Annotated in this window: 46 protein-coding genes (2 of these 46 cut by a window edge); 23 read left to right on the top strand and 23 right to left on the bottom strand. The window is 73.4% G+C overall.

The annotated features are described in order from the left end of the window. From ACH4SE_RS14065 to ACH4SE_RS14050, 4 genes are all read left to right on the top strand, one after another. Positions 1–239, top strand: the end of a protein-coding gene (locus ACH4SE_RS14065; protein ID WP_398543615.1) for a hybrid sensor histidine kinase/response regulator. Its footprint begins 1,561 nt before the window's first position; only the last 239 of its 1,800 coding nucleotides appear in the window; its start codon lies off the left edge, out of view; its stop codon occupies positions 237–239. After that, complete coding sequence (locus ACH4SE_RS14060; RefSeq protein WP_398543614.1) at positions 236–1,831, top strand: SpoIIE family protein phosphatase; 1,596 nt, start codon at positions 236–238, stop codon at positions 1,829–1,831. Before ACH4SE_RS14065 ends, ACH4SE_RS14060 begins: the two co-directional genes overlap by 4 nt. A 236-nt stretch (positions 1,832–2,067) precedes the next feature. Next, positions 2,068–3,537: an MFS transporter gene (locus ACH4SE_RS14055; RefSeq protein WP_398543613.1), complete on the top strand. Its 1,470-nt coding sequence runs from the start codon at positions 2,068–2,070 to the stop codon at positions 3,535–3,537. A gap of 38 nt (positions 3,538–3,575) precedes the next feature. Then, positions 3,576–4,370: a TetR/AcrR family transcriptional regulator gene (locus ACH4SE_RS14050; RefSeq protein WP_398543612.1), complete on the top strand. Its 795-nt coding sequence runs from the start codon at positions 3,576–3,578 to the stop codon at positions 4,368–4,370. 89 nt (positions 4,371–4,459) lie between these two features. Here the strand turns inward: ACH4SE_RS14050 and ykgO are convergent, their stop codons facing one another. Further along, positions 4,460–4,582 (bottom strand): type B 50S ribosomal protein L36, encoded by a 123-nt coding sequence (gene ykgO / locus ACH4SE_RS14045; RefSeq protein WP_398448540.1) that lies wholly within the window; start codon positions 4,580–4,582, stop codon positions 4,460–4,462. A gap of 115 nt (positions 4,583–4,697) precedes the next feature. Between ykgO and ACH4SE_RS14040 the strand changes: the two genes are divergently transcribed. After that, the gene (locus ACH4SE_RS14040) at positions 4,698–4,964 is read left to right on the top strand and encodes a hypothetical protein (protein WP_398543611.1); all 267 of its coding nucleotides are present in this window, start codon (positions 4,698–4,700) and stop codon (positions 4,962–4,964) included. 3 nt (positions 4,965–4,967) lie between these two features. Here the strand turns inward: ACH4SE_RS14040 and ACH4SE_RS14035 are convergent, their stop codons facing one another. After that, positions 4,968–5,888: a LysR family transcriptional regulator ArgP gene (locus tag ACH4SE_RS14035; RefSeq protein WP_398543610.1), complete on the bottom strand. Its 921-nt coding sequence runs from the start codon at positions 5,886–5,888 to the stop codon at positions 4,968–4,970. A 69-nt stretch (positions 5,889–5,957) separates the two neighbouring features. Between ACH4SE_RS14035 and ACH4SE_RS14030 the strand changes: the two genes are divergently transcribed. Beyond that, positions 5,958–6,572: a LysE/ArgO family amino acid transporter gene (locus tag ACH4SE_RS14030; RefSeq protein WP_398543609.1), complete on the top strand. Its 615-nt coding sequence runs from the start codon at positions 5,958–5,960 to the stop codon at positions 6,570–6,572. Positions 6,573–6,594: 22 nt separating this feature from the next. On the opposite strand, the gene ACH4SE_RS14025 is transcribed toward ACH4SE_RS14030, so the two are convergent. Together ACH4SE_RS14025 and ACH4SE_RS14020 are read right to left on the bottom strand one after the other, a co-directional pair. Continuing rightward, positions 6,595–8,679: a SpoIIE family protein phosphatase gene (locus ACH4SE_RS14025; protein ID WP_398543608.1), complete on the bottom strand. Its 2,085-nt coding sequence runs from the start codon at positions 8,677–8,679 to the stop codon at positions 6,595–6,597. Between the two features lie 169 nt (positions 8,680–8,848). After that, the gene (locus ACH4SE_RS14020) at positions 8,849–9,889 is read right to left on the bottom strand and encodes a LacI family DNA-binding transcriptional regulator (RefSeq protein WP_398543607.1); all 1,041 of its coding nucleotides are present in this window, start codon (positions 9,887–9,889) and stop codon (positions 8,849–8,851) included. 332 nt (positions 9,890–10,221) lie between these two features. On the opposite strand from ACH4SE_RS14020, the gene ACH4SE_RS14015 reads away from it, so the two are divergent. After that, entirely contained in the window at positions 10,222–11,061 is an 840-nt protein-coding gene (locus ACH4SE_RS14015; RefSeq protein WP_398543606.1) for an aldo/keto reductase, read from the top strand. Positions 11,062–11,083: 22 nt separating this feature from the next. Here ACH4SE_RS14015 and ACH4SE_RS14010 read toward each other — a convergent pair whose 3' ends face one another. Both ACH4SE_RS14010 and ACH4SE_RS14005 read right to left on the bottom strand, forming a co-directional pair. Further along, entirely contained in the window at positions 11,084–12,091 is a 1,008-nt protein-coding gene (locus ACH4SE_RS14010; protein WP_398543605.1) for a LacI family DNA-binding transcriptional regulator, read from the bottom strand. Then, a complete protein-coding gene (locus ACH4SE_RS14005) occupies positions 12,088–12,483 on the bottom strand; it encodes an ATP-binding cassette domain-containing protein (RefSeq protein ID WP_398543604.1) in 396 nt (131 codons plus the stop codon). Before ACH4SE_RS14005 ends, ACH4SE_RS14010 begins: the two co-directional genes overlap by 4 nt. A 365-nt stretch (positions 12,484–12,848) precedes the next feature. Between ACH4SE_RS14005 and ACH4SE_RS14000 the strand changes: the two genes are divergently transcribed. Next, a complete protein-coding gene (locus ACH4SE_RS14000; RefSeq protein WP_398543603.1) occupies positions 12,849–15,950 on the top strand; it encodes a GH92 family glycosyl hydrolase in 3,102 nt (1,033 codons plus the stop codon). 34 nt (positions 15,951–15,984) lie between these two features. On the opposite strand, the gene glgC is transcribed toward ACH4SE_RS14000, so the two are convergent. After that, entirely contained in the window at positions 15,985–17,202 is a 1,218-nt protein-coding gene (gene glgC / locus ACH4SE_RS13995; protein WP_398543602.1) for a glucose-1-phosphate adenylyltransferase, read from the bottom strand. 47 nt (positions 17,203–17,249) lie between these two features. Continuing rightward, positions 17,250–18,419, bottom strand: a complete 1,170-nt coding sequence (glgA, locus tag ACH4SE_RS13990; protein ID WP_398543675.1) for a glycogen synthase — start codon at positions 18,417–18,419, stop codon at positions 17,250–17,252. Between the two features lie 441 nt (positions 18,420–18,860). Here glgA and ACH4SE_RS13985 point away from each other — a divergent pair, with 441 nt between their 5' ends. The 3 genes from ACH4SE_RS13985 to ACH4SE_RS13975 all read left to right on the top strand — a co-directional run bounded on the left by ACH4SE_RS13985 (position 18,861) and on the right by ACH4SE_RS13975 (position 21,785). Further along, positions 18,861–19,421: a GNAT family N-acetyltransferase gene (locus ACH4SE_RS13985; protein ID WP_398543601.1), complete on the top strand. Its 561-nt coding sequence runs from the start codon at positions 18,861–18,863 to the stop codon at positions 19,419–19,421. Between the two features lie 384 nt (positions 19,422–19,805). Then, entirely contained in the window at positions 19,806–20,789 is a 984-nt protein-coding gene (locus ACH4SE_RS13980) for an acetylxylan esterase (protein ID WP_398543600.1), read from the top strand. Between the two features lie 129 nt (positions 20,790–20,918). Next, a complete protein-coding gene (locus ACH4SE_RS13975) occupies positions 20,919–21,785 on the top strand; it encodes an RNA polymerase sigma factor SigF (protein ID WP_398543674.1) in 867 nt (288 codons plus the stop codon). Positions 21,786–21,863: 78 nt separating this feature from the next. On the opposite strand, the gene ACH4SE_RS13970 is transcribed toward ACH4SE_RS13975, so the two are convergent. After that, the gene (locus ACH4SE_RS13970) at positions 21,864–23,426 is read right to left on the bottom strand and encodes an MFS transporter (protein WP_398543599.1); all 1,563 of its coding nucleotides are present in this window, start codon (positions 23,424–23,426) and stop codon (positions 21,864–21,866) included. 180 nt (positions 23,427–23,606) lie between these two features. Between ACH4SE_RS13970 and ACH4SE_RS13965 the strand changes: the two genes are divergently transcribed. The 3 genes from ACH4SE_RS13965 to ACH4SE_RS13955 all read left to right on the top strand — a co-directional run bounded on the left by ACH4SE_RS13965 (position 23,607) and on the right by ACH4SE_RS13955 (position 26,125). Beyond that, positions 23,607–24,338 carry a YoaK family protein gene (locus tag ACH4SE_RS13965; RefSeq protein WP_398543598.1) on the top strand — a complete coding sequence of 244 codons (732 nt, stop codon included), beginning with the start codon at positions 23,607–23,609 and terminating at the stop codon, positions 24,336–24,338. 172 nt (positions 24,339–24,510) lie between these two features. After that, positions 24,511–24,846, top strand: a complete 336-nt coding sequence (locus ACH4SE_RS13960) for a YciI family protein (protein WP_398543597.1) — start codon at positions 24,511–24,513, stop codon at positions 24,844–24,846. Between the two features lie 7 nt (positions 24,847–24,853). Next, a complete protein-coding gene (locus ACH4SE_RS13955) occupies positions 24,854–26,125 on the top strand; it encodes an RNA polymerase sigma factor (RefSeq protein ID WP_398543596.1) in 1,272 nt (423 codons plus the stop codon). A 147-nt stretch (positions 26,126–26,272) separates the two neighbouring features. Here the strand turns inward: ACH4SE_RS13955 and ACH4SE_RS13950 are convergent, their stop codons facing one another. Further along, positions 26,273–28,948 carry a glycoside hydrolase family 9 protein gene (locus ACH4SE_RS13950; RefSeq protein WP_398543595.1) on the bottom strand — a complete coding sequence of 892 codons (2,676 nt, stop codon included), beginning with the start codon at positions 28,946–28,948 and terminating at the stop codon, positions 26,273–26,275. A gap of 333 nt (positions 28,949–29,281) precedes the next feature. Between ACH4SE_RS13950 and ACH4SE_RS13945 the strand changes: the two genes are divergently transcribed. Beyond that, positions 29,282–30,646 (top strand): glycoside hydrolase family 3 N-terminal domain-containing protein, encoded by a 1,365-nt coding sequence (locus ACH4SE_RS13945; RefSeq protein ID WP_398543594.1) that lies wholly within the window; start codon positions 29,282–29,284, stop codon positions 30,644–30,646. Here ACH4SE_RS13945 and ACH4SE_RS13940 read toward each other — a convergent pair. Further along, the gene (locus ACH4SE_RS13940; protein ID WP_398543593.1) at positions 30,633–31,508 is read right to left on the bottom strand and encodes a LysR family transcriptional regulator; all 876 of its coding nucleotides are present in this window, start codon (positions 31,506–31,508) and stop codon (positions 30,633–30,635) included. The two genes, ACH4SE_RS13945 and ACH4SE_RS13940, sit on opposite strands and share 14 nt — an antisense overlap. Before the next feature lie 145 nt (positions 31,509–31,653). Here ACH4SE_RS13940 and ACH4SE_RS13935 point away from each other — a divergent pair, with 145 nt between their 5' ends. Further along, positions 31,654–32,427, top strand: a complete 774-nt coding sequence (locus ACH4SE_RS13935) for a dienelactone hydrolase family protein (RefSeq protein WP_398543592.1) — start codon at positions 31,654–31,656, stop codon at positions 32,425–32,427. A gap of 19 nt (positions 32,428–32,446) precedes the next feature. Here ACH4SE_RS13935 and ACH4SE_RS13930 read toward each other — a convergent pair whose 3' ends face one another. Then, the gene (locus ACH4SE_RS13930; RefSeq protein ID WP_398543591.1) at positions 32,447–33,733 is read right to left on the bottom strand and encodes a phosphodiester glycosidase family protein; all 1,287 of its coding nucleotides are present in this window, start codon (positions 33,731–33,733) and stop codon (positions 32,447–32,449) included. A 212-nt stretch (positions 33,734–33,945) separates the two neighbouring features. Here ACH4SE_RS13930 and ACH4SE_RS13925 point away from each other — a divergent pair, with 212 nt between their 5' ends. Next, a complete protein-coding gene (locus ACH4SE_RS13925) occupies positions 33,946–34,956 on the top strand; it encodes a phosphotransferase family protein (protein ID WP_398543590.1) in 1,011 nt (336 codons plus the stop codon). A 55-nt stretch (positions 34,957–35,011) separates the two neighbouring features. Here the strand turns inward: ACH4SE_RS13925 and ACH4SE_RS13920 are convergent, their stop codons facing one another. Next, complete coding sequence (locus tag ACH4SE_RS13920; RefSeq protein ID WP_398543589.1) at positions 35,012–36,013, bottom strand: beta-ketoacyl-ACP synthase III; 1,002 nt, start codon at positions 36,011–36,013, stop codon at positions 35,012–35,014. A gap of 567 nt (positions 36,014–36,580) precedes the next feature. Here ACH4SE_RS13920 and ACH4SE_RS13915 point away from each other — a divergent pair. The 4 genes from ACH4SE_RS13915 to ACH4SE_RS13900 all read left to right on the top strand — a co-directional run bounded on the left by ACH4SE_RS13915 (position 36,581) and on the right by ACH4SE_RS13900 (position 41,238). Further along, entirely contained in the window at positions 36,581–37,885 is a 1,305-nt protein-coding gene (locus tag ACH4SE_RS13915) for an ABC transporter substrate-binding protein (RefSeq protein ID WP_398543673.1), read from the top strand. After that, entirely contained in the window at positions 37,882–38,898 is a 1,017-nt protein-coding gene (locus ACH4SE_RS13910) for a carbohydrate ABC transporter permease (RefSeq protein ID WP_398543588.1), read from the top strand. Before ACH4SE_RS13915 ends, ACH4SE_RS13910 begins: the two co-directional genes overlap by 4 nt. Beyond that, positions 38,895–39,815, top strand: coding sequence for a carbohydrate ABC transporter permease (locus ACH4SE_RS13905; RefSeq protein ID WP_398543587.1), 921 nt, complete (start codon positions 38,895–38,897; stop codon positions 39,813–39,815). Before ACH4SE_RS13910 ends, ACH4SE_RS13905 begins: the two co-directional genes overlap by 4 nt. A gap of 199 nt (positions 39,816–40,014) precedes the next feature. Continuing rightward, a complete protein-coding gene (locus ACH4SE_RS13900; protein WP_398543586.1) occupies positions 40,015–41,238 on the top strand; it encodes a cellulose binding domain-containing protein in 1,224 nt (407 codons plus the stop codon). A 149-nt stretch (positions 41,239–41,387) separates the two neighbouring features. Here the strand turns inward: ACH4SE_RS13900 and acs are convergent, their stop codons facing one another. From acs to ACH4SE_RS13855, 9 genes are all read right to left on the bottom strand, one after another. Then, positions 41,388–43,349 (bottom strand): acetate--CoA ligase, encoded by a 1,962-nt coding sequence (gene acs, locus ACH4SE_RS13895; RefSeq protein ID WP_398543585.1) that lies wholly within the window; start codon positions 43,347–43,349, stop codon positions 41,388–41,390. After that, positions 43,349–43,969: an acetate uptake transporter gene (locus ACH4SE_RS13890; RefSeq protein WP_398543584.1), complete on the bottom strand. Its 621-nt coding sequence runs from the start codon at positions 43,967–43,969 to the stop codon at positions 43,349–43,351. Before ACH4SE_RS13890 ends, acs begins: the two co-directional genes overlap by 1 nt. 479 nt (positions 43,970–44,448) lie before the next feature. After that, a complete protein-coding gene (locus ACH4SE_RS13885; RefSeq protein ID WP_398543583.1) occupies positions 44,449–46,233 on the bottom strand; it encodes a cation acetate symporter in 1,785 nt (594 codons plus the stop codon). Beyond that, a complete protein-coding gene (locus ACH4SE_RS13880; protein ID WP_398543582.1) occupies positions 46,230–46,739 on the bottom strand; it encodes a hypothetical protein in 510 nt (169 codons plus the stop codon). Before ACH4SE_RS13880 ends, ACH4SE_RS13885 begins: the two co-directional genes overlap by 4 nt. Then, entirely contained in the window at positions 46,736–47,524 is a 789-nt protein-coding gene (locus ACH4SE_RS13875; protein ID WP_398543581.1) for a LytR/AlgR family response regulator transcription factor, read from the bottom strand. The genes ACH4SE_RS13880 and ACH4SE_RS13875 overlap by 4 nt, the downstream gene beginning before the upstream one ends. Next, positions 47,521–48,702, bottom strand: a complete 1,182-nt coding sequence (locus ACH4SE_RS13870) for a sensor histidine kinase (RefSeq protein WP_398543580.1) — start codon at positions 48,700–48,702, stop codon at positions 47,521–47,523. Before ACH4SE_RS13870 ends, ACH4SE_RS13875 begins: the two co-directional genes overlap by 4 nt. A gap of 182 nt (positions 48,703–48,884) precedes the next feature. After that, the gene (locus tag ACH4SE_RS13865; RefSeq protein WP_398543579.1) at positions 48,885–51,083 is read right to left on the bottom strand and encodes a hypothetical protein; all 2,199 of its coding nucleotides are present in this window, start codon (positions 51,081–51,083) and stop codon (positions 48,885–48,887) included. A gap of 305 nt (positions 51,084–51,388) precedes the next feature. Beyond that, complete coding sequence (locus tag ACH4SE_RS13860) at positions 51,389–52,498, bottom strand: sugar ABC transporter substrate-binding protein (RefSeq protein WP_398543578.1); 1,110 nt, start codon at positions 52,496–52,498, stop codon at positions 51,389–51,391. 193 nt (positions 52,499–52,691) lie between these two features. Next, positions 52,692–54,911, bottom strand: coding sequence for an NADP-dependent isocitrate dehydrogenase (locus tag ACH4SE_RS13855; RefSeq protein WP_398543577.1), 2,220 nt, complete (start codon positions 54,909–54,911; stop codon positions 52,692–52,694). Between the two features lie 281 nt (positions 54,912–55,192). Here ACH4SE_RS13855 and ACH4SE_RS13850 point away from each other — a divergent pair, with 281 nt between their 5' ends. After that, positions 55,193–56,038 carry an MIP/aquaporin family protein gene (locus ACH4SE_RS13850; RefSeq protein ID WP_398543576.1) on the top strand — a complete coding sequence of 282 codons (846 nt, stop codon included), beginning with the start codon at positions 55,193–55,195 and terminating at the stop codon, positions 56,036–56,038. On the opposite strand, the gene ACH4SE_RS13845 is transcribed toward ACH4SE_RS13850, so the two are convergent. Next, the gene (locus tag ACH4SE_RS13845) at positions 55,960–57,084 is read right to left on the bottom strand and encodes a LacI family DNA-binding transcriptional regulator (protein ID WP_398543575.1); all 1,125 of its coding nucleotides are present in this window, start codon (positions 57,082–57,084) and stop codon (positions 55,960–55,962) included. The two genes, ACH4SE_RS13850 and ACH4SE_RS13845, sit on opposite strands and share 79 nt — an antisense overlap. Before the next feature lie 358 nt (positions 57,085–57,442). Between ACH4SE_RS13845 and ACH4SE_RS13840 the strand changes: the two genes are divergently transcribed. Then, on the top strand, positions 57,443–57,671 hold the 5' portion of the coding sequence (locus ACH4SE_RS13840; protein WP_398543574.1) for a glycoside hydrolase family 43 protein. It continues 1,328 nt past the right edge of the window; 229 of the gene's 1,557 nt are visible here — the first part of the coding sequence; the start codon lies at positions 57,443–57,445; its stop codon lies beyond the right edge, outside the window.

Below are 57,671 nucleotides of genomic sequence, written 5' to 3'. Positions count from 1 at the left end.
TGGTCATGCCGCCGCCCGACGGCTACCAGCTGCTGGAGCGGCTGGCCGCCGACCCCGGGCTGAACGGCGTGCCGGTGATCGTCCTCACCGCCAACGACCCCTCGGGCCTGGAGAACTCCCGGCTCGTGCACGCGCAGGCCGTGCTGGGCAAGACCCACCTGTCCGCCAGGCGGCTCGCGGACGTGCTCGCGCCCGTGCTCGCGCGCCGTCCCGCGGACGACGGGATGGTGGAGCGATGACGGGGGCCCCGCCGGAGGACGGCGCGGGGGCGACGGTGCTGCTGGTCGACGACAACCCGACCAACCGCTACGTGCTGGGCACCTACCTGCGCCGGGCCGGTCACGAGGTGGTGGAGGCCGAGGACGGCGGCAGCGCGCTGGAGCTGCTGCGGCGCTCGCCGGCCCTGCCGGAGCTGGCCGTGATCGACGTGCGGCTGCCGGACATGACGGGCTTCGAGGTCTGCGAGTCCGTCAAGGCCGATCCCCGCACGGCGCGGCTGCCGGTCATCCACGTGTCGGCGTCCGCCATCAGCGTCACCGACCGGGCGCAGGGGCTCAACCGCGGCGCCGACGCGTACCTGACCGAGCCCGTCGCCTCCAACGAGCTGCTGGCCACCGTCGCGGCCGTGCTGCGCTACGCGCGGGCCCGGCAGCGGGCCGAGACCCTCGCCGACCGCCTCAGCCAGCTCAACAGCGTGACGCTCGACTTCTACCACGCCGACGACGTCGCGGACCTGGCCGCGCGGGCCGCCTCGGGTGCGCGGCGGATGTTCTCCACCGACGCGCTCGTGGTGATCCGCACCGCCGAGGACGGCCTGGTGCAGATGATCGGCACGCAGGACGGCACGGCGCCGGCCGTGGCCGCCGAGCGGTTCGCCCGCGAGGTCATGCGGCTGCAGTCGCGGGGCGACGCGGGCCTGCGGCTGGAGATGGTGCCGGCGGGCCGGCTGGCCGGCACCGACCCGCTGACCGGCGGCGCCCGGGCGCTCGCCGTGGCCTCCGCGCGGGTCAAGGGCACGGGGTCGACGGCGGGCGTCGTCCTGCCGCAGGACGCACTGGGCGACGACGACCACGAGGTGCTGACCCAGCTGGCGCACGCCTGCGCGCTGTCCCTGGAGGCGCTGCGCTCCTACCGGGAGGAGCACGCCCTGGCCCTGACCCTGCAGCGCACCTTCCTGCCGGCCTCGCTGCCGGCCACCCCGCTCGCCGAACTGGCCGTGCGCTACCTGCCGGCCAGCCAGACCGCGGAGATCGGCGGCGACTTCTACGAGGCGCTGCCGGTGGACGGCGGCCTGCTGCTCGCGGTGGGCGACGTGGCCGGGCACTCGCTGGACGCCGCCGTGGTCATGGGGGAGATCCGGCACGCCCTGCGCGCCTACGCGCTGGAGGGCCACGACCCCGCCACGGTCCTCTCCCATCTGGACCGGCTGCTGCGGCAGGTCGACTCGCCGGCGGGCGCGACGCTGTGCGTGGCGCTGGTGGAGGAGTCCGGGCGGGCGGTCCAGGTGGCGAACGCCGGGCACCTGCCGCTGGCCGTCCGGCACCCCGGCGAGAAGGCGTATTTCGTGACGGACCACGGACCCATGCTGGGGCTGGGACTCTCCCACCCGCCGGCGGTCCGCGTCCCCGTCCGGCCGGGCACCCAGCTGGTCATGGTCACCGACGGCCTGCTGGAGCGGCGCGGCGGCGACCTGGACGAGGCGATGCAGCGGATGCTGCGGGTGCTGAGCGAGGCCCCGCAGGACGCGGAAGAGGTCTGCGCGTCGCTGCTCGCCTGCTTCCCGCCCGACGGCCAGGACGACGTCGCGCTGATGGCCGCACGCCTGCTCTGACGCGGCGCGGCGCGCAGGGGGGAGCGCGCCGCCGGGAAAGCGCTCTCCGTGCCCCCGGTGCCCGGGACCGCCACGGGCGGCCGGAAGCCGCAGGACGGCGGCGGCGTGCGCGGGCGGGCGGCCTATTCCCGGGATCGGTGTGCACTTTCCCTCACCGCGATCAAACGGAACCGTCATTCCTGATGGCTTATCCTTGTTCCGGAATGATCGTTCCGCTTCACCTCTGAAGGAGTTCCATGGCGTCCGAGACCCGGCGCACGCACCACCAGGTCACGTTCGCGGTCCTTGCGGCGGGTGTGACCGCGTACTCCCTGCTCCAGTCGCTGGTCACGCCGGTGCTGCCGACGATCCAGGAAGACCTGCACACCAACCAGAACACCGTGACGTGGGTGCTGACGGCGTATCTGCTGTCGGCCTCGATATTCACGCCGATCATGGGCCGCATCGGCGACATGATCGGCAAGGAGCGCGTCTTCGTGGCGACGCTCGGCGCGCTGGCCGCCGGCTCGCTGCTCGCCGCGCTCGCGACCAACGTCCAGACGATGATCGTCGCCCGGGCGATCCAGGGCATCGGCGGCGGCGTGCTACCGCTCGCCTTCGGCATCATCAGGGACGAGTTCCCGCGCGAGAAGCTCAACGGCGCCGTCGGCATGATCGCCTCGCTGCTGGCGGTCGGCGGCGGTCTCGGCATCGTGCTGGCCGGCCCGATCGTCAACGCGCTCGACTACCACTGGCTGTTCTGGCTGCCGATGATCCTCACGCTGGCCTCGGCGGTGGCGGCCTTCTTCTTCGTCCCCGAGTCGCCGGTGCGCACACCCGGCCGGATCAGCTGGGCGCCCGCGGTGCTGCTGTCGGCATGGCTGGTGGCGCTGCTGGTCGCCCTGAGCGAGGCCCCGACGTGGGGCTGGGCCTCGGGCAAGGTCATCGGCCTGATCGTCGCGGCCGTGGTGCTCGCGGCCGGCTGGGTGCTCGTCGAGAACCGCGCGGCCACCCCGCTGATCGACATGAAGATGATGGCCCGCCCGGCGGTGTGGACCAACAACCTGGTGGCGCTGCTGGTCGGCGTCGGCATGTACGCGGTCTTCGCCTTCCTGCCGGAGTTCGTGCAGACCCCGAAGTCCACCGGCTACGGCTTCGGCGCGAGCATCACGCAGTCCGGCCTGATCCTGGTGCCGATGTCGGTGATGATGTTCGTGGTCGGCCTGGGCAGTAACACCCTGTCCAACCGGATCGGCGGCAAGAAGGTCGTCTTCATCGGCTCGCTCGTCGGCACCGTCTCGATGGCGCTGCTGGCCTTCGCGCACACCAGCACCTGGGAGCTGTACGTGGCCACCGGCGTCATGGGCGCGGGTTTCGGCCTCACCTTCGCGGCGATGTCCAGCCTGATCGTCAGCGCGGTCCCGCCGGCCCAGACCGGTGTCGCCAGCGGCATGAACGCCAACATCCGCACCATCGGCGGCTCCATCGGCGCCGCCCTGATGGCCAGTGTCGTCACCGCGAGCCCGGCCGCCGACGGACTGCCGCGGGAGGCCGGCTACACGCACGGCTTCGCGATGCTCGGCGGGGCACTGCTGATCGCGGCGGTCGCCGCGCTGCTCATCCCGGTGGGCCGGCGCACCACCCGGATCGACTTCGCCGACGAACCGCAGCACCCGGAGCTGGCGATGGTCCCGGGAGGTACGGTCGTGGGTGACAAACCGGAATGAGCTCGGGCGGCGGGGCCCGCGGGAGTGAGTGAGCGACGATGACTGGTCATGCGCGCACCAGGGACCGGGGACCCGGGCAGGCGGCACCGCACCCGGAAACGCCGCACGCACCCGCCGCGGTGTCCGGGCCCGGCCCGGACACCGCGGACGCCCGGGAGGACCTCCGGGAGCCCGGCCCGCAGGAGGTCCGGCCGGCCCGGCCGATACGGCGCGACGCCGCACGCAACCACCAGCTGGTGGTCGAGGCGGCGCGCGAGGTCTTCTCGGAGTTCGGCACCGACGCCAGCATGGAGCTCATCGCCTCGCGCGCGGGTGTCGGCGTCGGCACCGTCTACCGGCGCTTCCCGAACAAGGAGGCGCTGGTCGACGAGATCGCCGGGCTGATGCTCAAGGAACTGGCCGAGGTCGCGCGCCGCTCCCTCGCGCTGCCCGGCGGGGCGGGGCTGGAGGCCTTCCTGCGGGTCATCGGCCGCTCGCTGAGCGAGCACCGGGGCTACGCCGACAAGCTCGTCGGTCACAAGGCCTCCTGCGTGGAGGTGCTGCGCGACCGGATCACCGAACTGCTCGTCCAGGCGCGGGAGGCCGGCCAGGTCGCCCCGGGTGTCGAGCTGGGCGACGTGATGGCGCTGATCTGGGGCCTGCGCGGCATCGTCGAGACCAGCGGGGCGGTCGTACCGGACGCCTGGCGGCGGCACCTGGACATCCAGCTCGCGGGCCTGCGCTCGGTGACCGTCCCGGCGGACAGCCCGCCCGCGGTCACCCGCGAGCAACTGCGCCGGATCGGCACCGCGACGGCGGCCGCCCGGCACGCGCCGGCGCACCCGCGCGGCTGAGGCCGCGCGCGGGCCCGGCCGCTCCGTGAGCCGGGCCGGAACGCGGGAGCGGCACGCCGGGGACGGCGTGCCGCGCGATCGGGGGGCGGTCAGCCCTGGCGGGCCTTCGCCCGCGGGTCCTTGCGGTTGATCACGTAGACCTTGCCGCGGCGGCGGACGATCTGGGCGCCCGGCCGGTTCTTCAGCGACCGCAGGGAATTGCGTACCTTCATTTTCCGGCCTTTCTCCTCGTATGCCGGCCAGCCGGTCATACTTTGTCGTGCACGCACCACAACGGCGGCAGCCCCGCGTTCATTCCGCACGGCGCCGCGCGTACGGAGGGCACGTATGAGCCAGGACTCCACCGCCGGGGACGACGACTTCTCCCCCGGTTACTCCAGCCCCGACTTCTCCAGTCCGGACTTCTCCGGCCCGGACGACACGATCGGCGACTTCAAGGTGCCGGACTTCACCGTCCCGCCCTTCGAGGGCCCGGACTACGAAGCCGAGGACGCCGACGACCTCGTTCCCGACGAGGCCGGGTTCTCCCGGCCCGGCTACTCCAGTCCCGACTTCGGCTCGCCGGACGACACCGGCGGCGGACGGACGGACTGATCCTCAGCCGCGCCGCGGCGGGCCCTGCTCCAGCGCGGCGGCCGCGGCGCGGACGACCGCCGCGGTGAGTGCGGCCAGCGGCGGCGAGTCGAGCTTCCACTGCTGCCAGTAGAGCGGGACGTCCACCGGCCGCTCCGGGGCGAGACCGGTCAGCGACCCCGCGGCCACGTACGGAGCGGCCTGCCCGTCGGGGATCGCGCCCCACCCGAGGCCGGCGGCGACCGCGGCGGCGAAGGACTCCGACGCGGGCACGTACGTCCGCGGCTGGCCGGTGGTACGGCGGCCGGGCACCAGACCGCGCAGGAAGGCGTCCTGGATGTCGTCCTTGCGGTCGAAGACGACCACGGGCGCGGCGGGCAGCGTCTCGGCCAGCGGTCCGTGCGCGAGGTGGCGCGCGGCGAAGGCCGGGGCCGCGTACGCGCGGTAGGTCATCCGGCCGAGCGGGCGCACGGAGCAGCCCTGCACGGGCTCCGGCGACGACGTGACGGCGGCCATCACGCGCCCCTGGCGCAGCAGCAGCGCGGTGTGGTCCTGGTCGTCGCGGTGCAGGTCGAAGCAGACGTCCGCGGTGGCGGCGGCCTCGGCGAGCGCGGGCAGGAACCAGGTGGCGAGCGAGTCGGAGTTGACGGCGACCGGCAGCGTCGCGGGCCCGGTGGCGCCGGCCAGCCCCAGTTCCGCGCCCGCGTCCTGCTCCAGCCGGGCGAGCTGCCGCCCGAAGCGCACGACGACCTCGCCCGAGGGTGTCGGGCGCACCGGCTTGGAGCGCAGCAGCAGCACGCGCCCGGTGCGCTGCTCCAGCGCCTTGACGCGCTGGCTGACCGCGGAGGGCGTGACGTGCAGCCGCTCGGCCGCCGCCTCGAAGGTGCCTTCGTCGACGGCTGCGAGCAGGGTCCGCACCTGGTCCAGCGGGAGTCCATCAGTCATCACATTCGCTAATCTTACCTAAGAAAGCTGAGCTGGACTGATGTCGGTCCCGTTTCCTACGCTCGGGCCATGACCACCGCACTGCTCGCCGCCCTGGCCGGGCTCGGCACCGGCCTGTCGCTCATCGTGGCGATCGGCGCACAGAACGCGTTCGTGCTCCGGCAGGGGATACGCCGCCAGCACGTCGCCGCGGTGGTGGCGATCTGCGCGCTGTCCGACGCCGTCCTGATCTCGGCGGGCATCGGCGGCGTCGGATCGGTGCTGCGCGCCTGGCCGTCGGCCGTCACCGTGATCGGCTGGCTCGGCGGCGCCTTCCTCGTCTCCTACGGGGTGCTCGCCGCCCGCCGTGCGATGCGCCCGCAGGCGGCACTGACGGCGGCGGACGGCAGCGGCGGCTCACTGCGCACCGCGGTCCTCACGTGCCTGGCCATGACCTGGCTGAACCCGCACGTCTACCTCGACACGCTGCTGCTGCTCGGCTCGGTCGCCAACGGCTACGGCCACTCGCGCTGGGGCTTCGGGGCGGGCGCGGTGACCGGCAGCGTGGTGTGGTTCACCGGGCTCGGCTTCGGCGCGCGGCTGCTGGAGCGGCCGTTCTCCCGGCCCGGCTCCTGGCGGGCGCTGGACGCGGCCATAGCGTGCACGATGGTGACCCTCGGCGTGCTGATGGCGGCGCGGGCCTGACCCGTGCCCCCCGGCGCCGGGGTCAGGAGCACTCCGGACGCCGCTCGCCGGTCCGCGCGATCGGCCGGAAGCCGATGACGGCGGCGTCGTCGCGCCGGTCGGCGGCGGAGGCCAGCAGCCGGGCGCACAGCGCGGTCAGCGACAGCCCCTCGGCGCGCGACCGGACCGCGTCCTCGGCCAGCGCCGCCATCCCCTCGCTGATGTCGGTGCCCGGCACCTCGATCAGGCCGTCGGTGTAGAGCAGCAGCGTGTCCCCCTCGGCCAGCTCCTGGTGCCATGTCCTGCGCGCCATCGACGGCGCCACGCACAGCGGCAGGTCGGGTCCCTCCCCCTCCAGGAAGCGCGGCGGGCCGTCGGCCGGGAGGAGCAGCGGCGGCGGGTGCCCGGCGTTGGACCAGGCCGCGCGCCAGCCGCCGGCCGCGCACGGCACGAGGTGCGTGTGCACTGCGGTGACCAGCGGCGCGATGCCCAGGCCCTCCACGACCCGGTCGAGCCGGGCCAGGCTCCCGGCGGGGGTGCCGGGGTGCGCCTGGTCGTAGGCGATGACCCGCAGCATGCTGCGCAGCTGGCTCATCGAGGTGGCGGCGTCCAGGTCGTGCCCGGCGATGTCGCCGATGGTGAGGGTGACCGAGCCGTCCGGCAGCAGCAGGGAGTCGTACCAGTCGCCGCCGATCTCCGCGGTGGTGCTCGCGGGCTGGTAGTGCGCGGCCAGTTCGGCGCCCGGCACGCGCGGTGTGGGCGTCAGCAGCGAGCGCTGGAGGGTCAGCGCGGTGTGCCGGGTGCGCTGGAGCTCCATGGCCTGCCGCAGCGGGTCGCGCACCTCGTGCAGCACCTCGCCGAGCAGCTGGAGGTCGGCGGGGCCGGGCGGCGGGCTGTCGGCGCAGCCGACCGCCGCGGCGAAGGCGGCGACGGCCGCCTCGATCACGATCGGCACGAGGGCGACGCTGGTGGCCCGCGCCTCGCGCAGCCACTGCGCCGACATCTCCGCCAGCGCCCCGGCCGGCGGTTCGCCCGCGGGGAAGGTCAGCAGCCGCGGGCGGCGGCTCTCCACGACCTGCCGGGCGACCGGCCCGAGCGGCCGCGGCTCGCCGCCCAGCGGCGGCATCGCGGGCAGCCCGTCCCGCGCGGTGGCCGCCACCCGCGAGGCGGACGGTCCGCCGCCCGGCGCGTCCTGGCCCATGCCGTGACCGGGCAGCAGGAAGACGGTGCAGGCGTCGGCCAGCTCCGGCACCACCGCGGCCGTGACGGCGGCGAAGGCCTGCGGCACGTCGGCGGCGGCGGTCACCGTCGCCACCCGGGCCAGCAGCCGCTCGCGCAGCCGGTTGCGCCACTGGTCCTCCACGTCCGCGGTGGTGCCGATCCACTCGACGGCCACGTTGCCGCGCACGATCGGCACCGCGCGCGACTGGACGTGCCGGTAGGCGCCGGAGGCGGTGCGCATCCGGAAGGTGCACACGAACATCGACGGCGGGTCGGCGGCGGCCTGCCGCCAGGTGTGCACCAGCCGGTTGCGGTCGTGCGGGTGCACGGTGGCAAGCCACTCCTGGTCGATCACCGGGCGCCACGGCACACCGGTGAACTCCTCGAAGCCGCCGACCAGCTCGCTGATCTCGCCGGTGGGCTGCATCAGCCAGACGATCTGGCTGACCGCGGACATCAGTGCCTCGTAGCGCTGGAGCGCCTGGTGGCGCTGCTCGGAGAGCTTCTCGGCGCGCTCGGCCGCCGCGACCTGGGCGCTGGTGTCGATCGCCACCGCGAGGACGCCCCGGCCGTGCCGGGAGACCACCGGCGAGCAGCTGTAGACGAAGTGCTGGACACCGGGTGAGCCGGGGGCGCTGCCGTCCGTGGTGCGCGGTGAGGTGACCTGGCGGGCGGCGCGGTCGCGGTAGACCTCGTCGAGGATGTCCACGAAGCGCGCTGCCGCGGGTTCGCCGAAGGCCTCGCGGGCGGGGGCGCCGAGCGGGCGCGGGCCGAAGAGGGCACGGAAGGCGGCGTTGCAGTAGACGAGCCGGTGGTCGGGGCCCGCCGTGATGGCGACGGGCACGATGGCGCTGTCGAACACCTCCGGTTCGAGTTCGGGCGCGCCCGTGTCCCCGCTGCGGCTCATCCCCCGATCATCCCCCGGAGCGGGCCGCGCGGCGCGTCGAAGCACGCGGGGGCGCGGGGGCGCGCCCCCGCCCGGGGGGCGGCCGGCGAAGGCCGCGGGCGGAGCGCGCGCGGGCGGCCCGGGGGGAGCACTCCCCCGCCCGGCGGCGCCGGCGGGCGGGCACGTGCGCTCACGCCGAGGCGCGGACGACCAGCCGGGTCGGGGTGATGATCGGCGAGGCGGCGGCGCCGTCCGGGCTGTCCTGGAGCTCCAGGGCGCGCAGCAGCAGCTGGGCCATCAGGCGGCCCATCTCCTCGATGTCCTGCCGGACGGTGGTCAGCGGCGGGTCGGTCCACTCGGCGACCGAGACCATGTCGTCGAAGCCGACGACCGCGACGTCCTGCGGCACCCGCAGCCCGCGCGCCCGCAGCACCCGCAGCGCACCCGAGGCCATGACGTCGGAGGCGGCGAAGACGCCGTCGAGGTCCGGCGAGCGCTCCAGCAGCTGCTCCATCGCGCGGGCACCGCCCTCGGGCGTGAAGTCGCCCTCGGCGACCGGCGCGGCCGCGCCCTCGGGGGCGACGTCGCGGAAGCCGTCGAGGCGGTCGACGGAGGCGGGCTGGTCGAGCGGCCCGGCTATGTGCCCGACACGCCGCCGGCCGATCGCCAGCAGCCGCCGTACCGCTTCCCGCGCGCCGCCGCGGTTGTCGCAGTCGACGAAGAGGGTGCGGCGCCGCGCGTCGGGGTCGGGCCAGGTGGGGCGGCCGCCGATCACGGTGGGCACGCCCGCCTTGCGGGCCAGCGCGGGCAGCGAGTCGTCGGCGTGCAGCGAGAAGATCAGCGCGCCGTCCACGTGCCCGCCGGTCAGGTACCGGCCGACGCGCTCGCGGTCGGCGGCGCCGCCGGTGAGCAGCAGCAGCAACTGGTTGTCGTGGGCGGACAGCTCGCGGCTGATGCCGCGCACCTGCTGGGCGAAGAACGGGTCGGTGAAGAACCGCGACTCCGGCTCGGCGACCACCACCGCGATGGCGCCGTTGCGCCGGGTCACCAGGGTGCGGGCGGCCTGGTTGGGCACGTAGCCGAGTTCCTCGACCGCGGCGCGGACGCGCTCCGCGAGCGGGCTGCGCACCCCCGCTCCCCCGTTGACCACCCGGGAGACCGTGGCCCGCGACACCCCGGCGACGGCCGCGACGGCTTCCAGCGTGGGTCGGGCGGCGGGGGGCTCGGACAACGGGAGGTCTCCTTCGCGCGGAGGGCGGGACTGCGGGGAAAGCTGCGGGCGGTGGCGGTGGCGGTGGGAGGGGGACGTGCGCAGGCCCGGCACGCGCGAGCGCTGGGGCCGGCGGCCGGGCAGGGCCACAGCGTATCGGGTCGTGACCCCCCGTGAGAGCGCTCTCCCCGGAGTCGCCCCGGGGGCGGCGCATGACCTCCCCCGGACCGGGCAGCCGCCCGGAGAGGAACACCGCCCGGGCGCGAGCGCTCCCGGCCGGTCACCACCGGGCCCGGACCGGTCCCGGTGGGCGCACGCACAGCCAGGACAGCGGGGGAGCAAGGGACCTATCCATGACGCACATCCCCAGCCTCGAGCTCAACAACGGCACCTCGATCCCGCAGCTCGGCTTCGGGGTCTTCCAGATACCGCCCGACGACACCCGGCAGGCGGTGCTCACCGCCCTGGAGAGCGGGTACCGGCACATCGACACCGCGCAGATGTACGGCAACGAGAAGGAGGTGGGCGACGCCGTCCGGGAGTCCGGACTGGCACGCGGCGACGTCTTCGTCACCAGCAAGCTCAACAACGGCCACCACGCCCGCGACGCCGCCCTGACCGCCTTCGACCGCTCCCTGGACGACCTGGGCCTCGACTACCTCGACCTCTTCCTGATCCACTGGCCGCTGCCGGGCGTCGGCGACTTCACCGAGACCTGGCACGCGCTGGAGGAGATCTACGCCTCGGGCCGCGCCAAGGCCGTCGGGGTGTCCAACTTCCAGCCGCACCACCTGGAGCGGCTGGCCCAGAGCTCCTCCACCGTCCCGGCGGTCAACCAGATCGAGGTCCACCCCTACCTGGCCCAGGACGACGTCCGCCGCTACAACGCCGCCCACGGCATCGCGACCGAGGCCTGGTCGCCCATCGCCCAGGGCAAGGTGCTCGGCGACCCGGTGATCACGGCCGTGGCCGAGCGGCTGGACCGCACCCCCGCCCAGGTGACCCTGCGCTGGCACATCCAGCGCGGCGACATCGTCTTCCCCAAGTCGGTGACGCCGGCCCGGGTGGCGGAGAACGCCCAGGTCTTCGACTTCGAGCTGACCCCGGACGACATGGCGGCGATCACCGCGCTGGACCGCGGCGAGCGCACCGGGCCGGACCCGGACCACTTCAACTGGGTGCCGGAGGACTGACGGTCCGCACCGGCGGGCGCGCTCAGGCTCCGGCGGGCGCCGGCCCGCCGGAGCCGCGCACCACGAAGCGGGTCAGCAGCACGACCGAGCGCGGCGCGGAGCGGTCCCCGGCGATACGCGAGAAGAGCAGGTTGGCCGCGGTGCCGCCGAGGGCCACCGGGTCCTGGCTGACGACGGTCAGCGGCGGGGTCAGCCGCTCGGCGAGCGGCAGGTCGTCGAAGCCGACCAGGGCGAGCGGCGCCGGGTGGCCGAGGGCGTCGAGGACCCCGAGGGTGATCACGTCGTTGCTGGTGAAGACGGCGGTGGGCGGGTCGGGCAGGGTGCGCAGCGCGGCGAGCGCGGCGCGGGCCTGCGGCTGCGAGCGCAGCTCGTGCCGGACGAGGGCCGGGTCCTCGGGTATGCCGTGGGCGGCGAGCGCGTCGCGGTAGCCGGCGTGCCGCTCGGCCTGGGTCCAGATGTCGTAGCGGTCGCCGAGGTAGGCGACACGGGTGTGGCCGTGGCCGAGCAGGTGGGTGACGGCCCGCCCGGCTGCGGCCCGGTTGTCGACGGTGACGGTGTCGACGGCGAGCCCCCTGGCGGGCCGGTCGACGCACACCACCTGGGTCCCGCTGTCCATCGGGCGCTTGAGGAAGGCGTGGCTGCCGCTCGTGGGGACGAGTATCAGGCCGTCCACCCGGCGGGCGGTGAAGGCGGCGATCACCTCGCGCTCGCGCTGCGGCTCATCGTTCGTGCTGCCCACCAGGACGACGTGGCCGCGGCGGTGCGCCTCGTCCTCGACCGAACGCGCCATCAGGGCGTAGAAGGGGTTGGCGAGGTCGTCGACGACCAGGCCGATGGTGGAGGTGCCGAGGTTCTTCTGGCGCAGGCTGCGCGCGTTGTCGTCGCGCTGGTAGCCGAGCCTGCGCACCGCCTGGCCGACGCGGGCGGCGGTCTCGGGGGCGACACCGGGCGCGCCGGACACCACCCGGGAGACCGTCATGGGGCTCACCCCGGCCGCGCGGGCGACGTCCTTCATCGTCGGGCGGTTCACGGGCCTCCTCGTCGCTGTGCCGGCCGGCTGGTGCGTCGATGATGGCAGGGCGCCCGCCGTCCGCCGTGACCGGTCCCGTCCGGCGGCCCGCACTGCCGCGGCCGGGCCCCGGGGCCGGGGGCGGGCGCGAGGCCCTGGAAGACGGTCTCGGCGCCGTGCCGGCGGGCGTCCAGCGGGCTCCCCCGCCGCACGGGGCGGCCCTCGACGAGGATCTCGCCGCTGTCCGTGACGGGAGCACCGGACAGCACCTTGACCAGGCTGCTCCTGCCGGCGCCGCTGTCGCCGATCAGGCGACGGCCGCCGGGGCAGGCGGTGAAGTCGGCGTCGCCGAGCGCGGTGACGTGACCGAACCTCGTGGTCGGCAGGCGTGCTTCCAGGAGCGGTTCCGCCATCGGCGGTTTCCCCGGCGCCGTGTCGCACGGTGCTTGGTAACGTTCTCAGGCGTGCCGGGGATTCTGCGATCGTGATCACGGCATGTCAAGGGACCGCGTGCGCACCGGGATTCGGCCGCCACCGCGGTGCGGCCGATACCGATCCCCCCGTCCCCGCCAGGTATTGACATGAACTCAGCAAAATCGGAAGATGCACTCCGCCTTGGTAACGTTCACATCCGCGGTGTCCCCGCCGCCCCGCCCGCCGCGGCCGCGGGCCGCACCGCGGCCGGACGTCCCGCTCGTCCTGAGCCCCCCAGTGCCCGAGAGGCGACCGGACCGTGCGTCATCCACGGCCGGCCGCCGCCACGAGAAGGTGGTCCCCCGTGCTCCCTCCCGTGTTCCGCAGCAGAACAGCGGGCGCCGCCGGCGCCCTGTTACTCGCCGTCCTCGGCATCGGCGGCCTCGCCGCCGCACCGGCCGCCCGGGCGGCGACCGACTACACCGGCTACGTCGACCCGTTCGTGGGCACCGACGACAGCAACGCCCCCAACCCGGTCGGCGGCGGCGCCGGCGGCAGCACCTATCCCGGCGCGGTCGCGCCCTTCGGCGGCGTGCAGTTCAGCCCCGACACCCCCACCGCCTCACCCTCCGGCTACCGCTGGTCCGACACCTCCGTGGAGGACTTCAGCCTCACCCACTTCGACGGAGCGGGCTGCCCCAACAACGAGGACCTGCCGCTGATGCCGTTCACCGGCTCGGTCGGCACCTCCCCCGGCAGCAACTGGACCGGCTACGCGTCGGCGTACACCAAGTCCGACGAGTCGGCCTCGCCCGGCTACTACAGGAACCGCCTCGCCAGGTACGCCACCGGTGTCGAGCTGACCGCCACCACCCGCACCGGCATGGCCCGGCTGACGTATCCCCCGACGACCAGCGCCGGCCTGCTGGTCAACACCAGCCGCAGCGCCACCGGCAACCGCAGCGGCTCGGTGCGGATCAGCGGCTCCGAGCTGACCGGCAGCGTCACCGCGGGCGGCTTCTGCGGCTCGTCGAAGACCTACCAGATCTACTTCGACATCCGCTTCGACCGTGCCCCCAGCGGCTACGGCACCTGGAACGGCGGCACGGTCTCGGCCGGTTCGGCGTCCACGTCCGGAACCGGCACCGGCGCGTACGTCACCTTCGACACCACCGGCAGCCAGACCGTGCAGGCCAAGATCGGCCTGAGCTACGTCAGCGTGGCGGGCGCCCAGGCGAACCTCACGGCCGAGAACAGCGGCTGGAACTTCGACGCCACGCGCAGCGCCACCTCGGCGGCGTGGAACGCGATGCTCGGCCGCGCGCAGGTCGGCGGCGGCTCCGCGGAGAACCTCAGGAAGTTCTACACGGCGCTCTACCACGTCTTCCAGAGCCCCAACATCTCCAGCGACGTGAACGGCGACTACCGCGGCTTCGACGGCGCGGTGCACAACTCCTCCCGTCCCGTCTACCAGAACTACTCCGGCTGGGACATCTACCGCTCGTGGGCCGCGCTGGTCGCGCTGATCGCCCCGTCCGAGGCCTCCGACATCGCCAACTCGATGGTGCTGGACGGCCAGCAGGGCGGCCTGCTGCCCAAGTGGTCGCAGGCGACCAACGAGGACTTCGTGATGACCGGCGACCCCGGCCCGATCGTGGTCAGCAGCCTGTACGCGTTCGGCGCCCGCGTCTTCGACACCTCGGCCGCGCTGTCGCTGATGGAGAAGGCGTCCAGCGGCGGCACCACGCAGGGCTCGCCGATCCGCGGCAACCAGGGCCCGTACACCAGCCAGCACTACCTGACCGCACCGTCGGACTCACTGGAGTACAGCGCCTCGGACTTCGCGGTCGCGCAGTTCGCCAGGGCGATGGGCGACACCTCCGGCTACTCCACCCACATGGCGCGCGCCCAGTGGTGGCGCAACACCTTCGGCCCGGACTCCGGCTACGTCCAGCCGCGCAACTCCGACGGCAGCTGGCCCTGGCCGCTGCAGCCGGCCGCCCAGTCGAACTTCACCGAGGGCAACGCGGCGCAGTACACCTGGATGGTGCCGTACGACTACGCCGACCTGATCAACACGATGGGCGGCCCGGCGACCGCCGTGCAGCGCCTGGACCACCACTTCACGCAGGTCAACGCGGGCCAGAGCCTGCCGTACTACTACATCGGCAACGAGCCCGAGCACGGCGTGCCCTGGGCGTACGACTTCGCGCGCGACCCGGCGGGCGCGGCGGACGCGGTGCGCAAGGTCATGACCGAGTCCTTCACGACCGGGGCGGGCGGCCTGCCCGGCAACGACGACCTGGGCGCCACCTCGGCGTGGTACGTCTGGGCGGCGCTCGGGATGTACCCGGTGACGCCGGGCGCGGACACCCTGGCCGTCAACGGCCCGCAGTTCCCCTCCGTGGTCCTCAAGCGGGCCGCGGGCGACATCACCGTCACCTCCTCGGGCAGCGGCGGCTACGTCCAGGGCCTGAAGGTCGACGGCACGGCCACCACGCACAGCTGGCTGCGCTACCCGGACGTCTCCGGCGGTGCGACGCTCGACTACACGATGGGCGGCTCCCCCAGCGCGACCTGGGGAACCGGCGCCGGTGACGTACCGCCCTCCTTCCAGGACGGCGCGACCCCGGTCCCGGCGGCCCCGGACACCGGCCCCGACCTGGCCCTGGGCAGGACGGCCACCGGCTCGGCCCCGTGCACGAGCGCGGAGTCGGCGGACAAGGCGGTCGACGGCTCGCTCGGGACCAACAGCAAGTGGTGCTCCAAGGACGCCGCCCCGACGCTGACCGTGGACCTCGGCTCAACCCGGACCGTCGCCTCCTTCGCCGTCGAGCACGCCGGCCTCGGCGGTGAGAACACCGCGTGGAACACCTCCGCCTTCCAGATCCTCACCAGCACCGACAACAGCACCTGGTCGCTCGCGGCGAACGTCACCGGCTCGCGCGCGAGCCGCACCTTCCACGCGATCGCCCCGCGGCAGGCCCGCTACGTCCGGCTGGCGGTCTCGGCGCCCACCAACACCGGCGGCGACACGGCGGCCCGCATCGACGAGTTCCAGGTCTTCGGGACGTCCGGCGGCACCGCGGTCCCGCACGCCGTCACCGGCCTGGGCGGCAAGTGCGTGGACGTCGCGAACTCCGGCACGGCCAACGGCACCCGCGTCCAGCTCTACGACTGCAACGGCACCGACGCGCAGTCCTGGACGGTGGGCACCGACGGCACGGTCCGGGCGCTCGGCAAGTGCCTGGACGACGCGGGCAGCGGCACCGCGGACGGCACCCTGGTGCAGCTGTGGGAGTGCAACGGCAGCAACGCCCAGAAATGGACGGCCGACGGCACGCAGCTGGTGAACGCCGCCGCGGGCAAGTGCCTCGACGTCCCCGGCTCCAGCACCGCCAACGGCACGCAGCTGGACGTGTGGACGTGCAACGGCGGCGCCAACCAGCAGTGGTCGCTGGGCTGACCGCCCGCCGAGGGGTGGGGGCGCGGCGGCGCCCTCACCCCACCCGCTGCCCCTTGCCGAGTGCGATGACCCCGCCCGCGGACACCGTGTACAGCTCGCGGTCGCGGTCGGGGTTCACTCCGATCACCGCGCCCGGCGGCACGTCGACGTTCTTGTCCAGCACCGCCCCGCGCACGATCGCGCCGCGGCCGACCCGGACGGCGTCGTGCAGCACCGACCCCTGCACCACCGCGCCCGCGTCCACCACGACGCCGGGCGACAGCACCGACCGGGTGACCTGCCCGCGGATGACGCAGCCGGGGCTGATCACCGACTCCCCCACGATGCCGCCGGCCGCGATCTTCGCCGGGGCCAGCTGGCCGGGGTGGGTGTAGATCGGCCACTTGCGGTTGTCCAGGTTGAAGGCGGGCTGGTCGGAGATGAGGTCCATGTGGGCGTCGTAGTAGGCGTCCAGGGTGCCGACGTCGCGCCAGTAGCCGTGGTCGCGGGCGGTCTCGCCCGGCACGTGGTTGGTGTCGAAGTCGTAGACCTGCGCCACCCCCTCCGCGGTCAGCCGGGGCAGGATGCTGCCGCCCATGTCGTGCACGGACTGGGGGTCCTCGGCGTCGGCGTGCAGCGCGTCGACGAGCGTCTTGGTGGTGAAGAGGTAGTTGCCCATCGAGGCGAAGACCCGGTCCGGGTCGCCGGGCAGGCCGGGCGGGTCGGCGGGCTTCTCCAGGAAGCGCTCCACCGTGATCCCGTCCGCGGCCGGCGTGATGACCCCGAAGGACGGGGCGTCGGCGCGCGGCACCCGGATGCCGGCGACGGTGACGCCGGCGCCGTGCTCCAGGTGCTGGGCGAGCATCTGCCGCGGGTCCATCCGGTACACGTGGTCGGCGCCGAAGACGGCGATGTGGTCGGGCTGCTCGTCGTGCACCAGGTTGAGCGACTGCAGGATGGCGTCGGCACTGCCCAGGTACCAGCGCGGGCCGAGCCGCTGCTGCGCGGGCACCGGGGTGACGTAGTTGCCCAGCAGGCTGGACATCCGCCAGGTGGTGGTCACGTGGCGGTCCAGCGAGTGCGACTTGTACTGCGTCAGCACGCAGATCCGCATGACCTCGCCGTTGACGAGGTTGGACAGCACGAAGTCCACCAGCCGGTACGTGCCGCCGAAGGTCACCGCCGGCTTGGCGCGGTCGGCGGTCAGCGGCATCAGCCGCTTCCCGGCGCCGCCCGCCAGCACTATGCCGAGCACCGAAGGTCCACCGCGCATCGCGTCCCCCTTGTGGGTCGTCTTCCGCCCTGTCGCGTCGCCGGCGGCTACGCGGCGGCCAGCACTTGCTCGTACAGCTCCGCGGTACGGCGGGCGACGGTGTCCCAGCCGAACTCCCCGGCGGCGCGCTCACGTCCGGCCGCGCCGAGCGCGGCGGCCCGCGCCGGGTCGGCGGTCAGCTCGCCGAGCGCTGCCGCGAGGCCTGCCTCGAACTCCTCCGGCCGCTGCTCGTCGTAGGGCACCAGCAGCCCGGTGACGCCGTGCGTGACGACCTCGGGGATACCGCCGACCGCCGAGGCGACCACCGCGGTGCCGCACGCCATCGCCTCCAGGTTGACGATGCCGAGCGGCTCGTACACCGACGGGCACGCGAAGACCGTGGCATGGCTGAGCAGCTGCACGACCGCGGGGCGCGGCAGCATCGCCGGGATCCAGTGCACCCCGTCGCGCACCGCGTTCAGCTCGTCGAACAGCGCGCGGAACTCCCGGTCCAGCGCGGGCGTGTCCGGCGAGCCGGCGCACAGCACGAGCTGCACCGCCGGGTCCAGCGCCCGTGCGGCGCGCAGCAGGTGGGGTACGCCCTTCTGCCGGGTGATGCGGCCGACGAAGAGCACGTACGGCCGCGCCGGGTCGATGCCGATGCGGCGCAGGACGTCGGTGCGCTCGTCGGGGCGGTAGGCACCGGTGTCGATGCCGTTGCGGATGACGTGGACGCGGTCCGGGTCGAGCGCGGGGTAGCAGGACAGGATGTCGCGGCGCATCCCGTCGGACACGGCGACCACCGCGTCCGCGGACTCCATCGCGGTCCGCTCCGCCCAGCTGGACAGGGCGTAGCCGCCCCCGAGCTGCTCGGCCTTCCAGGGCCGCAGCGGTTCCAGCGAGTGGGCGGTGAGGACGTGCGGCACCCCGTGCAGCAGCTTGCCGAGGTGCCCGGCGAGCCCCGCGTACCAGGTGTGCGAGTGCAGCAGGTCGCGGCCCTGGAGTCCGGCGGCCATGGCGAGGTCGACCCCGAAGGTGCGCAGCGCGTCGTTGGCGCCGTCCAGGGACGCCGGGGCGCGGTGCCTGACCACGCCGGCGTCCCGGTCGCCTTCCACCGCATCGCCCCAGCAGTGCACCTCGACGTCGGCCAGCGCGCGCAACTGCCTGGCCAGGAACTCCACGTGCACCCCGGCACCGCCGTAGACGTCCGGCGGATACTCCCGGGTCAGCAGCCCGATCTTCACCGGTGTCCTCCCGCTCCCGCACTCCTCGGCCGCGGGCCGCGCTGCGCGACCCCTTCCGTCCCCTGTCCCTTCCCCGTTCCGCGCCCGGTTACCGCGCCGGGGCGCCGCGGTGTGCACGGCGGCGGCGGGTGCGGGTTTCGGCCACGCCTTCACGGCCCGTCCGCGGCCCCGCATGTGAACCGGTTCGCAAAGTGTGCCGCCGCGGGGCGCCAGATGATGGGGTGTCAGGTCATGGCAGCGACCTGTGAGCCGTACGGTTCGACCGTCCGTGCGCGCCGGTCGCTGTGCGCGACCGGCGCGGCGCCGGGCCCAAGCACACAACGCCCGCACGCACGCGCAGTTCGGCGGATCAGGTCCGCACCGGGGCCCGCCGGATTGACGCTTTATGGACGGCTGCAATCCCCGGAGCACGGGCACACGTAGGAGAGACAGGACGTGACGACCGACACCACACCGACCGCACCACTACCGCTGCGCGCCGGCAGCCGGTTGGCACTCGCTCTGGCGAGGGAAGAGATGATGCAGGAATACCACCGGTGGGAGACCGACCCGGCGACCGTCGTCGGTTTCGGTGCCCGCTGGCCGGTCTCCTGGGAGGTCTTCCAGGCGCGCTTCCACTCCGCCCACACGTCGGCTCATTACCAGCTCTTCGAGGTCCTCCACACGCGGAGCGCGACACCGGTCGGCACGGCCGCGCTCAGCGTCGACCAGTCCGTCAACAACGCAGAATTCATCCTGGTGATCGCCCCGGAGCAGCGCGGCCGGGGATATGCGGCCGAGGCCACCTCCCTGACCCTGGAGTGGGCGTTCGCCATCGCGTCGCTGAACTCGGTGTGGCTCCAGGTGCCCGCACCCCACACCCCCGCGGTGAACGCCTACGTGAAGGCGGGATTCCGGGCCGCCGGGCGGCTGCGCAACGCCGCCCTGTGGCACGGCAGGCGGGTCGACAAGCTGCTGTACGACTGTGTGCCCGACGACCTCGCAGAGAAGAGGTGACCACCTTGTCCTGCCCCGACGTGAACTGCCGCAAGGGCGGCTGCACGACCGACCCGGGCCGCGGCCGGCCCGCCGGCACCGGCGGCGCCGAGCGCTGACCCGCGGGCCGCCCCGCGGCTGCGGCCGCACGGATCCGACGTCCATGACTTTTCCGGCATTTCCGACAAGCTCGACAAGAAGTACTGTTCGGACTGTTCCGAACTTCCTTCCATGTCGGCACAATCGGGGCGTCCGGGCCCTCCGGCGGCTTCCCGCCCCCGGACGCGTCCGGCCGCCCCGTCCCGGCCATCCCGGCCTCAACCGGTTAAGCAGGGACTTCTGTACCGGCCGATCAGGACGTACGGTGTGGGGGATCGACCCGCCGCCCAGCCAGAAGGACGTCCCATGGCCCTGTTCGACCTGCCGCTCGACCAGCTCCGCGAACGGCGCAGCAGCTCCGTGGAGCCCGCGGACTTCGACCAGTTCTGGGCCGACACCCTCGGCCAGGCGCGGCAGCACGACCTGGCCGCCGTCTTCGAGCCGGTGCAGACGGGACTGACCACCGTCGACACCTACGACGTGACCTTCGCGGGCTTCGGCGGCCACCCGGTCAAGGGCTGGTTCACGCTGCCCGCGGGCACCACTGGGCCGCTGCCGGTGATCGTGGAGTTCATCGGCTACGGCGGCGGGCGCGGCCTCGCGCACAGCCACCTGCTGTGGGCCTCCGCCGGCTACGCGCACTTCGTGATGGACACCCGCGGCCAGGGCGGCACATGGTCGGCCGGCGACACCGACGACCCGGTCGGCAGCGCCCCCGCCACGCCCGGCTTCCTGACCCGCGGCATCGAGGACCCCTACGACTTCTACTACCGCCGGGTCTTCACCGACGCGGTGCGCGCCGTCGAGGCCGCCCGCTCGCACCCGCTGGCCGACGCCTCCCGTACCGTCGCGGCCGGGGGCAGCCAGGGCGGCGGCATCACCGCGGCGGTCGGCGGCCTGGTGCCGGACCTCGCGGCGATCATGCCCGACGTGCCCTTCCTGTGCGACTTCCCGCGCGCGATCACCGTCACCGACGAACTGCCCTACCGCGAGGTCGGCCGCTACCTGTCCGTGCACCGCGGCCGCCGCGCCAAGGTGCTGGAGACGCTGGCGTACTTCGACGGCGTGCACTTCGCCGCCCGCGGCCGCGCGCCCGCCCTCTTCTCCACCGCGCTGGAGGACGAGGTCTGCCCGCCCTCCACCGTCTTCGCGGCCTTCAACGCCTATGCGGGCGAGGACAAGCAGATCGAGATCTACGACTTCAACGGCCACGAGGGCGGCGGCGCCGTCCAGCAGGCCGTGCAACTGCGCTGGCTCCCGGAACGCTTGGCCGGCCCCGAGCCGAAGTAGCGGCCGAAAAAAGATGCATGGTCCTCCGTTTCCGGGGCAGGCGCCACGCATCAGTCGTACGAATGGGGCGATGACGTGACCGCACAGCTCGAGCAGACCGCAATCACCGACGGGACGGCAGCGGCGAACATGCCGCAGCAGGACGCACGGTGGCCGCAGGGATCCCAGGCGGCCACCGGCGGACTGCCGTTCGTGGACGATCCTTCGTCGATGGCCCCGCAGGACGCGCGGGCCCTGTCGAAGCTGTTCTTCGACCGCCTGCAGGAGATGGAGGAGGGCACGCCGGAGTACGCGTACGCGCGCAACACCCTGATCGAGATGAACCTCTCGCTGGTGTACTTCGCCGCCGCGCGCTACCGGAACCGCCCGGCCACCGACCACGAGGAGATCGTCCAGGTCGGCACGATCGGCCTGATCAAGGCCATCGACCGCTTCGACCTCTCCCGGGAGACGGAGTTCACCACTTTCGCGGTGCCCTACATCGTCGGGGAGATGAAGCGCTTCTTCCGCGACACCAGCTGGGCGGTGCACGTACCGCGCCGGCTCCAGGAGCTGCGGGTGGAGCTGAGCAAGGCCAAGGAGACGCTGGCGCTGCGGCTGGACCGCGACCCGACCGTCGGCGAGCTGGCCGAGCACCTGAACCTGTCGGAACAGGAGGTCATCGAGGGCCTGGTCGCCGCCAACGGCTACACCGCCGGCTCCATCGACACCCCTTACACCGACGGCGACAACTCGTCCGACGGCGAGGGCCGCACCCTCGGTGAGACGTTCGGCGAGTGCGATCCGGCGCTCGACCTCTTCGAGGACTTCCACGCGCTCGCCCCGCTCATCGAGCAGCTGCCGGAACGCAGCAGGCTGCTGCTGCAGCTGCGCTTCGGCGAGGAGCTGACCCAGGCGGAGATCGGCGAGCGGCTGGGATGCTCGCAGATGCACGTCTCACGCCTGCTGAGCCGCACCATCGCCCGGCTGCGGGCCGGGCTGCTCGTCCAGGACTGACCCCGCTCCCCCGGTTCGGCCGCCGGCCGCCGGTCCGCGTCTCCCACGCGGCCGGCGGCCGGAGCCGTTCCGGGCGCGTCACGCGCCCCCGGCGGCCGGAGCCGTACCGGACGGCGAGGTCTGCGACAGCGGGGTGGCGATGTCCTCCAGCGACCGGCGCTCGGCCTTGACCGCGAGGAAGGCCGCGACCAGACCGGCGGCGCACATCAGCGAGGCGCCGATGACGAAGGCGGTGACGGTGTCGGAGACCACACCCGACTTCGTCAGGTCGGCGAAGACCAGCGGGCCGCTGATGCCGCCCGCCGCGGTGCCGATCGCGTAGAAGAAGGCGATGGCCATCGCCCGGGTCTCCATCGGGAAGATCTCGGAGACCGTCAGGTAGGCGCTGCTCGCGCCCGCCGAGGCGAAGAACAGCACCGCGCACCAGCACGCCGTCATCGACGTGGCGTCCAGGGAACCGCGGTGGAAGAGCCACGCGGTGCCGAACAGCAGCAGGCCGGACAGCAGGTACGTCGACGAGATCATGACGCGCCGCCCGACGGTGTCGAAGAGGTGGCCGAGCAGCAGCGGGCCGAGGAAGTTGCCCGCCGCGATCACCGCGAAGTAGTAGCCGGTGCTGCCGGTCGACACACCGAAGAAGGTGGTCAGGATGTTGCCGAAGCCGAAGGTGATGGCGTTGTACAGGAACGCCTGGCCGACGAAGAGCGACAGGCTCAGCACCGCGCGCCGCGGATAGCGGGTGAAGACGGTTCTGGCGATGATGCCGAAGCCGATGCTCGCCCGCTGGTGGATGGTGATGCGGCCGGCCGGCTCCGGCAGCTTCTCGTGCTTCTCCTCCTCGACCTGCTGCTCGACGCCGCTGACCAGTTCCTTGGCCTCGTCGCCGTGGCCGTGGATGAACTGCCAGCGCGGGCTCTCCGGCACGTGGCGGCGCACCAGCATGATCACCAGGCCGAGGACGACGCCGAGCGCGAAGGTGAGCCGCCAGCCGACGTTCTCGGGGAAGATGCTCGTGTTGAGCATGACGATGGACAGCAGCGAGCCGCCGATCGCGCCCAGCCAGTAGCTTCCGTTGATGATCAGGTCGACCCGGCCGCGGAAGCGGGACGGGATCAGCTCGTCGATCGCCGAGTTGATCGCGGCGTACTCACCGCCGATACCGAAGCCGGTCAGGAAGCGGAAGGTGAAGAACCACCAGGGCTGGAAGGACAGCGCGGTCATCGCGGTGGCGCCCAGGTACACCGCGAGCGTCACCATGAAGAGCTTCTTGCGGCCGTAGCGGTCGGTCAGCCAGCCGAAGAACAGCGCGCCCGCACACGCCCCGGCGACGTACAGCGCAGCCGCCACACCCGTGATCTGGGACGCCGTCACCGACAGGCCGCTGCCGGGCTCGGCGATGCGGCCCGCGATGTTGCCGACGGTCGTGACCTCCAGACCGTCCAGGATCCAGACCGTGCCGAGCCCGATCACGATCATCCAGTGCCAGCGCGACCACGGCAGCCGGTCGAGCCGCGCGGGCACGTCCGTGGTGACCGTGTCGCCGGAACCCCCTCTCCCGCCGTCGTCCGCCTTCCCCGGCGCCGGTCCGCGCGCCTCGCCGGGCGCCGCTCCGTCCGCAGGTCCGGCCGCTGATCCGGGCATGAAGATCACCTCCGCCTCGCAGTTTCACACCGGGCGGCGGTCCCCGCGCAGCCGCCACGCCCGGCGGGGCCGCCCCGTGGGGGTGACCCTCCGCCGGTCGGCGTGGTGGTTGCACCGGCGCCGCCCTGGTGGGTACGTCTGTCCCGTACACCGCCCGCCACGCCAGGAGGCCCGCCCGCCGTGCACCCGCTGCTCCGCGAAGCCCGCGACACGCTCCTCCCGCGGTCCGCAGGCCCGCACGGCCCGCTGCCGCCGCTGCTGCTCGCGCTCACCGTGGTGACGGGACTGGTGGACGCCTTCAGCTACCTCGTCCTCGGCCACGTCTTCGTGGCGAACATGACCGGCAACGTCGTCTTCCTGGGCTTCGCGCTCGCCGGTGCGAGCGGCTTCTCTCTCACCGCCTCGCTGCAGGCGCTCGCGGCCTTCGCCGCCGGGGCGGTGCTCGGCGGCCGGCTCGCCCGCGCGCTGCCCGCCCACCGCGGGCGGCTGCTGCTGGCCGTCTGCGCCGCCCAGACCGCCCTGGTGCTGGCCGCCTGGGCGGTCGCGGCCGCCGCCGGCCTGCCCGCGCGCGGCGGTGGCCGGGCGGCGCTGATCGTGCTGCTGGGCCTGGCGATGGGCGGCCAGAACGCGGTGGTACGGCGGCTGGCCGTACCGGACCTGACGACCACCGTCCTGACGATGACGATCACCGGCATGGCCGCGGACGGCCGCCTCGCGGGCGGCCCGGACGCGAAGGCGGGCAGCCGGCTGCTGTCGGCGGCGGCGATGTTCGCCGGCGCCCTGGCCGGCGCCGCCCTCGTCGGGCACGCGGGCCCGTCTCTGCCCCTCCCGGTGGCCGCCGCCGTCCTGGCCGCGGTCGGCGCCGCCCTCCTCCCCTCCCGGCACAGCGCCGCCGGCTGGACGGGCGCCTGACCGGCCGCCGGGCACGCGCCCGCGCCGGGCCGGCCGCCGTGGCCGCCGGCGAAAAAAATCCGGCCGGATCCGGCGCGGGATGTACATCCGCGGGTGTGCCGATCGTCGTGAGGGTGACCGGGCAGTATGGGCCCGGGAGCGGACCGGGACACCGGAGACGAGGAGACGTGCTGTGAAGTACCTGCTGCTGATCTGCCAGGAGACCGACGAGGGCTTCCCGGGGGCCACCCCCGAGGAGCTGGACGCCGAACCGTGGGTCGCGGAGATGACCCGGCGCGGGGTGCGCCTGGACGGGAGCCGGACCCGGCCCTCGCAGGACGCCACGACCGTGCGGGTCAGGAACGGCTCCCGGCTCGTGACCGACGGGCCCTACGCCGAGACCAAGGAGCAGATGGCGGGCTTCGACGTCATCGAGTGCGCCGATCTCGACGAGGCCATCGAGGTCGCGGCCGCGCACCCGGTGGCGAAGTTCGGCATGGTCGAGGTCCGGCCGTTCTGGACGGACTGAGGACCCCGTGCGGGACGCCGTGAAGGAGGCCGTCGCCGGCGCCTGGTCCCTGGAGTGGGGCCGGGTCGTGGCGGCGGTGATCCGGCAGACAGGCGACTGGGATCTCGCGGAGGAGTGCGCACAGGACGCGTTCGAGCGCGCGCTCGAACGCTGGCCGCGCGACGGGGTGCCGCGCAGCCCCGGGGCCTGGCTCACCACCACCGCCCGCAACCGGGCGCTCGACCGGCTGCGCCGGGCCGCCAACGAGAGCGTCAAGCTGCGCGAGGCGGCCCGGCTGGAACCCGCGCCGCCGGAGGGCGGGTTCGCCGCGCCGGACGACCCGCTCGCCGACGACGGACTGCCGGACGACCGGCTGCGGCTCGTCTTCACCTGCTGCCACCCCGCGCTGCCGCTGCCCGCGCAGGTCGCGCTCACCCTGCGCACCCTGACCGGGCTCGGCACCGCGGAGATCGCCCGCGCGTTCCTCGTGCCGGAGGGCACGATGGCGCAGCGGCTGACCCGCGCCAAGAACAAGATCAGGAACGCCGGGATCCCCTTCCGAGTGCCCCCGCCGGAGCTGCTGCCGGAGCGCACCGAGGCCGTGCTCGCCATCCTCTACCTGCTCTTCAACGCCGGTTACGCGCCCGGGGCCGCGGGCCCCGACCAGCAGCGGGTCACCGCGGAGGCGATCCGCCTGGCCCGGCTGCTGCACGGGCTGCTGCCCGGCGAGCCGGAGGCCGCGGGGCTGCTGGCACTGATGCTGCTGCACGACGCGCGGGCCGCCGCCCGGATCGACGCCGCCGGGGACCTGGTGCCGCTGGAGGAGCAGGACCGCTCGCGCTGGGACCGGCGGCGCGCCGCCGAGGGCACGGCGGTGCTGGAGGCCGCGCTCGCCCGGCGGCGGCCCGGCCCGTACCAGGTGCAGGCGGCGATCGCCGCGTGCCACGCGGAGGCGGCCAGGCCGCAGGACACCGACTGGGCGCAGATCGCCGGGCTGTACGGGGAGCTGGCCCGGATGGCGCCGGGGCCCGTGGTCGAGCTGAACCGTGCGGTGGCCGTCGCCATGGCCGAGGGCCCGGCCGCGGGGCTCGCCCTCGCGGACGCCCTCGACGCGTCCGGCACGCTCGCCGGCTACCACCTGCTGCCCGCGACGCGCGCGGACCTGCTGCGCCGCCTGGACCGCCTCCCCGAGGCGGCCGCGGCCTACCGCACGGCGCTGGACCTCGCCCCGACGGAGGCCGAACGCCGCTTCCTGGCGCGCCGCCTGGCGGGCCTCGTGACGCCGGGTGGGCAGGCGTAGGAGCGCGGGGAGGCCCATGAGCGGCCCGGCCCGCGGCGGGGGCCGGGCGGACCCGGCACGGGGCGGCCGGTGCCGCTCCCCCGGCGGACCCCCTTCCCCGCGGCGGGCGGCCCGCCGCGGGGAAGGGGGTCAGGTCGTACGGGGAGGTCAGGTGCAGGCCACCCCGTTGAGCGCGAAGCCGGTGGGCGCCGCGTTGCTCGCCGAGTAGGTGGCGGTGAAGCCCGGGTCGACCGTGCCGCCCGCGGGCAGCGCGGCCGCCCAGGACGGGTTGGTCACCGTGACCTTCTTGCCGGACTGCGCGAAGGTGCCGCTCCAGCCGCTGCCGACCTGCTGGTCGCCGCCGAAGGTGAAGGTCAGCGTCCAGCCGTTGAGAGCGGCCGAGCCGGTGTTGGTGACCAGGACGTCCGCCTGGAAGCCGCCGGACCAGGAGTTGGTCACCTTGTAGACGGCCTTGCAGGCAGCGCCCGTGCCGCCCGGCGGGGTGCCGGTCGTGGTGGTGGTGACCGTCACCGCCGGCGAGGCGGCGGAGGTGTTCCCGCCGGTGTCGACCGCCTTGACCGTGAAGGTGTACGGCGTGCCCGGCGTCAGGCCGGTGGCGGTCCAGCTGGTCGCCGTGGTGGTGGTGAGCAGCGTGGACCCCGCGTAGACCTGGTAGCCGGCCAGCGGCAGGCTGCCGGGGGTGGCCGCGGCCCAGGTCAGGGTCACCGAGGAGTCGGCGACCGCGGAGGCGGTGGGCTTGCCGGGCGTGCCCGGCGGGGTGGTGGCCGGCGGGGTGCCGCCGTCACTGCTGGGGGCGCTCCCCCACACGGCGGTGGAGCCGTCGTAGAGCACCATGTCGTTCACGGTGACCGGCGTGGAGCCGGGCGTGGTGGAGACACCCTGGTAGGACCAGTCCTTCGTGGGGTCGTGGGCCCCGGGGAAGCTCAGCCGGAACTGCACCTCGCGGTGGAAGGCGGACTGCCCGGCGGGGGCGATGTCCTGGCCCTCGCAGCTGACGGTCACGTAGTAGACGCTGCCGGAGAACTGCGTGGGCCCGGTCGGCGCCGAGCACTGGTTGTAGGCCGAGGTCAGGGTGACCTGCGAGGGGCTGGTGCCGGCGTCGAGGGTGAAGTAGTAGCGGAAGCTGCCGTGCGTGAGGTGCCGGGCGGGCCAGCCGGACTTGTTGACCACCTGCACCTTCAGCTCGTAGAAGTTCGAGCCCGAGGCGTTGACCGCGGCCTGGAGGAACTCCTCGGGCCCGTCCGGGGTCTCCTTCGGCGGGAAGTTCGCCAGCGGGGTGCCGCCGTACTCGTCGGAGAGGGCGGCCAGCGCGCCGGAGAAGCCCGCGTTGTAGTCGAGCGCGCCTTCCGTCTCACCGTAGTTGGAGCGCTCGTCGGAGAAGCCGTCGTCCGCGGAGCCGGGGCCGCCGACCAGCAGGCCGTAGTCGAGGTGCCGGGTGTTCGCCGGTTCGGTCATGGACTGCGACCAGGAGCCGTGCGCGGCCCTGCTGTGCGGGTTCTGCGGCCACTTGGTGTTCTTGCCGGAGTTGGTGAAGCCGATCTCGTAGCTCTCCTTCAGCGGGTTGTCGCCGAGGACGTAGTCGATCTGCCGCACCCCGAAGTCGTGGTACGTCTGCGCCTTGGCCGCGTCCCGGCCCTGCGAGGTGAGCCAGTCGGAGAACTGGAGCGCGGTGAAGGCGGTGTTGGACGAGTAGCGCAGCGAGCCCCAGGTGTCGAGGAAGGCCTCGCCGCCCGGCGAGTAGCTGACCTTCTGGCCGTTGACACCGGTGGTCCACCAGTCGAGCCAGCGCTCGGCGTCGTCGATGTAGACCTGCTTGCCCGTGAGTTCGGCGAGCAGCACGTAGTCGCCGTAGGACTTGTCGTCCCAGGCGATCGTCCAGTTGTACTCCGGCGTGGTGGTCTGCTGCATCTTGGGCAGCTGCGCGTAGTACGTCTCCGCCTTCGTCAGGTACGTGCTGTCGCCGGTGGCCCGGTAGAGCCACAGCGCGCCCCAGACCAGCTCGTCCCAGTAGCCGCTCCAGGAGTTGTAGTAGCCCTGGGCGGCGGTGATGCACTTGTCGTACGCGCCGCGGTAGGTGTCGGCGAAGGTGTAGAGCTGCTTGGCGTTGGTCAGCAGCGTGGACGCGTAGGCGGCGTCGCTCTGCTTGAAGAGCATGGACGAGGACGCGAGCGCGGCCGCCGCCTCGCCGGCGAGGTCGGAGCCGGGGCAGGAGGCGTCGATCTTGTACGAGGGGCGGGGCGAGGGGTTGACCTCGGGCGGGCCCCAGAAGGAGTGGTCGCTGCTGCCGTCGCCCACCTGGCCGTAGAGGACGTTGGCCGAGGGGTGCGCCTTGAGCAGCCAGTCGTCGCCCCAGCGCAGGTTGCGCAGCAGGTAGGTGCCCTGGCCGCTCTTGGTGTAGCCGGAGGCCTCGTCGATGCCGCCCCAGCCGAGCATCGTCATCGAGAAGGCCATCGGGAAGCCGAACTTCACCTCGTCGCCGGCGTCGTGGTAGCCGCCGGTCAGGTCGAGGCCGGCGTCGGCGCCGTCGGTGAGGTCGGAGTCTCCGCGCCAGGTGACGCGGTTGTCCGCGGGCAGCTTGCCGGAGCGCTGCGACTCGTAGAAGAGCATCGAGTCCTGGAGCGCCTCGGCGTAGTTGTAGCTCCCGGCCGCGGCGGGCACGGCGGCCGGGGCGGCGGCGTGGGCCGCGGGGGCGCCTGCGGTGGCCGCCATGGTGAGCGGCAGCAGGGCCGCCGCGGCCGTGACCGCCGCAGTCCGGACGCGGCGGGCGGCGCTTCGTACGGAGAGGGGTTTGCCGGTTCTGCGGGGCACGCGGGTTCTGGGCACGCGTCCTCCTGGGAGGGCCATGGTCGTGGTGGGGGGAAACGCACCCGGGGGCGGGCGGCCGGCCGACCGGGAGTCGTCAGCCGCCCGCCCACCCATGGGAGCGCTCCCACATGCTGGCCCGGCCGCTCGCGCAGCGTCAAGGAGTGTGCGTACGGCGGCGCAGGGGATGCGGGAAGCGGAAGAGCGGGGCAGGATGATCAACTCACGAGGGTTTTCCTCCGCGCCGCCCGGGACGCCGGCCGTCCCGGGCGGCGCGGAGGAGCGGAAGAAGCAGCAGCCGCAGCCGTGTCCGGCCCCCGCCGGACGACGACCGATGAGGTGTGAGGTCCCGCCGTGCGCCAGCCGATGCCCAGCCCCGCCGCCCCGCGCGCCCGCCGCGCGCCCGTCACCCGCGGCGGGCACCGACCGCCGCGCCGTCCCGGGCTGCGCGGCACCGGGCTCGTCCTGAGCCTGATCGCCACCGCCACCACCGGGCTGACCGCGTGCGGTGACGGCTCCGGCTCGTCCGGAAGCGGTTCGACCACGACGGCGACCGGCTCCCCCACCACGTCGGTCACCGCGACGGGCACCCCGACCCCCACCACCACGCCGCCCACGGCCCCGACGACCACCGCGCCCCCGCCCGCCACCGCCACCGGCAAACCGGCGAGCTGCGTCGACAAGGCGGTCGCCGGAATGAGCCGCACCCAGCAGGTCGGCCAGCTCTTCATGACCGCCGTCACCAGCACCGGCATGACCTCCGCACAGTCCAGCGCGATCACCTCCGGCCGGGTCGGCTCGGTCTTCCTGATGGGGCACACCAACTCCGGCACGGCGGCGGTCAAACGCGTCACCGACCGGGTCCGCACACTCGCGCCCGCGGTCAAGGGCGCCAAGGTCGGCATGCTGATCTCCACCGACCAGGAGGGCGGCAGGGTCCAGGTCCTGAACGGCCCCGGCTTCAGCACCATCCCGTCGGCCGTCGAGCAGGGAAAGCTCCCGGCCGGCACCCTCCAGAAGGACGCCGAGAAGTGGGCGAAGGAGCTGAAGTCGGCCGGTGTCTCCATGAACCTCGCGCCCGTCGCCGACACGGTGCCGCCCGGCCTGACGACCGTCAACGCGCCCATCGGCAAACTCCAGCGCGAGTACGGCACCAACCCCTCGGCGGTCGCCACCCACAGCACCGCGTTCCTGCGCGGCACCCTGGACGCGGGCGTGCTTGCCAGCCCCAAGCACTTCCCCGGGCTGGGGCGGGTCACCGGCAACACCGACTTCACGCTCGGCGTCACCGACGACGTCACCACCCGCAACGACGCCTTCCTCCAGCCCTTCCGCAGCGCCGTCGCCGCGGGCGCGCCCTTCGTGATGGTGTCCTCGGCGATCTACTCCAGGATCGACCCCAGGAACCAGGCCGCCTTCTCCTCGGCGGTGATCCGCGGCGTGCTGCGCAACTCGCTGGGGTTCAAGGGCGCGGTCATCTCCGACGACCTCGGCCAGGCCACCGCCGTCAGCGACCGCACCCCGGCCGAGCGCGCGGTGGACTTCCTCAAGGCCGGCGGCAACCTGCTGCTGACCGTCCGCGCCTCCGACATCGCGCCGATGACCTCCGCGGTGCTCGCGCAGATGCCGAAGGACAAGGCGCTGAGCAACGCCGTCTCGGACAGCGTGCGGCGGGTGCTGGCGGCCAAGCAGAAGGCCGGCCTGCTCAGCTGCGGCTGAGCGGCGCGTCCCGGCCCGGGTGCTCCTCGGCGGCCGCGCGCAGCGCCGCCGCCGTGAAGGCCGCGGCCAGCCGGCCCGCCTCCCCCGCGGGACGGGCCAGCGCCACCTCGTCCGGGGGCAGGTCGGTGACCGGGCGGTAGACGACGTCGGGGCGGCGGTGGAGCAGCGCCGTGGAGCGCGGCAGGTACGTCAGCCCGCGGCCCGCCGCCACGTACTCCAGCTTCTCCTCGACCGTGCGCACCGCCGGGGGCTGCCGCGGGCCGGACGCCCCGGTGTTCGTGCACAGGTGCAGGATCTCGGTCTGCGCCGCGCACTGGGCGGCCGTCAGCTCCGTGCGGGCGGCCAGCGGGTGCCCGGCCGGGAGCGCCGCCATCCGCGGCTCGCCGTAGAGCGGGGTCAGGTCGAGACCGGGCTCGACGACCGGGAGGCGTACGTACGCCACGTCGACCCGTCCGTCGAGCACGGCGGCGGCCTGGTCGTCCCAGTCCACCCGGCGCACCTCCACCGCGACGTCCGGGTGCGCGGCGCCGAAGCCGCGTATCGCCCCGGTCACCCGGATGCCGCTGCGGAAGCCCACCACCAGCCGCCCGGCGGCGTGCGCGGCGCGGCCGGCGCGGCGGCGTGCGGCGGCGGCGGCGGCCAGCAGCGGCCGCGCGTCGCCGAGCAGCCGCTCGCCCGCTGCGGTGAGATGCACCCGGTGGCTGTCGCGGACGAACAGCTCGGCGCCCAGCTCCCGCTCCAGCGCCCGGATCTGCCGGCTGAGCGCCGGCTGCGCGATGAGCAGGTCCTCGGCGGCGCGCCCGAAGTGCAGCCGCTCGGCCACGGCCACGAAGTAGCGCACCTTGCGCAGGTCGAGATCCACGTCCCCCGCCTCTCCCCCGTCCGCGCTCCGGCCGCGGCGATGCCCCGAGGGTATCGCCGCGGCCGGAACGGGTCTTGGACCCGGCACGTCGGCCGCCCGCAGACTCGGACGCGTCCCGCAGAACGTCACGAGGAGAGCCCCCGTCATGCAGCAGCACGCAGCGCCCGCCGCCGTCACCACCGGGACCGTGCGGATCCCCGTCCCCGGGGCCGCGCGGCCGATGGCCGGGTACGCCGCCCGGCCCGCCGGGGAGGGGCCGTGGCCCGCGGTGGTCGTGGGCTTCGAGATGTTCGGGATCACGCCGTACGTGCGCCGCGTGGCCGACCGGCTCGCCGGCCTCGGCCTGCTCGCGGTCGTGCCCGACTTCTACCACCGCACCGCCCCGGGCCACAGCGGCACCGCGGACGCCGCGGGGCGGGCCCGCGGCCTGGAGCTCATCGCCCGCCTCACCCGGGAGGAGGTGGCCGACGACCTCACCGCGGTGCTCGCCCACCTGGAGCAGCGTGCGGACACCGCCGGGCGCCCGTCGATGGCCGGCTTCAGCCTCGGCGGCCACCTGGCGTGGTTCGCCGCGACACAGGTCCCCCTCACCGCCGTCGCCGCGGTCTACCCCGGGTGGCTCGGCACCCCCGGCACCGCGCTGAGCCGCCCGGAGGCGCTGCTCGACCTGACCCCGCGGATCGCCGCCGTGGGCGGCTGCCGCCTGCTCTACCTGGCCGGCGACGAGGACCACGTGGCCACGCCGGAGCAGACCGGACAGGTCCGCGAGCGCCTCGCCGCGGCGGGCGTGCCGCACGAGGTCGTGGTCTACCCCGGCGCCCCGCACGGCTTCCTCGCCGACGAGCGCGACACCTACCGCCCCGCGGCGGCCGAGGACGCCTGGCGCCGGCTGGCGGCCTTCCTGGCCCCGCGGTCCTGACGGCGGCCCGGCCGCGGGCTCAGCGGGCGTAGACGGCGACGAAGTCGCGGGTGGCCTGGGTGTAGTAGCGGTCCGGGGGGTCCTCGAAGTCGAGGATGTTGGTGGGCTTCGGGTTCGCCGGGGTGCGGGTGCCGTCGTAGGACATGAAGGAGGGCCAGGCGCGGTTCATGTCGAGGGGCATCGCGCGGACGGCGCCGGCGCGCTGCATCAGGTCGGCCAGGGTCCGGGCGGAGAGTGCCTGGCCGACGACCATGACGATGTCGCCCGCGGCGGTGACACCGACGCCGGAGCGGGGGACGAACATCCGGCTCTGGTCGCTCACGCCCCACTTGGAGTCGTCGCCGATGTCCGGCACGACACGGCCGTCGTCGACCATGAGTTCCAGGCACTGGCGCACGCCCACGACCTCGGGGGTCATCCGGACGTCGCGGCCCCAGACACCGATGCGCAGGCTGCCGTCGCGGTAGAAGACCTCGGAGGCGGCGCCGTCGCGCAGCTCGCCCGCGGTACGGCCGTCGAGGTAGAAGCCGCCGCGGGAGCCGCCGTCGGTGATCCGGAAGCCGCCGTTCCAGGTGGCGACCAGTCCGGTGCGCAGCCCCTCGGGGATGGTGGGCGGCACGTCGAAGGTGCCGCCGGGCTCGCGGAAGCCGGGGTGCAGCTGGAAACGGCTGTGCCTGCCGCTGATCCAGGCCACCGCCGCCTCGTACGAGGTGTGCGCGGCGTCCGGGCGGACGTAGGTGCCCTGCACGAGGGGCTCGCCGTGGGCGGTGGCCAGGGTGCGGTAGACGCCCTCGCCGGGCAGGGCGGGGCTCACCGGCGGGCGCAGCGGGACGTGCAGCGGGACGAGGGGCTGGGCGGGCAGGTGCGCGGGCGTGGGCACGGCGGGCTGGGTGGCCCGCATCCGGGCCAGCGCGTCGGCGGGCAGGTCGCCGCCGACCCGGGGCGGGTGCATCCGGTACTGCACGTCCTCCAGCTCGTCGACGACGAAGCCGAGTTCGTGGTCGCGGGCCCATTCGGCGAGCCGGGCGGCGGTGCTGTCCTTGCCGGGGTACGTGAGGGCGTGGCCGACGGACCAGCCGAGCCAGCCGGCGCAGACCAGGCAGGTGCCGGTCAGGCCGCGGGTGACGAGCCGCCGCCGGCGCAGCTGGCCGGGCGTGAGGTCGCGCCGGTGCCGCCACGGCAGGAGCCGCCGCCGGCGCGGCGGCCGCGCGGGCCCGGGAGACGGCCCGCGGCGGCCGCCGGGCTCCTCGGGGCCCTCGGGGTCCTCGCGGTCCTCGGGCCGCCGCCCGGTGGTCTGCCGGCTCATCCGCTCGGGTCCTTCCGTGCGCATCGCCCCCGCGTCCGAGACCCCTGCGCCCCAGAACATCCGCTCATCTGACTTTCCTGCCGCCCTCGCGGCCAATCACCCACGGCTCCACAAGCACCCGGGCGGCGGTACGCGCCCGCCGCGGGGCGGGCGCCCGCGGACCGGCGGGGGCGGCACCGTAGGGTGCCCTGGGCAACGGAGGAGGGGGTCACATGGCGGCCGCGCACACGGTGGCGGACGAAGTGGTGGACGGGCTGCTGGCCCGTGCCGGGATCGGGCCCGGGCAGATCGCGTCGCACAGCCGGCTGACGGGCGGTTCGTACAACGCGCTCTTCACGGTGGGCCTGAACGGCGGCGGGCGGCTGGTGCTGAAGGTGCCGCCGCCGGGCGGCACCCCGCGGCTGCGCTACGAGGCGGAACTGCTGCGCGGCGAGGAGCTGTTCTACGGGCACGCGGCGGCGGCCGGCGTCCCCGCCCCGCGCGTGGTGCACAGCGAGTGGCGCGAGGACGCGGACTGCCGGCCCTTCCTGGTGATGACGCACTCCCCCGGCGTGCCGTGGTCCGACCTCGCCGACGCGATCGCTGACGACGAGCGCGACCGGCTCGTGACGGAACTGGGCCGCCTCGTGGGCCGGCTGCACTCGGTGCACGGCGGCGACGGCTTCGGCTACCCGGCGCAGGCCGTCGCGCCGCTCGCCGCCCGCTGGCCGGACGCCTTCGCGGCGATGACGGACGCGCTGCTGGCCGACGCGCAGGCGTACGGCGCGTGGCTGCCGCGGCCGGTGGCCCAGGTCGGGGCGGTGCTCGCCGGCGGCGCCGCGGCGCTGGCCGAGGTGACGCGCCCGGTGCTGGTGCACTTCGACCTGTGGCCGGGCAACGTGCTGCTGGACGGCGAGCCGGGTGCGCGCAGGATCGGCGCGCTGATCGACGGCGAGCGGATGTTCTGGGGCGACCCCCTCGCGGACTTCGCGTCGCTGTCGCTGCTCTCCGGCCCACGGGAGGACGACCCGGCCTTCCTCGCCGGCTACGGCGCGGCGGGCGGGCGTACCTCCTTCGACGCGGCCGCGCGCGTGCGGCTGGCGCTCTACCGCTGCTACCTCTACCTGATCATGCTCGTCGAGGTGGTGCCCCGCGGCACCTCCGGCGAGCACCTCGCGTGGGTGCGGGACTTCGCCGGCTCCCGGCTGTCGGCGGCGCTCGACGCGGTCGCGGCGGGAAGCTGAGCCGCCGGGAGTACGGGACGCCTGCCCCGTACCCCCGCGGCGCTCCGGCCCGGTGTCAGGGCAGCTCGGCGACCAGCGCGGCGTACGACAGCCCCGAGCCGTAGCCCAGCAGCAGCGCGGTGCCGCCGGAGACGGCCCGGCCCGAGGCCAGCAGGGCGTCCATCGCCAGCGGGATGGACGCGCCCGAGGTGTTGCCGGTGGTGACGATGTCCTTGGCGACGGCGACCCGGTCGGGCAGGCCCATGGAACGGGTCATGGCGTCGATGATGCGCTCGTTGGCCTGGTGCGGGATGAAGGCGTCGAGGTCGCCCGCGGTCAGCCCGGCCGCCTCCAGCCCGCGCACGGCGACCTTGGAGACCTCGTACACGGCCCAGCGGAACACCCGCTGTCCCTCCTGGCGCAGCGCGGGGAAAGGCTGCTGCGGGTCGGCGCGCAGCGCGTCCCACGGCACGCTCTGGGTGATGGCGTCGGCCTGCGAGCCGTCCGCCCCCCACACCACCGGGCCGATCCCGGGGGTGTCGGACGGCCCGACGACACATGCCCCGGCGCCGTCGCCGAAGATGAACGCGGTGGAGCGGTCGGTCAGGTCGAGGATGTCGGTCATCCGCTCGACGCCGACGACCAGCACGTGGCCGCCGCGGGAGCGCACCGCGTCGGACGCGAGCGCGAGGCCGTGCACGAATCCGGCGCAGCCCGCCGAGATGTCGAAGCCGGCCGCGCCGGTGGCGCCGATCCGGTGGCCGATCTCGGTGGCGATCGCCGGGGTCTGCTTCAGGTGCGTGAAGGTCGCCGCGATCACCAGGCCGATGTCGGCGGGGCTGATCCCGGCCGCGGCGACGGCCTTGCTGGCGGCCTGTTCGGCCATGACGCCCAGGGTCTCGTCCGGTGCGGCCCAGCGGCGGGTGACGATACCGGTCCGGGAGCGGATCCACTCGTCGGTCGAGTCGATGTGCGTGCACACCTCGTCGTTGTCGACGATCCGGCGCGGGCGGTATGCGCCGACTCCGAGGATCCGGGCGTGCCGCGCCCCGGCGGGCACCGCGATCTCAGCTTTCATGTGAGCCTTTCAGGCCGGTCGGCCGGTACGGATCGGATCACGGTACCGGGGTGTGGTCTCCGCGGTCACAGCGCCCGCCGCCGGCCGCCACGCCTTATTCTATGGGGCCCGTATCTCCCGCGGAGGAAGGTCGGCCGGCCGCCATGTGCCCTGTCCCGGCGGCCGGTTCGCCCTCGCCCCCGCGGCCCGTCCGACCCCGCTGCGCCCGCCGCCGCGGACCACTCCCGCCGCCGTCCGGCCCCGGCGGCGGCAATGCCAACCGAAGCGAACATGTTTCAACACCCTGGGGACATCACGGTCCGGCAACGCATCAGGAATTAGGCGTTGACGGCCTTCTGCATGTGGCGTAGAACTACCCTGCAGTTGCGATGGCGTTTCATCTTGGTGACTTCTGTTGGAAACGGCTCGGGCCTCAGGACCCGCGAGAGCCTCCGCTCCGTCAGCATTTCGCCTTCAGCTCTCCCACAAGTCCCCTATACGCGCCCACACACACATGGAGGCACCATGTCGGACGTCGAGACGTCGGGTACCGATGCGGGCAGCAGCCCGTCCCCGACGCGGAGGAACCTGCTCAGGGGCGTGGCCGGCGCCGCGGGGCTCGCGGCAGTGTCCGGCGGCCTGCTGACGGCCTGCAGCAGCTCCGACTCCTCTGACGACAGCAGCAAGAGCGGCGACTCCGGCAAGCCGGTCGCGGGCAGCACCGTCACCTTCGGGTCGAACTACTCCGACCCGGCCGCCAAGGCCGCGTTCGCCGCCCTCACGGCCGGGGCCACGGCGTCCTCCCAGGTGAAGGTGAAGATCAACACGGTCGACCACAACACCTTCCAGCAGAACATCACCAGCTACCTGCAGGGCACCCCGGACGACCTCTTCACCTGGTTCGCCGGCTACCGCATGCAGTACTTCGCCGCCCAGGGCCTCGCGCAGCCGATCGACGACGTCTGGGAGAAGATCGGCGGCAACTTCGGCGACTCCGCCAAGCAGCTGTCCACCGGCCTGGACGGCAAGAAGTACCTGGTGCCGCTCTACAACTACCCCTGGGTGGTCTTCTACAACAAGAGCGAGTTCAGCAAGCGCGGCTACAGCGTCCCGACCACCTGGGACGAGTACGTCACGCTCGCCAAGAAGATGAAGACGGACGGCCTGGTGCCGATCGCCTTCGGCGACAAGGACGGCTGGCCCGCGCTGGGGACCTTCGACATCCTCAACATGCGCATCAACGGCTACGACTACCACATCAAGCTGATGAAGCACGAGATCCCGTGGACCGACGCGGGCGTCACCACGGTCTTCCAGCACTGGGCCGAGCTGATGCCCTACGTCCAGTCCGGCGCCAACGGCCGTATCTGGCAGGACGCGGTCAAGACGCTGGAGACCAAGCAGGCCGGCATGGCCTTCCAGGGCACCAACCAGGTCGCCGCCCAGTACGTCACGGACAAGGCGGACCTGGCCGACCTGGACTTCTTCACCTTCCCGACGGTGAACCCCAAGTGGGGCCAGGACTACATGGACGCCCCCACCGACGGCTTCATGCTCAGCAAGAAGGCCAAGAACCCGGAGGCGGCCAAGGCGATCCTGGAGTACATCGGCACCGGCCCGGCGGAGGCCGCGTACCTCAAGACCGACCAGTGGGACGTCGGCCTGGCCAACGGCCTCCAGGTGCCGACGTACAACGCGATCCAGAAGAAGTCGGTCGAGGTCATCGGCAAGTGCAAGTCGGTCGCCCAGTTCATGGACCGCGACTCCGACCCGGCCATGGCGAACGCGATGATCTCCATCATCCAGAAGTTCATCGACGACCCGAGCACCGGCAACATCGCGAGCCTGCAGAAGAGCGCCGAGGCCCAGGCGAAGTCGATCTACACGTCATGACCGAGACGTCCGCTGCGGACACCGCGGCAGCGGTGCGGGACGGGGCCACCGCCGCCCCGTCCCCGCGCCGCCGCCGCGGCGGCGTCCGCAAGCTCACCCGGCGCGACCGCGTGGTGGTCGCGCTGCTGCTGGGGATACCGCTGCTGCTGGACCTGGCCTTCGTGTGGTTCCCGGCGATCGGCACCGTGCTGCTGTCGTTCACCAAGTGGAACGGCGTGGGCAGCCTGCACAGCCAGACGTGCAAGCCCAACGTCCCCTCGATCCTCAACAACGGATGCTGGTACGGCATCCAGAACTACCACCAGGCCACCACGATCTACCCGGAGTTCTGGCCCGCGGTCCGCCACAACCTCATCTGGCTGGCCGTGTTCGTCCTGATCGCGACCCCGCTGGGCATGCTCTTCGCGGTGATCATCGACCGCGGCATCAAGGGCAGCCGGATGTACCAGAGCATCCTGTTCCTGCCGGTGATGCTGTCGCTCGCCCTGGTCGGCATCATCTGGGAGTTCATGTACTCGCAGAACTTCGGGCTGATCAACACCGTCATCGGGCGCAACGGCAACGACAACGCCATCGACTGGCTCGGCAACTCGCACCTGAACCTGTGGGCGGTGCTGGTCGAGGCGACCTGGCGGCAGGCCGGCTACGTGATGGTGCTCTACCTCGCCGGCCTCAAGGCCGTCGACCCGACGCTGCGCGAGGCCGCGCGGATGGACGGCGCCAACGCCTGGCAGACCTTCTGGCGGGTCGTCTTCCCGGTGATGAAGCCGATCAACATCGTCGTCATGGTGGTCACCGTGATCGAGTCGCTGCGCGCCTTCGACCTGGTCTACATCACCAACAAGGGCATCAACGGCCTCGAACTGCTGTCGGTGCTGGTCACCTCGAACATCGTCGGCGAGACCCAGCGGGTCGGCTTCGGCTCCGCGCTGGGTGTCGTGCTGCTGGTCATCTCGCTGGTGCCGATCTCGGTGTTCCTTTACCAGACGTTCCGCCGGGAGGAAGCACCATGACGACCGAAGCCCTCACCCGGCCGGCCAGGGCGGTCCGCCCGTCCGCGCCCGGCCGCCGGAGGACCCGGCTGTGGGGCCAGGCGGCCTCGCAGGTCTTCCTCATCGCCTCCTGCGTGCTGTGGCTGCTGCCGATAGCCTTCGCGCTGTACGTGGCGGTCCGGCCGTACTCCGACACCCGCAAGTACGGCTACGTCTCCCTGCCGCACCACCTGACGTTCAAGAACTTCAGTGACGCGTGGACCCAGTCGGACATGCTGCACTTCTTCTGGAACTCGGTGCTGATCACCGTCCCCTCGGTGATCGTCGTGCTGGCCCTGGCGTCGGGCGTGGCCTTCGTGCTGAGCAAGATCAACGTCAAGGTCAACATCGCGCTGCTGATCCTGTTCACCGCGGGCAACCTGCTGCCCCAGCAGGTCATCATCACTCCGCTGTACCGCATGTACCTGAAGATCACGCTGCCGCACTTCCTGAGCGACAGCGGCCTGATGTACAACTCGATCTTCGGCCTGGTCGCCATCAACGTGGCCTTCCAGCTGGGCTTCTGCGTCTTCGTGCTGAGCAACTACATGCGCGCGGTGCCGGACGAGATGTACGAGGCCGCGCTGGTGGACGGCGCCTCGCTGTGGACGCGCTTCTGGCGGCTGACGCTGCCGCTGTGCCGCCCGGCGCTCGCCGCACTGGCGACACTGCTGACCACCTGGATCTACAACGACTTCTTCTGGGCGATCACCCTGATGTCGTCGGGCGACAAGCGGCCGGTGACCTCGGCGCTGGCCAACCTCCAGGGGCAGTTCGTCAGCAACCAGAACATGATCGCGGCGGCGGCGCTGATCGCGGCCGTGCCGACCCTGGTGGTCTACATCTGCCTGCAGAAGCAGTTCATCGCCGGCCTGTCGCTGGGGTCCAGCAAGGGCTGACGGGAGGCCGGTCCACGGGGCCGGCGGGTACGAGCAGGGCCGACCGCGTGCGCGGGCGCCCGTCCGGCGGGACGGGCGCCCGCGCACGCGGCATTGACACGGTGTTGGGCCCCTTCCATAGTGTGGGAGCGCTCCCATATGTCATGTGGACGTCATGTGGCGAGCGGCAACTCCCCCCACATGTCCCAGGAGGTCCCCCGTGCGTGCATCCTCGCGTCGGTTACTCGTCAGACCGTGGCTGTGGCCGGTGGCCGCGGTCGCGCTGCTGCTGCCCGCCCTGGTGGCGCTGCCCGCCGCCCACGGCGCGGCGTCCGGCTGCTCGATGACCTACACCGTCAACGAGTGGACCGGCGGCTTCACCGCGCAGATCTCGATCACCAACTTCGGCCCGGCCGTCAACGGCTGGACCGCGACCTGGAGCTACCAGGGCGACCAGCACATCACCTCGGGCTGGAACGCCACCGTCTCCCAGAGCGGCACCGCCGTCACCGCGAAGGACGCCGGCTACAACGCGTCCGTCCCGACCAACGGCCACGCCGACTTCGGGGTGCAGGGCACCTGGTCGGCCGCCGACCCCTCGCCGACCGTGATCACCTTCAACGGCACGGCGTGCACGGTCAACGGCACGCCCACGACGACCCCGCCCACCACTCCCCCGACCACGCCCCCCACCACCCCGCCCACGACTCCCCCGACGACCCCGCCGACCACGCCGCCCACCTCGACTCCGCCGGCCGGCTGCTCGGGCGCCGTGATCTGCTCGGACTTCGAGGACCAGACCGGCAGCACGCCGTCGGGCCAGTGGACGACCGCGGCGCCGGACTGCTCGGGCAGCGGCACCGCGAGCGTCGACACCTCCGTCGCGCACAGCGGCAGCCGCTCGATCCGGGTGGACGGCCACGCCGGCTACTGCAACCACATGTTCGTGGCCAGCACCAAGGACCTGTCCTCGGTGGGCCCGACGGTGTACGTGCGGATGTGGGTGCGGCACACCACCGCGCTGCCGTCCGCGCACGTGGCCTTCGTCTCGATGCCCGACTCGTCGCAGTCCGGCAAGGCGCTGCGGATCGGCGGCCAGAACGGCGCCCTCCAGTGGAACCGCGAATCGGACGACGCGACGCTGCCCGCGCAGAGCCCGGCGGGCGTGGCGCTCAGCGCGCCGCTGCCGACCGGCAGCTGGCAGTGCCTGCGGTTCGCCATCGGCACCACCTCGCCGAACCTGGAGACCTGGCTGAACGACCAGGACGTGGCGGGCCTGCGGGTGGACGGCGTGCCGACCGCGGACATCGACCAGCAGTGGCTGTCCCGCACCACGCCGCCGCGGCCGACCGCGCTGCGCTTCGGCTGGGAGAGCTACGGCACCGGTGACGACACGCTGTGGTTCGACGACGTGGCCGTGGGCACCTCGCCGATCGGCTGCTGACCGCGGCACGGCGAATGCGTGGACGGCCGACCCGCCCCGTATCGGGCCGGCCGTCCATGCGCATGCCCCGCGAGGGGGCATGTGATTCCCCGGGCGGACCCCTGCGGGTCCGCCCGGGCGCCACGGCTCCCGGATGGTGCGGGGAAGGGTCAGGAGCCGTCGGACGCGTCCGGCAGCCGCTCCCGGATGGCGTCCATCACCGAGGAGTCGGTCAGCGTCGTCACGTCTCCGAGTTCGCGGTTCTCCGCGATGTCCCGGAGCAGACGGCGCATGATCTTGCCGGAGCGGGTCTTGGGGAGTTCGGCGACGACCAGGATCTGCCGGGGGCGGGCGATCGGGCCGATCTCCCGGCCGACATGCGCCCGCAGCTCGGCCGCCGGGTCCTGCCCGGCGTCCCGTCCCGCGTCGCCGCGCAGGATCACGAAGGCGACGATGCCCTGCCCGGTCGTCGTGTCGGCGGCGCCGACGACGGCGGCCTCGGCCACCAGCGGGTGCGACACCAGGGCCGATTCGACCTCGGTGGTGGAGATGCGGTGCCCCGAGACGTTCATGACGTCGTCCACCCGGCCGAGCAGCCAGATGTCGCCGTCCTCGTCCTTCTTGGCACCGTCCCCGGCGAAGTAGCGGCCGGGGAAGCGCGACCAGTAGGTGTCGACGTAGCGCTGCTCGTCGCCCCAGATGGTGCGCAGCATGGACGGCCACGGGCGGGTGAGCACCAGGTAGCCGCCCGAGCCGTTCGGCACCGGCTCGCCCTGGTCGTCGACGACCTCGGCGGACACGCCCGGCAGCGCCCGCAGCGCCGAGCCGGGCTTGCAGGTGCTCGCACCGGGCAGCGGGCTGATCATGTGGGCGCCGGTCTCGGTCTGCCACCAGGTGTCGACGACCGGGGTGCGGTCCCCGCCGATGGCCCTGCGGTACCAGACCCACGCCTCGGGGTTGATGGGCTCGCCCACCGAGCCGAGCAGCCTGAGCGACGTCAGGTCGTAGCCGGCCGGGATCGCCTCGCCCCACTTCATGAAGGTGCGGATCGCGGTCGGCGCGCAGTAGAGGATCGTCACGCCGTACTTCTGCACGATCTCCCACCAGCGGCCCTGGTGCGGGGAGTCGGGGGTGCCCTCGTAGAGCACCGACGTCGTGGCGTTCGCGAGCGGGCCGTAGACGATGTACGAGTGCCCGGTGACCCAGCCGATGTCGGCGGCCGTCCAGTAGACGTCCGTCTCCGGCTTGATGTCGAAGACCGCCCAGTGCGACCACGCGACCTGGGTGAGGTAGCCGCCGGTGGTGTGCAGGATGCCCTTGGGACGGGCGGTGGTGCCCGAGGTGTACATGATGTACAGCGGGTGCTCGCTGTCGAACGCCTCGGGGGTGTGCTCGGCGCTCTGCGCGCCGACGAGGTCGTGCCACCACACGTCGCGGCCGCCGGTCCAGCCGACCTCCTGGCCGGTGCGCCTGACGACCAGCACGCTGTGCACGTCGGGGCACTGCTCCAGCGCCTCGTCCACGGCGGGCTTGAGCGCGGAGGCGGCGCCCTTGCGGTAGCCGCCGTCGGCGGTGATCACCACGTGGGCGTCGCAGTCCAGGATGCGGCTGCGCAGCGCCTCGGCCGAGAAGCCGCCGAATACCACCGTGTGCGGCGCGCCGATCCGGGCGCAGGCCAGCATCGCGACGACGGTCTCGGGGATCATCGGCATGTAGATCGCGACCCGCTCGCCCGCCTGCACGCCGAGCGAGAGCAGCGCGTTGGCGGCGCGGCAGACCTCGTCCTTCAGGCCGGCGTAGGTCAGGGTGCGGGTGTCGCCGGGCTCGCCCTCCCAGTGGAAGGCGACGCGGTCGCCGAGACCGGCCCGTACGTGCCGGTCCAGGCAGTTCTCGGCGACGTTGAGCCGGCCGCCGGTGAACCAGCGGGCGAAGGGCGCCCGGCTCCAGTCCAGCACCTGCGTCCACGGCTCGGCCCAGTCGAGCCGGGCCGCCTGCTCGGCCCAGAAGGCCTCGTCGTCCGCGGCGGCCGCGTCGTAGGCCGCGGCCGTGACGTTCGCGTGCCCGGCCAGGGCGGCCGGCGGCGGGAACCGCCGGTCCTCCCTGAGCAGGTTGGACAGTGTCTCGTCGGACATCAGTGGGCGCCCTCGACCGGGCCGCCCTGCGCGCTGTCCGCGGCCGCGAAGAGCGGCAGCACCCCGCGCTTCCAGGTGCTGTTGGTGACGACGGCGAAGGACGCGTACCAGGCGAGGACCGCGGTGACCAGGCCGAGCCAGCCGCCGATCTTGGTGGCGCCGGAGGACTCGCCGAACTCGGCGATGGTCAGCAGGAGGAAGGTGGCGGACAGCGCGACGAACACGGCCAGCAGGGCCCCGTTGGTGCGCAGCGCGGCCACGGTCATGTAGACGGTGAATATCGTCCAGATGAGCAGGAAGAGCCCCGTCGCCTGGTGCGCGGTGTCGGCGGGCAGCCCGCCCGCGACGAACTTCGCGTAGCCGGCGTAGGACAGCCAGAAGGCACCGTAGGAGCAGAAGGCGGTCGCCCCGAAGGTGTTGCCCTTGCGGAACTCCCACATGCCGGCCAGCAGCTGGACGAGACCGCCGTAGAAGAGCGCGAGCGGCAGTACGACGGCTTCCAGGCTCGCGTCGATCAGGTTGGCGTTGAAGGAGCTCAGGACGAACGTGGTGGCGGCGAAGCCGGCCAGGCCGAGCGGACCGGGGTCGGCGATCGTGGGCGCGGGGGCAGAGGTGCTCATCTGCGGTTCCCTCCTCATCGAGGAATGTCGGAGCGGTGGGGAAAGGACCGTTTCGGGTCGCGGCACACCGTAGGTCCGCGGGCATCGGGCGGGCAGGGCACGGCCGGTGACATTCGCCCAGCGGTGCGCCCGGCACGACGGGCGGTGTGTCCGGTGCGACCAGCGGTCGGCGGGCGGCCGGTGAACGGCCGTCCGGTGCGCCGGACGGGCGGCGGACGCGCCGCTACGGGCGGCGGACGCTACGGGCGGCGCCCAGGGTGGTGCAGGCGGCGGGGCGGACGGGCGGGCGCGTCGGACGCGTTCGGTGGCCGGCGGGCGCGGGCCCGGCAGCGGGCGGTAGGCGGCGGGCCCGGCGGCACGGGCGGCCGGCGGACGGCCGTCCGGTGCGCCGGACGGGCGGCCCGCGCGCGGGTACGGGCGGCGGACGCTACGGGCGGCGGCCAGGGTGGTGCAGGCGGCGGGGCGGACGGGCGGGCGTGTCAGACGCGTTCGGTGGCCGGCGGGCGCGGGCCCGGCAGCGGCGCGGGGCCCGAGCCGACCTCCTCCGGCAGGTGCATCCGCAGCATCACCCGGTCCACCGCGGCCGGAGACAGCCGGTGCCGGGTCAGCAGCGACACGGTGACCATCACGGCGAAGGCGACCGGCACCGTCCAGGCGGCGGGCTGCTCCAGCAGGGCCGCGCTCCAGCCGCCGCCCGCCCCGCGGACGCTGGTGAGCACCACCGCGACCGCGGCCAGGCCGCCCCCGGCGACGAGCCCGAGCAGCGCCCCGCGGTCGGTCAGGCCGCGCCACCAGATGCCCAGCACCAGCAGCGGGCAGAAGGAGGACGCGGCCACCGCGAAGGCCAGCCCGATGGCGTCGGCGACCGGCAGCCCGTCGGTCGCGGTGGCCATCACGAGCGGCGGCACCCCGGCCACCAGCGACGCCCAGCGGAAGCCCCGTTTCGAGCCGCGCAGCAGGTCCTGCGACACCACGCCGGCGACCGACACCGTCAGGCCGGAGGCGGTGGACACGAAGGCGGCGAAGGCGCCCGCGGTGGCGAGGGCGGCGAGCAGCCGCCCGCCCTCGCCCGCCTGCGTGAGCTGCGGCAGCACCAGCACCGCGGTGTCGGTCTGCCCGGTGAGCAGCAGTTGCGGCGCGAGCACCCGGCCGAGCGCCCCGTAGACCGTCGGCAGCAGGTAGAAGGCGCTGAGCAGGACGAGGACGAGCACGGTGGTGCGGCGCGCGGCCCGGCCGTCGGGATTGGTGTAGAAGCGCACCAGGACGTGCGGCAGCCCCATCGTGCCGAGCAGGGTGGCGAGCAGGATCGAGTAGAGCGCGTACAGCGGGTGGGAGCGGCCGCCCGCGCCGGACAGCGGGTTCGCCCAGCGCGCGCCGGTGGCGGGGGCCAGCCCGTGGCGGTGGGGGACGGCGGCGCCGTCGGGGAAGGTCAGCACGCTGCCGCCCGCGGCGGTGTGCTCGCCCTTGCCGAGCCGTACGGTGCCCGGGGCGGCCGTGCCGGCGGGCGGCGTCGCGTACGCCCTGCCGTCGAGGGTGCCGGAGACCCGTACCGTCACCGGGGCGGTGACGTCGAAGCGCGCCGCGTCCTGGAGCCGCACGACGGTGGCGCCGTGGAAGCGCGGGACGTCGGGGCCGGTGAGGGCGGGCGCCCCGGCCGAGCGCCAGGCGAGCACCAGGAAGACGGCGGGCACCGCGATGGCGGTGAGCTTCAGCCAGAACTGGAAACCCTGCACGAGCGTGACCGAGCGCATCCCGCCCGCCGCCGCGACCCCGACGACGACCACCGCGACCACGACCGCCCCGGCCCAGCGCGGCGCGCCCGTGACCGTCTCCAGCGTCAGGCCCGCGCCCTGCAGCTGCGGCACCAGGTACAGCCACGCGATGACCGCGACCAGCACCGCGGCCACCCGCCGCACCGCGACCGAGCCGAGCCGCTCCTCGGCGAAGTCCGGCAGGGTGTAGGCGCCCGAGCGCCGCAGCGGGGCGGCGACCAGCAGGAGCAGCACCAGGTACCCGGCGGTGTAGCCGACCGGGTAGGCCAGCATGTCCACGCCGTAGGCCATGATGAGCCCGGCGACGCCCAGGAAGGAGGCGGCCGAGAGGTACTCGCCGCCGATCGCCGCGGCGTTCCACAGCGGGGAGACCTCGCGGGAGGCGACGTAGAAGTCCGAGGTGGCGCGCGACAGCCGCAGGCCGTAGATGCCGAAGGCGGCGGTGGCGACGAGCACGACGGCGAGGGCGGCCAGGCCGAGGCCCGGGTTCACCGCGGGTCGCCCGGCGGCTCGTGCGGCGCACAGGCCGGGTCGCGCGGCGGCGGGCCTTCCGGCACGTCCCCGGGCGCCGCCGGCGGCTGCACGCGGGCGCCCTCCGCTGGGTCCGGGCCGCCCAGCAGGTCGGTGAAGTCCCGCTCCACGCGCTCGGCGTGCCGGACGTGGAAGGCGGCGGCGCCCACCAGCAGCGGGTAGGCCACCGCACCCAGCAGCAGCCAGGGCAGCCGGATCCCGAGCACGGCGGCGGTGCGCAGCCCGGGCAGCAGCGCGAAGGCGGCGGGCAGCCCGCCGAGCACCGCGCCCAGCACCGCCAGAACGCCGAGGGCCAGCCGCAGCTGGTTGCGCACCAGGGAGCGCACGTAGACCTGGCCGAGCTGGGGCTGGGCGTGCAGGTCGGCCGCGCGGGCGCGCGCGGAGTAGCCGCCCGCACGGTGCCGCCGCGGCGCGGACACGGCGACCCGCCGCGCCGCCTGGGGGGCCTCGCCCTGCCCGCCGGTCACGGGGTGTCCGGTCCGGGGGCGGGCGCCCAGCGCACCAGGACGTCCCGCAGCTGGCGGGTGTGGCGGCGGCTGACGGGCAGTTCGGTGCCGGCGACGCGCACGGTCCAGTGCCCGGCGTCCGAGCGCAGCTCCTCGACGTGCCGCAGCGAGACCAGGAAGCTGCGGTGGATGCGCAGGAAGCCGTGCGGCTCCCAGCGTTCGGCGAGCACCGCGAGCGGCACCCGTACCAGCGGTGCGCGGCCGGCGGTGTGCAGCCGGACGTAGTCGCCCTGGGCCTCGACGTAGGCGACGTCGTCGCGGGAGACGAAGCGTGTGACCCCGCCGAGGTCGACGGGTATGCGCTCGGGCCCGGGGTCGGGGGCGCGGCGCTCGGCGGGCCGCTCTCCGCGGGCGCCGCCGGAGGGCTCGGCGGACGCGTCGAGGAGCGCGGCGACGCGCCGCACCGCCTCGGCCAGGCGCTCGCCGCCGACGGGTTTGAGGAGGTAGTCGCAGGCCTTGAGCGCGAAGGCGTCGACGGCGAAGTCCTCGTAGGCGGTGACGAAGACGACCGCGGGCGGGCGGGCGAAGCGGCCCAGGACCCGGACGAGGTCCAGGCCGTCCAGGCCGGGCATGCGGATGTCGCAGAAGACCGCGTCGACGGGCTCGGCCTCCAGCAGCCGCAGGGCCGCGGCGCTGCTGTCGGCGGCCAGCACCCGGCCGACCCGGTGGTCGCCGCGCAGCAGGTAGCTGAGGTCGTCCAGGGCGGGCGGCTCGTCGTCCACGGCGAGGATCCGCAGGGGTCTCATGAGGCGTGCACTCCGTTCCGGTACTTCGGCACCCGGACGTTGACCTTGGTCCCGGCGCCCGGCGCGGTCTCCACCACGAGCCCGTAGTCGTCGCCGAAGACCGCGCGCAGCCGCTCGTCGACGTTGCCCAGGGCCAGCGAGTCGCCTTCCGCCTCGCCCGCGAGCTGGAGCCGCACCTCCTCCGGGTCCATGCCCACGCCGTCGTCCTCCACGCTGATCCGGCACTCGGCGCCGGCGTCCTCGGCCCTGATGGTGATGAGCCCCGGGGTCGCCTTGGGGCCCAGGCCGTGCCGTACCGCGTTCTCCACGATCGGCTGGAGGCAGAGGAAGGGCACCGCGACGGGCAGGACCTCGGGGGCGATCAGCAGGTCGACCCGCAGCCGGGCGCCGAAGCGGGCGCGTTCCAGCCGCAGATACCGGTCCACCGACCGCAGCTCCTCGGCGAGGGTACTGAACTCGCCGTGCTTGCGCAGGCTGTAGCGGGTCAACTCGGCGAATTCCAGGAGTAGTTCGCGGGCCTGCGCGGGGTCGGTGCGGACGAAGGACGCGATGGCGGTGAGCGAGTTGTAGACGAAGTGCGGGGAGATCTGGGCGCGCAGCGCGCGCAGCTCGGCCTCGACCATGCGGGTGCGGGAGCGGTCCAGTTCGGCCAGCTCCAGCTGCGCGATGACCCAGTGCGCGACCTCGCCCGCGGCCCGTACCAGCCCTGCCGAGACCTGCCGGGCGTAGACGGTGAGGGCGCCCACCACCAGCCCGTCGACGACGAGGGGCACCACGACCGCGGAACGTACCGGGCAGTCCAGGTCGGCGCACTCGATCGCGCCGACCGGCACCAGCCACGGGCGGCCGGCCTCCATCGCGTCCGCGGTGTGCGCGACGGCCTGCGCCGCGTGCCGGCGCCCCGCGCCGTCCCACGCCAGCAGCTCGCCGCCGGCGACCACGGCGAGCGCCGGGGTGGCCAGCAGCGCCCGCAGGTGGCGGGCGGCCTTGCGGGCCGATTCGGGGGTGAGCCCGTCACGCAGCAGCGGGGCGGCGAGCGAGGCCTCGTGCAGCGCGGCGAAGGCGGCGCGCTCGACCGGGGTGCCGAACGCGCGCCGCCCGCGGACCAGCCAGAACAGTGCGGCGGCCGCGCCGGTGATCACCAGCGTCACGGACACCCAGGTGATCGCGGAACTCATGGGCGGAAGTATCACCCGGAAGAGCGGTCCCGTCACGGGTGCGGCCGGGGCGGATTCGGGGCGCATCGCGCGCCCCCTCCCGCGCCCCCGCGACGGCACCGGCACCGGGCGCCGGGCCGCGCGCGCCCGGGCCGGGCCCCGCGTGCTGCGGGACCCGGCCCGGGCGCGGGACGCGCCGCCGGTCAGGGGAAGTTGACGACGTTGACCGGCGTGGTGTCGGACGGGGTGACGGCGCCGGTGTCGTTGATGACATGGCTGATGGTGCCCACGCCGCCGAGCGACACGGTGAGCGCCGAGTGGAAGCGCACGCCGGAGGTGCTGGGCACCTCGAAGGCGTGGTAGTTGTTCACGGCGGGGTTGACGTTGAAGTAGCAGTAGCTGCCCAGGCCCCACGCCTCGTGGCTGGTGACGCCGTCGGCGACCTTGTAGGCCGCGTAGCCGTTGCGTCCGGCGGGGTTGGTCCAGGCGGCCTGGCTGGGCGGGTCGTACGGGTTCTCGTTCTGGAAGAAGATCGTGCGGCCGCCGTTGCCGTTCCAGATCACCTCGTACTTCTGGTAGTGCTCCACGAACAGGCCGGTGGCGAGCACGTTGTCGCCGTTGACGACCAGGCCGGTGTCGGCGGTGTTGGTGCCCCAGCCGACCGTGCCGCTGTTGCCGTGGTCGGCGCGCCAGGCCCAGATGTGGTCGATGAGCGTGTTGTCGCTGTTGACCACGAGCGAGGTGGTGGCCCTGCCCGCGCGCTCGCCGCCGATCCGGAAGAAGACGTCCTGGATGCTGGACGGGTCACTCGCGTGGCTCGCGGCCGAGCCGGACGGACCGAGGGTCAGCAGCGCCTGGGAGTTGGTGGTGCCGGCGTCGAAGAGCAGGCCCTTGAGCCGGACGCCGTCGACGTCGGCGACCTGCATCGCGTTCACGCCGCCGTCCGGGACGAAGGTCGGGTAGCCGATGCCCAGCACGACGGTGCCGGCCCGGTTCACCTGGAGCGTCTGGCTGAGGTGGTAGACGCCGGGGGTGACGAACAGGTTGCAGCCCGCGGCCAGCGCGCTGTTGATGGTCGCGGCGGTGTCGCCCGCCTTGACCACGTAGAACCGGCTCATCGGCAGCGAGGTGCCGGGAGTGGAGCCGTTCGCCCAGCTCGCGCCGGACGCGTTCTGCCGCAGCGACGGCAGGAAGACGCGGTACGCGCCGCTCCCGTCGAGGTAGAGGTAGGGGACGTCGCGCGAGACGGGGGTGGTGCCGAGCGTGGTCTCCGGCGGGTTGGGGAAGGTGCCGGCGGGGGCGCCGGACACCCCGGAGAAGACCATGTTCCACACGCCGCCCGCCCAGCTGCCGAGGTTGCTGTCGCGGGTGTACCACTGCTGCTGGGAGACCGACGCGGCCTGCCCGGTGACCTTGGTGTCGGCGATGTAGCCGCCGCTGGCCCAGCCGTAGCCGGCCGGGTAGAGGGCGAGGTTGCCGTGCACGTCGATCCGGCGGAAGGGCGCGGCCTGGGCGACGGCCCAGCGGTCGGTGCCGCTGGAGGGGTCGATCGCCAGGTTCTCCGCGCTGCGCCAGAAGTTCTGGGTGGCGTTGCCGGCGTCGGAGGCGTTGAAGGCGTCGACGGTGACGTCGCCGTTGATGGTGACCTGGTCGGGGTTCTGGCCGAGGCCCGCGACGGAGGTGTAGAAGCCGACGTTGTCCTCGACGTTGTAGGTGCCCGGCTTGAACAGGTCGGCGACCCGGTTCTCGCTGAACTGCGCGGTGGCGGTGTCCTTCATCTGGCTGAACTGCGCGTCCAGCTGCGCCTGGATGGCGGCGTTGCCCATGGAGGGGTCGAAGACGTGCACGTTGGGCCCGAAGTCGGGGGTGTCGGACTGCCCGGTGCAGTTGCCGCCGGGCGGCGTCGTCGTCCCGCCGGTGCTGCCGCTGCTGGTGCCGGTGCTCGTGCCCGTGCTCGTACCGGACGTGGTCCCGGTGCTGGTGCCCGTGCCGGTGGTGCCACCGCTGCCCTGGGTGTACGTGAACTGCGGGGTGTCGTACTGCGGGCCGTTCCTGGTGTACGTGAAGGAGTACGTCAGGACGGTTCCGGCGGAGACCGGCGAGACGGTGTACGTCCAGCTGCTGCCGGAGGCGGCCATCTGCACGTTCTGCTGGGTGGCGGTACCGGCCTGGTAGTGGAGGATCACGTAGCCCGCGGGCGAGGTGGGGGTGAAGGTGAACTTCGCCTGTGTGGGGGTGGGTTCGGAGACGCTCTGGGTGTAGTCGGTGGCCGCCGAGGCGCTCCCGGCGGTGCCGATCAGGCCCAGCAGCCCGGCGAGGGCGAGGACCAGCGCGGCGAGCAGCGCGGCGGGGCGCCGGTAGGAGCGCGGCCGCGGTCCGCCCGGTGGGGGGTTTCTGCGCATGGTGGGGTCCTTTCCCTGGCTTCGCGAAGTGAACGCCAGGTCAGCGCGGGTTTGGGGGGTAAATCGCGCTCAGCACTGCGCATTTCAGGCCATGGCGAGGCCACGACCCTTGGATTCAGCCGGTTGAAAACGCTCTCAGTCTGTGGTTAGGAGAACCCCTGAATCCGTATGGCAGTGTCAAGGTGGCCGTGGCATGCCGTCAAGAAGAAGAGCGGGATTCACGCGCTGCGCGTGAATCCCGCTCGGGTGGTGCGGAGTCGGTGGTGCGGTGGTGCGTGCGGCCGGACCCCCGGGCCGCCGTGCTGCTACTTGATGCCGGCCGCGCCGCAGGCCGAGGCGGCGTCACCGGTGCAGATCTGCGCGGCGGTGTAAGTGCCGTCGGCGAGCACGGTGTCCTTGATGTTCGCCTTGGTCACCGAGACCGCGTCGAGCAGCTTGGCCGGCACCATCTCGCCGGAACCGCTCTTCTTGGTGGTGTCGGCCACGGACTTGAAGTCCTTGCCCTGGAGGAGGTCCACCGCGATCTCCGCGGTCGCGAAGGCCTCCGGCTTGGCGGCCTTGTAGACGGTGGAGGTCTGGGTGCCCACCAGGATCCGCTGGATGGCGGCGAGGTCGGCGTCCTGGCCGGTCAGCGGCACGCTGATGCCCGCGGCGTGCAGGGCGGTGGCGATACCGCCGGCCATCGTGTCGTTGGCGGAGTAGACGCCCTTGACGTTGGCCTTGCCCACCGACTGGATCGCCGCGGTGACCTTCTGGTTGGCGACGTCACCCTTCCACAGGCCGCTCTGCTCGTAGGCGACGGTCACCTTGCCGTCCAGGACCTTGTGCGCGCCCTGCTTGAACTCGGCCGCGTTGGGGTCGGCGGTGTCGCCGTTGATCATCACGATCTTGGACTGCGGGGTGGCGCTGGAGCCCATCGCGTCCAGCAGCGCCTGGCCCTGGAGCTCGCCGACCTTCTCGTTGTCGTAGGAGACGTAGGCCGAGACCGGGCCCTGCGCGAGGCGGTCGTAGGCCACGACCTTGATGCCCTTGGCCACCGCCGCCTGGACCGAGGACTTGATGCCGACGTAGTCCTGCGCGTCCAGGATCAGCACCTTGACGCCCTTCGCGACCATGGCGCTGACCTGCTGCGCCTGCTTGGCCGGGTCGCCGCCCGCGTTGGCGTACTCCACGCTGCAGTCGGAGCACAGCTCCTTGATCTTCTGCGTGATGAGCGGCCTGTCGAACTTCTCGTAGCGGGCCGTGACGGTGTCCGGCAGGAGCAGACCGATCGACTTGCTGCCGCCGTTGCTGCCGGCGCTGCTGCTGTCCTTGCTGTCGGACTTCTTGTCACCGGCCTTGCCGCACGCGCCCATGGTGAGCGCCAGCGCGGCCACTGCGGTTCCGACGACGATTCGGCGGGCTCTCGTGTTCATTGCGGCGGTGCCTCCCCTGATAAGGCCGCCACGACGCGGCCCACGTTCCGCGAAGTCAACTCGGCACCCCGGCCGCTCGTCAAGAAGTAAATCATCGGAGCGATGACGCACCGAGACGCCGTCACCCCGGCTCGGTGACGGACCGGCCGGGGTGACGGGGGTGTTGCGGACAGGTGTCCGAGAGGGCGGCGGATCAGCCCAGCGAGGCGATGGCCTGGTTGAACGTCGCCGACGGGCGCATCACCGCGGCCGCCTTCGCGGGGTCGGGCTGGTAGTAGCCGCCGATGTCCGCGGGCTTCCCCTGGACAGCGATCAATTCGGTAACGATGGTCTCCTCCTGCTCCGCGAGGGTCTTCGCGAGCCCCTCGAAGGCCGCCGCGAGGGCCGCGTCGTCGGTCTGCGCCGCCAGCTCCTGCGCCCAGTACAGCGCGAGGTAGAAGTGGCTGCCGCGGTTGTCGATACCGCCGAGGCGGCGGCTCGGCGACTTGTCCTCGTTGAGGAAGGTGCCGGTGGCGCGGTCCAGGGTGTCGGCGAGGATCTGCGCCCGGGCGTTGCCCGTGGCACCGGCCAGGTGCTCGAAGCTCGCGGCGAGCGCGAAGAACTCACCCAGACTGTCCCAGCGCAGGTAGTTCTCCTTGACCAGCTGCTGGACGTGCTTGGGCGCGGAGCCGCCGGCGCCGGTCTCGAACAGACCGCCGCCGTTGATCAGCGGGACGACCGAGAGCATCTTGGCGCTGGTGCCCAGCTCCAGGATCGGGAAGAGGTCGGTCAGGTAGTCGCGCAGCACGTTTCCGGTCACCGAGATGGTGTCCTCGCCGCGGCGGATGCGCTCCAGCGAGTACGCGGTGGCGTCCTCCGGCGTCATGATCTCGATCGTGAGGCCGTCGGTGTCGTGCTCGGGCAGGTACGCGCGGACCTTGGCGATCAGGTTGGCGTCGTGCGCGCGGGTCTCGTCGAGCCAGAAGACCGCCGGGACGCCCGTGGCGCGGGCCCGGGTGACGGCGAGCTTGACCCAGTCGCGGATCGGCACGTCCTTGGTCTGGCACATCCGGAAGATGTCGCCGGCGCTGACGACCTGCTCCAGGACGGCCTCGCCGTTGCCGTCCAGGACGCGGACGGTGCCGGTGACCGGGATCTCGAAGGTCTTGTCGTGGCTGCCGTACTCCTCGGCGGCCTTCGCCATCAGGCCGACGTTCGGCACCGAGCCCATGGTGGCCGGGTCGAAGGCGCCGTGCGCGCGGCAGTCGTCGATGACGGTCTGGTAGACGCCGGAGTAGCTGCTGTCCGGGATGACCGCGAGGGTGTCGGCCTCGTTGCCGTCCGGGCCCCACATGTGGCCGGAGGTGCGGATCATGGCCGGCATCGAGGCGTCGACGATGACGTCGCTGGGCACGTGCAGGTTGGTGATGCCGCGGTCGGAGTCGACCATGGCCAGCCGCGGGCCGTCGGCCAGCTCGGCCTCGAAGGACGCCTTGACCTGGTCCCCCTCGGGCAGCGACTCCAGGCCCTTGAGGATGCCGCCGAGGCCGTCGTTGGGGGTCAGGCCGGCGGCGGCGAGCGCGGCGCCGTACTGCGCGAAGGTCTTCGGGAAGAAGGCGCGCACCACGTGGCCGAAGATGATCGGGTCGGAGACCTTCATCATGGTGGCCTTCAGGTGCACGGAGAACAGCACGCCCTCGGCCTTGGCGCGGGCGACCTGGGCGGCCAGGAACTCGCGCAGCGCGGCGACCCGCATCACGGAGGCGTCGACGACCTCGCCGGCCAGTACCGGCACCGACTCGCGCAGCACGGTGGTGCTGCCGTCGTCGCCGGTCAGCTCGATCCGCAGGGCGCCGTCGGCGGCGATCACCGCGGACTTCTCGGTGCTGCGGAAGTCGTCGGCGTCCATCGTCGCCACGTTGGTCTTCGACTCCGGCGTCCAGGCGCCCATGCGGTGCGGGTGGGCCTTGGCGTAGTTCTTGACCGAGGCCGGGGCGCGGCGGTCGGAGTTGCCCTCGCGCAGCACCGGGTTGACGGCGCTGCCCTTGACCTTGTCGTAGCGGGCGCGGATGTCGCGCTCCTCGTCGGACCGGGGGTCGTCCGGGTAGTCGGGCAGCGCGTAGCCCTGCTGCTGGAGCTCGGCGACGGCCGCCTTCAGCTGCGGGATGGAGGCCGAGATGTTGGGCAGCTTGATGATGTTCGCGCCCGGCGTGCCGGCCAGCCGGCCCAGCTCCGCCAGCGCGTCGTCGATGCGCTGCCCCTCCTGCAGGTATTCCGGGAAGGCAGCGATGATCCGGCCCGCCAGCGAGATGTCACGGCTCTCGACCGTGACGCCGGCCGTCGAGGCGTAGGCCTCCACCACCGGCAGGAACGAATACGTCGCCAGGGCCGGCGCCTCGTCGGTGTGCGTATAGATGATGGTCGAGTCAGCCACCGGTTACTCCGCTCCAGTTTCCAGCACTACGTTGCCGGCATCGAGAACATTGCTTGATATCAAGATATCCCGTTGCCGTCGGGAGCACGACGAGGGGGCGCGCCTGCCGCGGCGCGCCCCCTCCTCCGCCATCGCGACCTCACCGCGCTCCGACCGGACGGGCTAATCCCGCGCGCCCCCGCGCCACGCCCGTGTTTCGGTGGATGCCCTACGCACCGCAGCGGTGCACACACTCGACAGCGACCACAGCCGGCCCGCGGGGCCGGCGGGAAGCGGTAGCCATGGCGTCACGTGCACGGGGCTGGGGACTGGTCGGCGAACTGGCGGCGGAGTTCGCCGGGACGATGATCCTACTGCTGATCGGCGCCGGGGTCGTCGCCCAGGTGGTGGCGGGCGGCGAGCTGACCCAGCCCAAGGGCGGGCTCGGCGGCCACGACGCGATCGCCTGGGCCTGGGGCCTGGGCGTCACGCTCGGCGTGTACGTGGCGGCCCGGCTCAGCGGCGCGCACCTCAACCCCGCCGTGACGGTGGCGCTGGCGGCCTTCAAGGGCTTCCCGTGGCGCAAGGTGCTGCCGTACGCGCTCGCGCAGACCGCGGGCGCCTTCGTCGCGGCGCTGATCGTGCGCTGGAACTACTGCGAGATCCTCGGCCACGCCGATCCCGGGCACACCTTCAAGACCCAGATCGTCTTCTCGACGCTGCCGGGCAACGGCTCCCTGACCGCCGGGGTGCACGAGTGGGGCGCCTTCCGCGACCAGGTGATCGGCACGGCGATCCTGCTGCTGCTGATCCTGGCCGTCACCGACGTGCTCAACACCCCGCCGGGCGCCAACCTGGCCCCCTTCATCATCGGCCTGATCGTCGTGGCGATCGGCATGGCCTACGGCGCCAACGCGGGTTACGCGATCAACCCGGCCCGTGACCTCGGCCCCCGGCTGGCCAGCTTCCTCACCGGCTACCACTCGGCCTGGCGGGACCAGTGGGGCAACTTCTACTGGTGGGTGCCGATCGCCGGCCCGCTGGTCGGCGGCCTGCTGGGCGGGGCCCTCTACAAGGTCTTCGTGGGGCGGTTCCTGCCCACGGCCGAGCCCGAGCCGCCCGGCCGGGTGCCGGCGCCGGAGTCCTGACGCGGGGCGGCGCAGCTGTCGCGGACCACCAGGGACGTCGACAGTTCCACCCGCAGCACGTCGGGGGTGCGCCCCTGGACGAGCTCGAGCAGCATGTCGGCGGCGGCCGCGCCCATCTCGGCGAGCGGCTGCCGCACCGTCGTCAGGGGCGGCGGCGACCAGCGGGCCTGCGGGAGGTCGTCGAAGCCGACGACGCTCAGGTCGTCGGGCACCCGCAGGCCGCGCTGCCGGGCGGCCTCGTAGACGCCCAGCGCCATCTGGTCGCTGGAGGCGAAGACGGCGGTGGGCGGGCACTCGGCGGCGAGCAGCTCGGCGCCGAGGCCGAAGCCGGACTCGTGCGAGAAGTCCCCCTCGCGCACCAGCGCGTCGTCCACCTCGACGCCCGCCGACTCCAGGGCGGCGCGGTAGCCGTCCAGGCGGGCGCGGCTGCACAGCAGGGCGGGCGGCCCGGTGATGATGCCGATCCGGCGGTGGCCGAGGCCCAGCAGGTGCAGCACCGCGCTGCGCCCGCCGGCCCAGTTGGTGGCGCCGATGGTCGGCACGTCGAAGGTCGGCACGCCCGCGGGGTCGATCACCACGAGCGGCATGCCCAGCCGCCGCAGCTCGTCGTTCAGCTGCGGGGCGGGCTGGGAGGTCACGAGGATGGCGCCGTCGGAGTTGCGCGAGCGCACCCCGACGAGCCACTGCTGCATGGACGCCGCGTGGTGGTGCACCGCCGAGACCACCGCCCCGACACCGGCGGCGTGGACGACCTTCTCCACGCCGCGCAGGATCTCCACCGCCCACGGGCTGTCGAGGTCGTTGAACACCAGGTCCACGAGGTTGGCGCGGCTCGCCCCGCTGCCGGCCCGCCGCCGGTAGCCGTGCTCGGCCAGCAGGTCCTCGATCCGGCGCCGGGTGGCCGCGGCCACGTCGCTGCGCCCGTTGAGCACCCGGGAGACCGTGGGCAGGGACACCCCGGCCTCGCGGGCGATGTCGGCGATCGTGACCCGGCCCGCGCTGTCTGCCGCCACCGGTGCCTCCTGTCGCAGGTGGGGTCCCAGCATAGGCAACGCCCCGGCCGCGGAGCACGGGTGCACGGGCGGCCGCGGCCGGGCGGGCGCCGCGGCGGCCCCCGGAAGCAGGCGAGTTACGGCGAGAGGGTTGACGGGAGCGGGCCCCGCTTCTAACGTCTCGCTGAAACTTCCGAAAGCATTTCGCAAGTTTCGACGCCGCAGGGCGTCCCAGCACGACCTCCGCGCGGGTGCCTTCCCGCCCGCCGCGGGGGGCACGGCGGCGTTCTCGTGGTCAGCGCCGATGACCACGAGGGCGTTGACCGGGTCTCCGGCGACCCGGCCGCGGACCCCGGCACGGTCCGCGGTGTGCGGGCGAAAGGTTTCGGCCAGCGAAGGACACGCATCACCCATGACGCTCACGGCGACCAACCCGGTCCTCCCCGGCTGCTTCCCCGATCCGTCGGTGGTGCGCGTCGGGCAGGACTACTTCCTCGCCAGCTCCTCCTTCGCCTACTACCCCGCCATCCCGCTCCACCACAGCCGGGACCTCGTCCACTGGCGGCCCATCGGCCACGCGATCGACCGCGCCGGCCAGATCGACCTCGGCGGCATCCGGGCCAGCGCGGGCATCTACGCCC

Origin of the sequence: Streptomyces sp. NPDC020983 (assembly GCF_044333485.1) — a bacterium.
Lineage (GTDB): Bacteria > Actinomycetota > Actinomycetes > Streptomycetales > Streptomycetaceae > Actinacidiphila.
This window is presented reverse-complemented; position numbering and strand designations above follow the sequence as displayed.

What these genes read in the sequence shown, in the direction of transcription:
- ACH4SE_RS14060 (WP_398543614.1), top strand. Translation starts at nt 236, where the DNA reads ATGACGGGGGCCCCGCCGGAGGACGGCGCGGGGGCGACGGTGCTGCTG.
- ACH4SE_RS14055 (WP_398543613.1), top strand. Translation starts at nt 2,068, where the DNA reads ATGGCGTCCGAGACCCGGCGCACGCACCACCAGGTCACGTTCGCGGTC.
- ACH4SE_RS14050 (WP_398543612.1), top strand. Translation starts at nt 3,576, where the DNA reads ATGACTGGTCATGCGCGCACCAGGGACCGGGGACCCGGGCAGGCGGCA.
- ykgO (WP_398448540.1), bottom strand. Translation starts at nt 4,582, where the DNA reads ATGAAGGTACGCAATTCCCTGCGGTCGCTGAAGAACCGGCCGGGCGCC.
- ACH4SE_RS14040 (WP_398543611.1), top strand. Translation starts at nt 4,698, where the DNA reads ATGAGCCAGGACTCCACCGCCGGGGACGACGACTTCTCCCCCGGTTAC.
- ACH4SE_RS14035 (WP_398543610.1), bottom strand. Translation starts at nt 5,888, where the DNA reads ATGACTGATGGACTCCCGCTGGACCAGGTGCGGACCCTGCTCGCAGCC.
- ACH4SE_RS14030 (WP_398543609.1), top strand. Translation starts at nt 5,958, where the DNA reads ATGACCACCGCACTGCTCGCCGCCCTGGCCGGGCTCGGCACCGGCCTG.
- ACH4SE_RS14025 (WP_398543608.1), bottom strand. Translation starts at nt 8,679, where the DNA reads ATGAGCCGCAGCGGGGACACGGGCGCGCCCGAACTCGAACCGGAGGTG.
- ACH4SE_RS14015 (WP_398543606.1), top strand. Translation starts at nt 10,222, where the DNA reads ATGACGCACATCCCCAGCCTCGAGCTCAACAACGGCACCTCGATCCCG.
- ACH4SE_RS14005 (WP_398543604.1), bottom strand. Translation starts at nt 12,483, where the DNA reads ATGGCGGAACCGCTCCTGGAAGCACGCCTGCCGACCACGAGGTTCGGT.
- glgC (WP_398543602.1), bottom strand. Translation starts at nt 17,202, where the DNA reads ATGCGCGGTGGACCTTCGGTGCTCGGCATAGTGCTGGCGGGCGGCGCC.
- ACH4SE_RS13980 (WP_398543600.1), top strand. Translation starts at nt 19,806, where the DNA reads ATGGCCCTGTTCGACCTGCCGCTCGACCAGCTCCGCGAACGGCGCAGC.
- ACH4SE_RS13975 (WP_398543674.1), top strand. Translation starts at nt 20,919, where the DNA reads ATGCCGCAGCAGGACGCACGGTGGCCGCAGGGATCCCAGGCGGCCACC.
- ACH4SE_RS13970 (WP_398543599.1), bottom strand. Translation starts at nt 23,426, where the DNA reads ATGCCCGGATCAGCGGCCGGACCTGCGGACGGAGCGGCGCCCGGCGAG.
- ACH4SE_RS13935 (WP_398543592.1), top strand. Translation starts at nt 31,654, where the DNA reads ATGCAGCAGCACGCAGCGCCCGCCGCCGTCACCACCGGGACCGTGCGG.
- ACH4SE_RS13930 (WP_398543591.1), bottom strand. Translation starts at nt 33,733, where the DNA reads ATGAGCCGGCAGACCACCGGGCGGCGGCCCGAGGACCGCGAGGACCCC.
- ACH4SE_RS13925 (WP_398543590.1), top strand. Translation starts at nt 33,946, where the DNA reads ATGGCGGCCGCGCACACGGTGGCGGACGAAGTGGTGGACGGGCTGCTG.
- ACH4SE_RS13920 (WP_398543589.1), bottom strand. Translation starts at nt 36,013, where the DNA reads ATGAAAGCTGAGATCGCGGTGCCCGCCGGGGCGCGGCACGCCCGGATC.
- ACH4SE_RS13910 (WP_398543588.1), top strand. Translation starts at nt 37,882, where the DNA reads ATGACCGAGACGTCCGCTGCGGACACCGCGGCAGCGGTGCGGGACGGG.
- ACH4SE_RS13905 (WP_398543587.1), top strand. Translation starts at nt 38,895, where the DNA reads ATGACGACCGAAGCCCTCACCCGGCCGGCCAGGGCGGTCCGCCCGTCC.
- acs (WP_398543585.1), bottom strand. Translation starts at nt 43,349, where the DNA reads ATGTCCGACGAGACACTGTCCAACCTGCTCAGGGAGGACCGGCGGTTC.
- ACH4SE_RS13890 (WP_398543584.1), bottom strand. Translation starts at nt 43,969, where the DNA reads ATGAGCACCTCTGCCCCCGCGCCCACGATCGCCGACCCCGGTCCGCTC.
- ACH4SE_RS13875 (WP_398543581.1), bottom strand. Translation starts at nt 47,524, where the DNA reads ATGAGACCCCTGCGGATCCTCGCCGTGGACGACGAGCCGCCCGCCCTG.
- ACH4SE_RS13870 (WP_398543580.1), bottom strand. Translation starts at nt 48,702, where the DNA reads ATGAGTTCCGCGATCACCTGGGTGTCCGTGACGCTGGTGATCACCGGC.
- ACH4SE_RS13865 (WP_398543579.1), bottom strand. Translation starts at nt 51,083, where the DNA reads ATGCGCAGAAACCCCCCACCGGGCGGACCGCGGCCGCGCTCCTACCGG.
- ACH4SE_RS13860 (WP_398543578.1), bottom strand. Translation starts at nt 52,498, where the DNA reads ATGAACACGAGAGCCCGCCGAATCGTCGTCGGAACCGCAGTGGCCGCG.
- ACH4SE_RS13850 (WP_398543576.1), top strand. Translation starts at nt 55,193, where the DNA reads ATGGCGTCACGTGCACGGGGCTGGGGACTGGTCGGCGAACTGGCGGCG.
- ACH4SE_RS13845 (WP_398543575.1), bottom strand. Translation starts at nt 57,084, where the DNA reads ATGCTGGGACCCCACCTGCGACAGGAGGCACCGGTGGCGGCAGACAGC.